Below are 56,303 nucleotides of genomic sequence, written 5' to 3'. Positions count from 1 at the left end.
ACGCTTGTTTCGTCTCTGCAAAACGAACTTGCGCAATGGTTCGAGCCGCTGATTCCTGCGGCGGGAATTCACATGACAGCGCGATTGAAGGGATCATTGAAGGAGAAGCACCTGAGCGGTGGCGCTCTTGATGCGTCTATTGGCTTGTATGGGATCTCGGCGTTTTACATGAACCAGCCCATGCAGGAAGGGCTGATCTTCGGGTATGGCGGGATCGAGTCGGACGAGATCGGAGTCGCCGTGAAGAAGATGAGGATGCGGTTGTTGAGGATGGTGTAGGACGGGAGGGGGTCGGACGGGGGTGGTTCGGGGTGCCAGGGGTAGCGGTTGGGGTCAGTGCCGAGGTGCTATGTTCAAGGGTTAGCGGTCGGAGTCAATGCCGGGTGGCTAGGTTCCTGCGTTAGCGGTCGGGGTCATTGCCGGGTGGCTAGGTTCCTGCGTTAGCGGTCTGAGTCATTGCCGGGTGGCTGCTGCTTAGCTTAGTGGTCTGCTTAGGTTGCCTAATTTCTTTATCACTATTAGCCACTGCGCGTGGCGGCGCGTCATTTCTTTGTCCAAAGCGACAAAGAAACGAAGCAAAGAAAGCGCTTTCAAAACGCGGGCTCATAAGTTGACCCAGCGTGCAGTTTCCACGTTTTTGGCACCCCAAAGCACGGTGCTCGCAAGAGCCACGGATGTGTGAACCCCTCCTTCTCGCGAATCCTGACACGAACACGCTTCGCCCCGTACGCTCTCGGGCAAGCACCATTGCCAAGAAAACCCGCACGGCCTCACGTCTGTTTGATGCCGCGGCTCTTCGCAGTTTAGCTGCTTGGTCGGCATGATCGGCCCCGGTTTTTTTGCTGGTAAGGCCTCATCTATCCGAGCAACTTGTTTCGTGGTGGGTTGGCGACGTGGTTCGGCGTGCGTACAAATTCGGAAGATGGTTGTTCGCGGATAGCGCGGGGTGCCCCTTGGGCAGGTTCAGTCACTGGTGGCGAAGCGTGTGGGTATCCGTGTTCGGAGAAGGAGGGTTTCACACATCCGTGGCTCTTGCGAGCACCGTGCTTTTGGGGTGCCAAAAACGTGGAGGCTGCACGCTAGGTCAACTTATGAGCCCTCGTTTTGAAAGCGCTTTCTTTGCTTCGTTTCTTTGTCGCTTTGGACAAAGAAATGACGCGCCGCCACGCGCAGTGGCTAATAGTGATAAAGAAATTAGCTAACCTAAGCAGACCACTAACCTTGAAAGCAGCAACCCGGCAATGACTAAGACCGCTAACGCAAGAACCCGGCATTAACCCCAACCGCCAACCCTAAAAACCCCCAAAAACCCGTCCACCGGCGCGAGCGAAAAACCGAAGCTCATGGCTGAGCCCCAGCATAATACTCCGCCGCTGCATCAATTTCCCCTGGCGTCATATTCCGCGCAACATTACGCATCAGCTCATTAATATCGTTATGCCGCGTGTCATTCGCGAACGCCTGCAATTGCGCCCGGGTATACGCAGCCGGCATCCCCTCAAGCCAAGGACTCCCCGCCTTGTGATCGATACCACCATGACAAGCCGCACAAGAAGCAATGTTCCGCATTGGAGCACCATGGGAAACAATATCCGGCACAGACATGGCCGGCGCAGCATCCGATCGCAGCGCCACCGGCCTCGGCAGATACGCGTAGTAAGCCGCAAGATCGCGCATGTCCTGGTCGCTCAGGTTCGGGACCATCGGCGACATCACCGCGCTGCGGCGTGCACCGGATTGAAAGTCGAGCAACTGCTTATAAATCACAGAAGCATACTGGCCCGCAAGATTCGGTGAGTTAGCGTCACTCATACCCCGCACACCATGACACATGGTGCAACGCATGGACAAGGTCGCGCCGCGGCCAATCGACGTGCTGCTGGAATCCGCGAGCAGTTGCGGCGTCATGGCGACCGCGCTGGTCTGCACCAGCGGCGCCGGCGTGGCCGACGAAACGTGCAACCATTGCTGCGGTACGCCCGCCGCGCTGCAGATCGCATTCCAGACGCCCTGGAAAGGTTGATCACTTTGCGCCGAAGGCAGCCAGATGAAGCCCACGGCAACCGAGAACACGACCATCGCAAACAGGCCGCCGACCGTGACCGTGAACCACGGGTTGCGTAACGAGAACAGGCGCTCATCGCTCATCGCTGCGGCCCTCCAATCTGAATCGCAGGGACCGATGTGTCCGAGCGAAATAGCAGCGAAGCAACCGGATAACCATAGTTGATGAGCGTAAGGCCGATCATCAGCGCAAGCCACAGGGCAAAGCTGTTCAACGCGACCGGAATGGTCTTCGATACATGCACCGCCGTGCTGAACGTGTACTCGTCCACCACGCTCCGCGCTCCGCGATGGTTGCGAATCAGCACGATGAAAAACAGCACCGCCGAGACAACCAGGATCACGCCGCCAATGGCCGAGATGATCACCAATAACGCCTGCGCAGCGATCTCCGGATCGGTGTAATCGAAGAAGGCCATGCGCCGCGGCATGCCAAGAATGCCGACGAAATGCCACGGAAACGTCACCACGATCATGCCGATGAACCACAACCACAACTGCTGGCGCATCAGCTTCAAATCCGTCATCGCGCGCCCGGTGAGATGCGGCCAGAGATCGTACGCAATCGCGAAATACATGATGACAATCGCGCCGCCGAAGATCAGATGAAAGTGACCGGTGATCCACTGCGTGTTGTGAATGGTCGAGTCAAGCTGGTAACTCATGTTGATGAGGCCGCCCGCCCCGCCAAAGCCGAGCATCACGAACGAAAACGCGAGCGCAAGCATCAACGGATTGTCCCAGGGCAACGCCTTGATCCAGCCAAAGCTGCCCCGGCCGCCACGCAAGCGCGCGGCTATTTCAACCGATGCGCAAATGGTGAACACCGTCAGCAAGGTCGGCACCGCGACCAGCGCCGTGAACACCGATTGCATGAACTTGAAACCCGATCCGACTTGCGGATCCGCAAACAAATGGTGAATGCCGATCGGCATTGAAACCACGAGGAACAGAATGAACGAGATGCGCGCCATCAAATCGCTGTACAGACGGCCGCCGATCGCCCGCGGCAGGATCGTGTAATACGCTATGTAGGCAGGCATCAGCCAGAAGTACACGATCGCATGCAGCGACCACGAGAAGAACACACGGGCAAGGCCGGCGTCGATCGTCGTCTTGAAGCCAAGCGCCACCGGCAGGATCTGGAACAGGATCTCGATCGCCGCACCCACTGCTGTCCAGCCCCATAGATACGCACCAGCCAGGGTAGCGAACATCGCAAGAGGCACCGGCACACCCTTATGCTCGCGCTTCCACACGGCCAGGTTGATCGACATCAGCGCGACCCAGATCCACGAACCGACCACCACCAGCACAATACCGATGTAGTAGAACGCGTTGCCGATCATCGGCGGATAGAAGGTGTAGAGGACCGAGGCAAGGCCCATGGCGACAGGGACCATCGCGGTGACCGTCCCCACTGCCACGAGGATAAAACCAGCCCAGGCCCAGCGCGCGCCGACCAGTGGTTTCTTCAGCGCCAGTTCGGTGACCGCGTAACCAAAGCCCATCGCGATCAGCGTGGGGAACACGTAAGCCATGGCCGAGCCGTGCGCCGTGACCGAGCGATAGTAGAGCTCCGGATTCTTCAGCCACGGATGCAGCGGACTGCGCACCCACATCTGCCACGCACCGAGCAGCAACGCGCCGCCGAAGCTGATGAAACCGAGCCAGAAATGCGCGAGGACGAGTCGCTTGCTATTTAACACAGCTGAGTCTCCGCGAACCGTTAGCGTTTGCCATCTTGAGGAAAGCCGTTTTATCGATCACCTTGACGTGCGCCCACATGCTCTGATGCCCGGAGCCGCAGAACTCGTGGCATGGCATCAAATGTTCACCCGGCTGCGTGAACGTGCTCTTGAAGGTGGAGATATAACCGGGCTCGACCATTGAATTGATATTCGTGTTCGTGATCAGGAATCCATGCACCACATCCGCACTGGTCGCGCGAAAGGTGATGGGCGTATCGGTTGGGATGAGCAGGCATTGCGGCGTGAACGAAAACTGCTGCGCAACAATACGCACGGTGACCGAACCATCCGCTTCAACCGCGCTGCCCAAATTGCTTTCAATAAACTCACCGCTTACGTTAAGCGTTTCGGGCCGCACGGTCTCCACTCTGGATGGCGGCATCATGGCCCAGTGCAGACCGGTGAAGATCGTCATGGCGACCAGCACCGAGAGAATGATGACGACCAGAAGCGCCCACTTGCGCTCGATGCGTGCGGCTATGTCGGCAGACGCATGCGACGGGTGTTCAGTGCTCATTGGATAACGCCGCGGGGTAAGAAGACCAGGAAATAGAACGCAAACCACAAGCCGATCACAATGGCCGTTGCCGTGCCGGCCAGCGCAATGGCGCCGTGCGGGCCGTCTCGCACGATCTCATCGACGGCGACATCTTCTTGCTCGGAATCAGTCATGACGTCCTCAATAAAGTGGGGCTGAGCGCAACGTGTTGACTTCCTTGACGCTGACCGGCGTGCCGTGATTGCCCCAGGCCGTGCGTATGTAGGTCACGACCGCCGCGGCCTCGACATCGGAGAGCGACTGAGCGAACGGCGGCATGCCGTAGGGCATCGGGTTCTTCTTCGTGCCGGGCGCATATCCGCCGTTCAGCACCATGCGAATCGGGTTCACTGCGGAGGTCATCTGGATCGACTGGTTGTTCGCAAGCGGCGGGAAATTCGGCAGCTTGCCCTGCCCTTGCGACGCATGACACACCGCGCATTGGGCGTCGTAGATCTTCTTGCCCAGTGGCGAAAGACTGGTCTGCTGTTCGACGACCGCGGCGGTTGCCGGTGCAGGCTTTTCGCCCGAGCGCGCCGGCAGCGTCTTCAGATAGACCGCTACCGCGTGAATATCGTCGTCCGTCAGATACTGGAAGCTGTCGTACACGACCTCGGCCATGGGCCCATATACCGCCCCCCGATTCGACACGCCCGACTGCAGCAGGTCCGAAATATCTTCAATGCTCCAGTCGCCCAGCCCCGCTTCCTTGTTCGATGTCAGCGAAGGCGCATACCAGTTCTGCACCGGGATCAAGCCGCCTTCAAAACGCTTGGAGGGTGAATTACCGCCCAGGGCATTGATCGCGGTATGGCACATCGTGCAATGGCCGAGTCCTTCGACCAGGTAAGCACCGCGATTCCATTCCACCGATTGCGTGGTGTCAGGCTTGTATTCCCCTGGCTTCATGTACAGCATGCGCCAGCCGTACAGCAACGAGCGCTGGTTGAACGGGAACCGTAATTCGTGCGCGCGATTAGGCTGATGAATGGGCGGCGTGGACAGCAGGTACGCGTAGATCGCGTCGGAGTCGCTGCGCGTGACCTTGGTATAGGAGGCAAACGGCATGGCCGGATAAAGCAGTTCGCCGTCACGCGCCTTGCCGGTATGCATCATGGTGTAGAACTCAGCCGAGGTCCACTTGCCGATACCGGTCTCTTTGTCCGATGAAATGTTCGGCGTATAGAGCGTGCCGAACGGTGTTTCCATCCCGCGGCCACCGCCGAATAGTTTGCCGGCGGGCACCGTATGGCAAGCAATGCAATCACCGGCGCGAGCGAGATATTCGCCGCGTTCAATCACTGCGGGATCGGCGGCTCGTGCATTCAAGGTCACGACGCAAGCGCAAAAAAGCATTAGGGCACGGAAACTGAACACGTCTATTTCCTCGCCTATTGATTAGGAACGGTGCCGCAAGCGAGCGGCATCTTGAGCGACCCAGCGGCCACGGGCGCCGGATTTTCCGGTGCGGGCAACGAAGCCAGGTACGCAGCAATAGCCGTGATGTCCCGGTCGGCCAGTTTCGTGGCGATACCATGCATGCAATCGGGCGCGAGCGTAGTGCGCGTGCCGTAACGCCATGCGCCCAACTGCGCGCTGATGTAATCGGAATGCAGGCCCAGCAAGCCCGGAATGGAAGGTTCCATGCCCGTCAGCGCCGCACCGTGGCACGCAACGCATGCAGGAATCTTGCGTGACGCGGCGCCGCTATTGACCAGGGTCTTGCCTAGCGCAAGCGTGGCGGTATCTGCAGTGACAGGCGCAGGCGCGGGAAATGGCGGATGCTCGGCGGCGAAGTACTCCGCAATTTTCATCAGATACGGATCAGGGAGATACGCCAATAAATAATTCATTGGCGGGTACTTGCGGCGACCGTCCCTGAAGGCGAGCAATTGGTTGTAAAGATAACCAGCGGGCTTGCCCGAGAGCCGCGGGTAATAGTCGTTGCTCGTGCCTTCACCCTGCGCGCCATGGCACGCTGCGCAACCAAGCACGCGCGCCTGCATGGTGTCGGGCGCCTTCTCGGCCGGCGCCGCCTCGCCGGCGGCGAATGCATGCAGGCTTGAACTCGCGAGCAGCACTAATGTTAAGACGAAGCTGCGTATGCCCACCGTTGTATCCCTCGATCGGGTTTTTGTGTCTGCAGTATTTCGCTACAGCTAATTTTTTATAAACCACGCGACTGCTCTGGTAGGTGAGCTTAAAGCACTTGAGCCAATTTGCCGAGCGCTAAGATTCACATGATTTCTCGCATTATTGACCAATATTGAGATGATTCAACATGTGGAAATAGTGAGCTCGAACGTTCAATGATCCAAGTCAAAGAAGCGCATTATTTCTCGGGCTTAAGGTTTTTTCTTTAAGCGTTTTGCTAGCGCGCGCAAGTCTGGCCAGACGGCGAGGACACCCCCGTTCGGGTGACTGGCACATATAGGCCGACAGGCTCGGAGGCTTCAGCACTGGTTACCTGAAAATAGGCGGAATCGGCTATTTATAAGGTCCAGTGAAACGTCTAGTCTTACTCATGTCGCGCCGCGTTGCGCATCGTCTAAATCAAAGGAGCCGTCATGCAAACTCGCCTGGATTTCTACAAAGCCAAGCCGTCCGCCATCAAGACCCTGGTTGCGCTGGAGGAGTACATCGGTAAGTCATCGCTGGAAAAGTCGCTGGCGGAACTGGTTCGTCTGCGCGCATCGCAGATCAATGGCTGTGCGTTTTGCGTCGACATGCACACGACCGATGCTCGCAAGGGCGGCGAGACGGATCGCCGGCTGGCAGCCGTGGTGGTATGGCGTGAGACGCCATTCTTTACTGACCGCGAACGCGCGGCACTGGAATGGACCGAAGCGCTCACGCTGGTCTCGCACGGCCACGTACCGGACGCCGTCTGGGAAGCCGTGCAACCGCATTTCACTGAAGAAGAGATCGTGGACCTGACGCTGCTGGTGTCGTCGATCAACAGTTGGAACCGTTTCGCGATCGCGTTCCGCAAGATGCCGGTCTGATCAAACGAGCACGGCTCAGACGATGAATAAGTCTGCCCCGTGCTCACTATTTGAGTTGTAGCGTGTGGTGACCCGGGCATTGATTGGCCCGGTCTTTCTTAGCGGTGACGCTTGGTGGGCATACGACCACCAATAGCGTGGCACACTCCGTTCACGACCCTGCATAGATATTGCAGAAGCTCACCGGGCCAACGCAGGTTTCTGGACTTTGCGAACCACTCATCCTCGCGCGCGGCGCGCTAGCGTTCGAGCCGGCAGCAACACCGCCATACGCGCTCGCGTTCTTCCGCTGATTGTCGGCCTGGTTCTGGAACACAGGCGGGACATCCGGGTACGACGCATCTGACACGTACTGCGAACCATTTTGTTGCGCTTCCACCAGTTGCTGGCGGACTTCGGCACGAGTCAGTCCTTGCGCAAAAGCGCTCGAGGAAACAAGGACGGCGGCGGACAACGTGAGCAAGGAAAGTGTCTTCATTTTCGACTCCAATGTGTTTAACGGGTTGCTACTAGGGCAAACCCATCTCCCGCCGGATTTATTCCTGGTTCATCGAAAATAAATAAAGGTGTGCCTGCACGACACCATGAACACTTTAAACAAACATGGCAGTACCAAGAAAAAACCGCCGGAGCATTGACTCCGGCGGTTGCATAAAATTTGCTTCGAACGAAATGAAAACGCCTAAAGCGCTTGCACCTGAACAGGCGTACCCGGCTTGCCCGACACTTGCGGCGCAATCACCAGATAGCGCCGTTTGTCGGCGGCATGCCCGGCACCCGGCACGACTACCTGACGGATCTGCCCGATCGCGTTGACGATCGCCGATCCCGCCGGGTTAGTCATGAACATCGCAAGGGACTCCACGTTGCCACTGCCATCAGCGTTGTCGGAAAGACCTAGCACGTAAGGCGATTTCGGCTGCAAGCCGGTCGCCGATGCCTGCAACACCTGCAGCAAGCCCTGGTCGAACAATGCGACGCTGGTCGGCGCCGGGTCCGCGTTCTGGCTCGCCCCGACCGGCACCATGCTGAGGTGCGCACTCTCGCCTGCCAACCCAAGCGCTTGCGTGTTCTGCGTACCATCGCCTTGCGGCACCGCATTCGGCACATAGACTACCGCTTGCGGCGCTTGCCCGATCGGCACGGTAGCAATGACCTTGTTCGTCAAGGTATCTATCGCGGTCAACCCGTCTGCATTTTCCAGGCCGACATATACACGGCCGCCATCGCCCGACGGCCAGATTCCATGCGGCAGCTTGCCGACAGGAATGGTGGCGACCTGAGAGAAGTCGTCGGTACGGAACACCTTCACCTGATTCAGGCCACCTACGGTCACATAAGCGAAGGTCCCGTTGGCGTTATGAACGATGTTCACATGGTTCGTGATCGGACCTGTATCAAGCACCTTCAGGGTGGCGAACGGTGGACGAGCGTCGAAGACCTGCGTCTTGCCGGTATCTTTCAGCGTCAACCAGACCTGCTTGCCATCGGGTGTGGCCGCAATGTTCGGGCAGAACGGGCTCGCCTGCGTGACCTTGCCGACGAGCTTGTGATCGGCCACGGTGATCACGTCGACTTCAGGATTGAACGATGAACACACGTACCCGTACTTGCCGTCGGGCGAGAAAATCTGCATGCCCGGCCCCGCGGGAGTGATGATGCGGGTCTTCTCTTCAAACGTGTGGCCATCCAGCACCGACACATAGTTTTCTCCCCGCACGGTCACCCATACCTCGTTGCCGTCTGGTGTAAAAAATGCTTCGTGAGGCGCCCGCCCGACATAGGTCACATGCTTGACGGCGTTGGTCTGCGTGTCGATGAACGATACCGAATTCGAGCCGATCGAAACCACCGCGATCGTGCGATGGTCCGGCGAGAAACCCATGCCATGCACGAGCACCTGCCCCTTGTACAAGGGGCTGAAATTTCCCGGCGACGGATCGCCAAGACGAATCACGCCAACGAGTTTGTTGTCGACAGGGTCCGTAACGGAGACCGTGTTGGAGAACTGTTCGGCCGCATAGACGCGGTCGTGATGGCTGATTGCCACGTCAGGTGCAGACGCGCTATCGGGCGCCTGTCCTGCGCAGGCCAACTGCGGGATTGCCCCGAATGCGGCCGTCGCGAACACTGCCAGCGCGGCAGAAAACAGAGTGGATCGTTTCATTTCATCTCCTGATCCATGCGCATCGGCATGGGCATTGTTGTGCTGGACGTGGTTTGGGAGGGTGCTGCATTTGCCGGCGCCTGACCTTGATCCGGAGCCGGCGCCGAGGGTGGCAACGGTTGACCAAGCGCGAGGCGCATGGCGACGATTTCCTGCTGCTGTTCAACGATGATTTCCTGAGCTATCCGACGTAATTGCTCGTTGTGCCCATAGCGCAGTTCTGCCTGCGCCATATCGATTGCGCCTTGATGATGCGGAATCATCATTGCGGTGAAGTCTCGATCGACATCACCGCTCGGCTTGATGGACATGCCGTCCATCATGCGCGTCATGGCTTGGTCGTTTTCCTGGAGGAACGGCGCTTCCCGGGCTCCGGTCGCCGAGTCTGCTGCATGGGCCGCACCGGCTGAACCCAGCGTAATGGCGGCAACGGAAATCGCAGCGGCGGTCATGCATCGAATACGTAGAACCGTAATGGAATTGGAAGGCATGTCGATTGACCTCGAAGAACTGGCGTGAAGAACATCAATGCCAACGCTAACCCCTTCCCCAACCATTTATTCCACGATTTTTCTCAGCCGCTGAAGGACCGCATCAAGACGGCATCAGCTACGCGCAGCCAGGGCCTGCAGGCGACTCAGCACGAATCTTCGTAATCTTGTATAAGGTTTCGGATTAAGAACGACTATAAAAACCCCACGACAACCGGAGTTGCAGATGACGATAATTTCCATCAACGGCGAATCTCACACGGTCGACGCCCCTCCCGACATGCCGCTTCTCTGGGTGCTGCGTGACCTGGTCGGTCTGACGGGCACAAAATTTGGCTGCGGTATCGCGCAATGCGGCGCGTGCACAGTGCATCTCGACGGTCAGGCGGTACGCTCCTGCGTGTTGCCGATCGCGGCGCTGGGCAATCGCAAGGTGACGACCATCGAGGCCGTCAGCGCCACGCCCGCGGGCAAGAAAGTGCAGGAGGCATGGGTCGCGCTCGATGTCGTGCAATGCGGATACTGTCAGTCGGGCCAAGTGATGTCGGCGGCTTCGCTGATCGCCTCGAACCCCAACCCCTCGGATGCCGATATCGACGCTGCCATGGCAGGCAACATCTGCCGCTGCGGTACGTACAACCGTATCCGTGCCGCGGTCAAGCACGCCGCCAAGGGGGCGTGACATGTCGCGAGGATTACTCGATGCACAAAACCACCGCGCACCCGACGGCCTGAACCGGCGCACATTTCTAAAGCTGGGGATATCGGTCGGCGCAGCGGTTGGCGGCGGCTTGATGCTCGGTTTCAGCCTGCCCGCGGCAAGCCAGGGCGATGCACCCCGGCCCAAATCGGTGATCGGCGGCGACGGCAACGAAGCGCCGCAAAGCGGTGTATTCGAGCCCAACGCGTTTGTGCAGATCGACGCAACGGGCAAGGTGACGCTGGTGATACCCAAGGTCGAAATGGGTCAGGGAGTCTATACCGCCATCCCCATGCTGATTGCGGAAGAACTGGAAGTGCCCCTGGATAGCGTGGTGGTCGATCACGCACCGCCCAACGAAAAGCTCTTCATGGACCCGCTGCTCGGCGGCCAGTTGACCGGCGGCTCGACTTCGATCCGCTATGCATGGGAGCCCATGCGAAAGGCCGGCGCAACGGCACGCGTGATGCTCATCACCGCTGCGGCGCAGCAATGGCAGGTCGACGCGGCGTCGTGCCACGCAGAGAAAGGCGAAGTGGTGCATGCCGAAAGCAATCGCCGCATCGGCTATGGACAACTCGTCGATGCCGCCGCGAAACTGCCCGCGCCGCAGAACGTGACGCTTAAGGACCCGAAGGATTTCAAGCTGATCGGCACCGCTGCCAAGCGCCTCGACTCACCTGAAAAAGTGGACGGCACCGCCGTGTTCGGACTCGATGTCCGCGTGCCGGGCATGGTCTATGCCGCCATTGTGAACAGCCCGGTGTTCGGCGGAACGCTTGCCTCTGTCGACGATACGAACGCGAAGAAGATCCCCGGCGTGCGCCAGGTGATCCGGCTCGACAACGGCGTAGCCGTAATCGGCGACCATACGTGGGCTGCGAAGCGCGGTGCGGCAGCGCTGGATATCACATGGAACGAAGGCCGCGGTGCGGACTTCTCGACAGCCAAGGTAGTCCAGCAGCTCGCCGACGCATCGAAGCGCGATGGCGCAGTGGCACGCAATGACGGCGACGTGAAGAAAGGCTTCAATGACGCCAAGACGCGCGTTGACGCCGTGTACCAGCAACCCTTCCTCGCGCACGCCACCATGGAGCCGGTGAACTGCACGGTGTCCGTGCGCGCTGATGGTTGCGATATCTGGGTGGGCACGCAAGTCCCCACGCGCGCGGTGGATACCGCCGTGAAGATCACCGGCCTTGGCGCCGACAAGATCACCGTGCACAACCACTTGCTCGGCGGCGGCTTCGGGCGCCGGCTGGAAACCGATTTCATCGGCCAGGCGTTAAAGGTCGGCAAGCAGGTGGGCACGCCCGTGAAGGTCACGTGGACGCGCGAGGAGGACGTGCAGCACGACATGTATCGCCCGTACTACTACGACGTCATTTCCGCCGGCCTCGATGCCAACGGCCGCCCGGTTGCGTGGCAGCATCGCATAGTGGGGTCGTCCATTCTGGCGCGGTTCGCCCCGCCCGCGGTCAAGAACGGCGTCGATCCGGATGCGGTGGAAGTGGCCGCCGACCTTCCCTACGATCTCCCGAATCAACTGATCGACTATGTGCGCCAGGAACCCATGGACGTGCCCACCGCGTTCTGGCGCGGCGTAGGTCCAACGCGCGGCACCTTCGTGGTCGAAAGTTTCATGGACGAGCTGGCCGCGCAGGCAAAGGTCGATCCGGTGAAGTATCGCCATGACCTGCTGGGCAAGACACCGCGCGCGCAGAACGTGCTCGATGTCGCCGCTCGTGAAGCCGGCTGGGGCAATACGCTGCCTAAGGGCCAGGGACGCGGTGTATCGGTGATGCATGCGTTCGGCAGCTTCTTCAGCATGGTCGTGGACGTCACCGTGAACGGCGACGGCGAAGTGGCCGTGAACCGCGTGGTCTGCGCGGTGGATTGCGGCATGGTGGTCAATCCGAACACCATCGAGGCGCAGGTCCAGGGCGGCATCATCTTCGGCATCACGGCAGCGCTTTATAGCGAGATCACGATCAAGGACGGCCGCGTCGAACAATCCAACTTCACGGATTACCGGATGCTGCGGATCGATCAGGCGCCGCCTATCGAGGTGCATATCGTGAAGAGTAGCGAGGCGCCCGGAGGCATCGGCGAACCGGGGACGGCGGCTCTCGCGCCCGCGCTGACCAACGCGATTTTTGCCGCCACCGGCAAGCGCTTGCGGCAGTTGCCCGTTGGCCGTCAACTGCAAAGCGCATGAGGGAACACACAATGATCAAACATCTTGTTGCCTCCCTCGCGCTCACGTTCGTCACGTGCAGCCTGCCCTTGCTGGCTCATGCCGCGGCGAACGACGATCCGCTGGTTGCCCGTGGCGCCTATCTCGCGAAGGTGGGCGATTGCGTGGCGTGTCATTCCGCGCCCAAGGGCAAGCCGTTCGCCGGCGGCCTGCCGATGACCACACCCATGGGCAAGATCTACACGACCAACATCACGCCGGATCCCGAAACGGGTATTGGTCAATGGAGCGAGGACGATTTCGCAAAGGCATTGCGCGAGGGTGTGGCGAAGGACGGTCACAACCTTTATCCGGCCATGCCCTATACATCGTATGCAAAGGTCCGCGACGACGACGTGAAGGCGCTCTACGCGTATTTCATGAAGGGGGTTGCACCGGTGAACCAGGCGAACCGGCCCTCGGATATTCCGTTCCCGCTGAACATGCGCTGGCCGCTCAAGTTCTGGAACATGGTGTTCCTCGATAAAGATGTCTATCGCGACAAGGACGGCAAAGATGTTGCGTGGAATCGCGGTGCTTACCTGATCCAGGGCCTGGGCCATTGCAGCGCGTGCCACACGCCTCGCGGTATCGCATTCCAGGAAAAGGCACGCGATGAAAGCGGCAGCGCGTGGCTGACAGGCGGTGTACTCGACGGCTGGTTTGCGTCCAACCTGACGAGCGAGCAGAACGTCGGGCTGGGCCGCTGGTCGGATGCTGAGCTCACCACGTTCCTGAAGACGGGAGCGAATGCCCATGCGTCGGCGTTCGGGTCCATGACGGATGTGATCAACCACAGCACACAAGGCATGAGCGATCAGGATCTGGCAGCGATGTCGGCGTATCTGAAGTCGTTACCGGCGGCAGGCGGCACGAACGCGCCGGCCTATGCCTATGATCCGAAGGCTACCGCCGCTCTCCTCCAGCATCCGGCCAATGACGCAGGCGCGAAGGTGTACACCGCGTACTGCATGCATTGCCACGGCGTGGACGGCCGTGCGTTCGCGCCGCTGCTGGCTCCACTGGCGGGCAACCCGAACGTGCTGGAGAAGGATGCATCGTCGCTGATCAACGTCACGCTGAACGGCACGCAGGATCTCGTGATACAAGGCATCCCCGCCGCGTATCCGATGCCGAAATACGCGCCGGTGCTCAACGATCAGCAGATCGCCGATGTGCTCACGTTCATCCGCGCTGGATGGAACAACGGCGCGCCCGCGGTCGGTACGGCTGATGTCGCGAAGCTGCGCAAGAGCACGCAGGCATCGCAGTAAGTCTTTACTGGCCTTGGCGAAAGCGGCGGCGGATTTTCAAGTCGGCCGCCGCTTTTCGTAAATATGGGGTCCGGACGGCGTTCGCGTTCATAATAAGATTCCTCGATGAACAGGGAGACGGCCATGCATCAAGACGTTGAAGTTGGCGACTACCTTCTGACTATAAACGTTCTTCACCGCTCGTTGTTTTCCGGTTCCGCACTGCAAAACCCCTGAAAATCCCCGCCCCGTAAGGCTATAATGGAATCGGTCGCTCGGTTACATATCGATGCCGCTCGTTCAAAGCCTGCCAATGTGTACAGGGAAATGTACAGGGAAAATATCAGGAGAATCGCAATGCCTGCCCTAACAGAACTAGGTCTCAAAGCCATTAAATCCGACTCAGACGGCCTGTCGCTGGCTGACGGTGAAGGCTTGACTGGCGTGGTGCGCGTCGGCACTGCGGGGCGCATATCTGTCAGTTTTGCGTACGCCTATCGGTTCAACGGCGCACGTCGAGAAATCAGTTGCGGCAGTTGGCCGAAGAAATCGTTGAAAACTATTCGGAAGGCCCGCAATGACGCGCGTGCGTTGCTCGACAGTGGTGATGATCCCGCTGAGCGCAAGAAGATCGAAAAGCTAGAAAAGCGTGTCGCCACCAAGGCGAAGGTATCAAAGCTCGAAGATCAGCTTGACCGCCCGACCGTGAGCATGCTGTTCAAGCAGTGGGAAAAAGCGGTACTTACTGGCCGGAAAGACGGCGGCCTAGAAACGTCCCGCAGTGTCCGCAAGGACGTGCTGCCTGCCCTTGGTAGTCGTTTCGCCGCCGATATCAAGAAGGCTGACCTAATGGCCGTCCTTGATATCGTGAAAGCCAGAGGTGCGCCGATGTTGGCAAATCGGTTGCTGGCCGAATGCAAACAGATGTTCAATTTCGCACTCGACCGCGAGATAGTCACAGTCAACCCAGCCGCTAGCATCACCAAGGCCAAGGTAGGCGGCAAGGACACTATCCGCACTCGCGTTCTAAGTGAAAAAGATATCCGCGCGTTGCCTGCCGTACTTGCGGCAAGTGGGCTGATGACCGCCACGCAGCACATTATCTGGACCCTGCTCGCCACGAGCGCACGCATCGGTGAACTATGCTCGGCCCGCCGTATTGACATTGATATTGATGCGGGTACGTGGCGCATTCCGGCTGAGAACGCGAAGAACAAACACGAGCACATGGTTTATCTTTCGGCTTTCGCCGTTGAACACATGAAGGCCCTGCTCGACTGCTCGACTTCCAATGAATGGTTGCTTTCGGCAGCGAACGGCAAGAACCATTTGGGTCCAAAGGGTATTACAAAGCAGATTGCCGACCGGCAACTCAAGTTTTATAACCGCACGGCTCATAGTGGGCGCTCTACCGATGAAAACTCGTTGGTAATCGGACATGAAAAGTGGGGGCCGCACGACCTACGAAGGTCTAGCGCGACGCTCATGCAAAAGCTAGGCATCCTGCCGCCGGTCATTGAAGCCTGCCTTAATCACGTTGAACCGAACCGGATGAAGCGTGTGTATCAACATCACGACTACGAAGTCGAACAGCGTGAAGCATGGACGGCACTAGGCCAGAAATTGAAGGCGCTGACGACTAACAACGTGTTGACAATGCCGGGTGTTGCCAACCAATAACAGCCGTCTGCACTCGATTCGTGATTGGTGTATTCTGGCGTTTGCAGTATCGGGAACGGAGTCCCACCAGTAAAAGTATTCGCCCTTGCAACGGGGGTAATAGGGCTCCGTTCCGGCAAGCGCCCCATGGGCAGTGTCGCCGGTCGTTATTTTTTGGACGACCATATTATGACCATCGCATTCAAGAATCGTGACGGCACACCCGCCGTTCTCAACACCTCACCCACCGCTGTAATCACACCCGCGCCAACGCCGAACAAGCCAGCTAAATCGTGTGGGAAGACACGCGTTCGCACCTACGGACCCGTTAGGCCCGCAGCACCACTAATCGACTTGAACCAGCCGGGCAGGCTCCACGTTTGCAATTTGTTGGCGCTTTATGGGTTGAAAAGCACCAGTAGGCTGTACGAGAAAATCGGGTTAAAACAAATCCCAAGCCCCGATGGCCGGGACGGTCGCCGCCCTTTCTGGAAAACCAGCACGATTCGTCAGCATCTGGAAAGTTAGGTAACGAAAACGATTGGAATTGCGCGTCACCTACCGGGTTATGGTGAGCCTTTACGGGAGCGCGCATGAATGATCGTTTTACCCTACGTGGCGGGTACACGACCGACGGGCAAAGTGAGTTGTGGCGGGCGCGGGGGTGCTATGCTGGCGGGCAAAAAACGGGGGCATGCAATGAAATCCGATCTTCAAAAATTTGGCTTGGTGCTGCTCACGCTGCTGGCGGCGGTTTGGTTTATCAATGCCGCAATGCCATGGATTGATACTCACCAACTGCTCATAGGCAGCGTAGTGGCTGGCAGCGTCGCCATAACGGTGGGACTTCTGACGTACAACGGCGTCAAGTTATCCCAAGTGGAAGCGGCAAATCGTTTGCGGGATGAACTCGAACATTCCCGTCAAGAGTCAGAGAAAGACCGGTTGCACGCGGCCAATGAGGCGCACTTAGAACGGCTCCGCACGATGCGCCGGGAGGTCTATCTCGATGCGGCGGCGCAACTGTTTCACATGCAAAATCATATCAATCAACTCCCCAATATCAAACTGGGAGTGGATAACGGCACCGATGGTATGAAGCCCTTTCAAATCGCCGTGGAGCGGGTTGCAATTGTCGCAGAGGCCCAAACCGTCACCATGGCAAGGCAACTCTCGTATGACTTCGCTATCCTCATTGTAGAGGCTATGCGGTTCCTAACGCCTGCTTTGATTCGCAAGGGCAACGCGGAGGTTCGACAGCAACAAGTGGACGCGGCAATGCGAGAGATGGACCGCATCATGGGTCTAATGCGTAACCACACAGAGAACAACATACAAGACCCAGTTCGTTACAGCGCCTTGGAGCAAGGCTACCATGCCCAAGACAGGCTTCGGGAACGCGCACAGACAGAATTGGAAGCGGCAAACGCGGACGTGCTAGCGGCTACACAACAGTACGTGACGTTCCTACGGGAACGCATGATGCGTTTGATGAGACAGGTTCATCAACTACTAGCGGCCATCCGTGCAGAGCTAGGCTTAGTCACGAATGAGGATGCATTGCAGGCCCAAACCAATCAAATGATTGTCGAAACCCAAGAGCTAATCGAAAGGGTAATACCTGCTGCTAATGCGAACCCGCCTAACCCTGCGCCCGATAACGTGAACCCAGACGCGCCCGCGTAGCTCATGCAAGCACAGAGTGCACGCAATCAATTGCGTGGGCGATGCTCAGGCGGGAACGGCGGCGTTGTCACGTACCCGCATGATCACCTGCCTGCTGGTGTTATAGGTCTTGGCTACTGCATAGACGGTTGCACCTTGACCCAGCAGGGTCAGCACTTCCTGTTGTTGCTCGCCCGACAGTACGGACGGCCTACCCAACACTTTGCCTTCGGACTTAGCACGCTGTAGACCGGCCTGTGTGCGTTCGATAATGAGGTCGCGTTCAAACTGTGCCACTGCCGCCAGCACACCCATGGTCATCTTGCCCGCGCTGCTAGTCAGGTCCACACCACCAAGGGCTAGGCAGTGCACGCGCACGCCACCGGCCTCTAGTGCCTGCACGGTCTGCTGTACGTCAATGCTATTGCGGCCTAGCCGGTCCAACTTGGTCACGATTAGCACGTCGCCTGATTCCAGCCGTTCTAACAGCTTGATGAACCCCGGTCGTGCCTCGGCGGCGGTGCTACCGCTGATGTTCTCGCACACCACCCGTGAAGGCTGTACGTCGAATCCTGCGGCCTTGATTTCCTGAATCTGATTCTTGGTCTGTTGATCGGCGGTGGACACACGGCAATAGGCGAAAGTGCGGCTCATGGCTTACTCCTTTGCCTTGGGTTCATCCTGTTCAACATACTTCACCTTTAGAGCAACGGGCTTCACTGGTTCCTTCTCGACATACTTGATCTTCAAGACTTGAACTTCTTTCTTCGGTTGTTCAACGTGCTTAACAGTGAGTTGCACAGGCTCTTGCGGTTCCTTCTCTACATACTTGACGTTCAAAACCCTGACTTCCTTCTTGGGCTTTTCCGCGTATTTGACATTCAATACTTGGACTTCCTTCTTGGCCTTCTCAACCAGCTTGATACCCAGTGCAACCGGTGGTTCGGGTTTTTTCGTGAATGTGACGGTCATGTCTCACTCCATTGGGTTGCGTACTCACGTACATGTGTACGAATACGTCTCTGTAGTTTAGTACCTGTACGAAATTATACAAGGCTATTTTTATTACGCATCGACCGGGACCACCGTGCATGAGTACGCATATGGTCGTTTCCGTACCTATGGCGAACGCGCGCACATGCTGGCGGTGGCGTCGCTCAAAATTTTCTGGCGCGCACGCACGGGAAACGCTGAACAATCCGGGGTTTCGTGTACGAATGACGTACATGCATGTGCAAGTACCACAGTAGCTCTCAGGCGCTACCGCTATCTTTAACGATGTTATTGCCGGTGAAATTGCCCTTCTGGGATTCGAGTGCAAGGAGGAAAACTGTTTGCACTGTGTATGTCTTTTATGGCGTTTGCAGGTACTTAACTGCCTTATGCGTGCTATTGGCTTGGTACTTCAAAATCTCTCTCGCCGCTGCGCGGCCCCGCCGATTTTTTATCATTTTGGGCTGTTTATGGGGCTTTTAAGGGGCTATCCGTGGACCAGCCGATGGACGCGTGCAATTGATTGCGCAGCATCTACGGGCACAGCATCGACACCGCTCGTAGTTCGCTGATCGCCTTACCGGCTGTACTCCAGTAAAAGCGTTCACCCTCGCACCGGCATACCAAGGTCTTGCCCGATGGCAGCACGTGTAGGTAGCCGACGAAGCACAGGTCTTGAGCTACGTCATATACGGTACTGACTATGGCGTGTTGTTTGATTTCTTCTATTGAGAGCATGTCTCTCTCCATTGGACGTCAAGGTCAAAATCTCTTTGTCCCGCGACTTTTTTGTCCAAATACCTTGTTTTAGCGGGTTTTACGAGCCTTTCTGAGATGGCACGCGGCGGGTGTCCGGGTGCTGCACAATTGATTGCCAGTGCCACGGTAACGCCGTGTGATCTAAGAGTTTCGCCCAACTGCCCGCGTGTCATGCTGGAAATTCGCTTGCGGCTTTTCTTGGGCTTGCCCTGCCCCGGCTCGCCTTCGAATTCGTAGGCGTTCATACGTCTTTCCCAATCCAAAATAAATAGCCGCGCGGGCTCTTGATAACCCCGCTGTGCCCCGCACATAGGTAGCATGGCTGGCCCTTCTGCCTTGGTGGGCTGGTTATGGCAGGGTAAGGCAGGTGAGGTATGGTCGGGTTTGGTACGGTGTGGCCTGTCACGGTGGGGTAAGGTCTGGTGTGGCACAAGCTGTACAACGGAAGGGGCGGCCTCATGGTCGTCCTTTTCTTTTTCTACGGCGGCCAGCACGGGCGTTACAACCGTTTCCCTGCGCATGCCGGACGCTACACGGCTTACGGTGCTTATAGGTAAATGCATGGCCTGCGCGATAGTCTTGGTTGTTTGACCCGCAGTTATGCGTGCCCTGACTTCTTCAACAATCGTCGGAGCCAGCACCCATTTTTGCCGCCCCGCTGCCGTGATGACGCATTCCATGTTTGGCCTGTTGCTCATCGGCCCTTTTGCTAAAGACGCTGGCTTTACGGCTTTCTTTGGCTTATCGGGCACTGGCGGCAAAGACTGACTCATGCCGGTAGTCCACGGCGCTATGGGCGGTCCATCGAACTGTGCAGCACGCGCTCGCTGCACCGACTGCACGATAAACATACGAGTCCCATCCATAGGTACTCCTAATCCTGTAGGTCAAATGAGCAGCGGTTGCTCGCCTTCCAGCGCCACCAAAATTCCGTAGAAAACGGCGTCGGCTAGGTCATCCGCTCTCTTATATGCAAGCTTGTCGCCCAAGCTGAAGGACGTAACCTGACTAACCAAATGATTTCGGCTAATGCCTTTGTATTCGGTCACCTTGTCGAACGCGTACGCCGACAACTTCACGCGCCCTTGAAATACAGGACCACTCGCCAGCGATGCCCGCCCACTCTTTCCGATTGCGGTCAGGTCACCGGGTATTGCCACTGTCGGCCAGCCTGCTTTCTCTCCGTGCTGGAGCAACATGGTGCCGCTGGCCTTGTCTTCGATGTACACGCCAATCGAGCCATAACGGGCCTTGCACTGCTTCGTTAGTTTTTCGAGTTGCTGAAAGATGGACGGCAACCAATTGACTTGGGTATCACTGGTAATCTGCTCTATCGACCAATCCAGCACAGTCAATGGCGCACCTGCTCCATATTTATTGACTGCCCAAAAAACGACTGCCGTCCCGTCATTTGACGCCCCATCTTTAACCGCTGTATCTACCGTCGCAAAGACGGCTTCACAATGCTGCGGGTACTCCACGCCATGGCCGTCTACCAGCAGCGAAGGAAGTTTGATTAGCGACTCGCCGGACCAACTAACAAACAGCGCTTCATATTCCTGCGCATACACCAGCGGAGGATACTGCTTTTTTAGCGCTGCTACTGCATCGGCATTAAGTAGCGGATTCGAGGAAGTGGGCTTATGAAATTCTTTCCACACGACCGGCCATTTTCCAGATGGTTGCTTGATAGTGCAGCATCTGTAAAAGAAGCTTTCTTCGTCAGTACCCAGCGGCGTACCGGCAATATAGGCATCGCCATTGCGGTCTAGCAAGGTCGGTGCGATGGATAGATTGAAAATATTTTCGAGGTCAGGAACAAGCGACGCCTCGTCAATCAGCGCCCGGTGATACCACCGGCTACGTCCTGCATGTTCATCCTGGAGCGTCCACATTTCGATGCTGCCGCCCGTAATCAACTCAATCATCATGTCGGTCTTATTAGACGACTTGATAGCCGGTTTTAGCGTCGATACGATGGATTGGTAAACGGGCTGTGCACGCGTCAGGTCAGGGAAGAAAAACCCGATACGTTCCCCACGTAAAGCCGCATTCTCTGCAATGACTTCGAGCAGCGCAGTTTTCCCGAAGCGACGACCAATACGCAATACCGTGCGTTTTGCCAAGCCCGCGTACACCTCACGCTGACCTGCATGCAATGGCATCAAACGAATGTCAGCCATTGCCCGCTTCCCCGGTGCTGCGCTCGTCGCTGCCCTCAGTGGCCTTGGTGGCTCCGCCTACGATCTTCAGAACCGGCTGCCCCGCTGGTACGTATGGCGCGGCTCCCGCTGCTGGCGCTACGTCGGGGCTATTGATGATGTTGAGCGTGACTGCCTGCCCTTCCTCGCCAATGCCTGCGTACTCAGCTAGACCCCGCTGAAGCACCCATTTGATGTTATCGGCCTTCTGTTTCGCGGCTGTCAGACGGTCGGCGGCACTAACCTTTTCATAGCCTTTGATTGCCTCATCGGGCAGGCTCACCAGTTCATCGGCAAGGCCATGCAAGCGGATTGCCTGCGCGGTCTTGAACTGGTCGGCAAGTTGGTCATCAACCAACATACGGCGGCGTACAGTAGCCGGGTGAGGCATACCCTGATGACGACATGCTTTTGATAAATCTTCGCCCGCTGCGACGAACTCAAAGAGCCGTGCGTAGGTATCAGCGCTATAGCCTAAATTCGTGATTTTCTTGCGCGAACGCTTGGCCTTAACCGGTCCTTTCGGTTCAGGCTTATGCCCTTGCTGCTTTCCAATAATCTTTACGGCCACGGTTCACCCCAATAATCATGTGGTGGCCTCCGTGCCGGTTGGTCTTCGGTGCTGCTAGTTACTATTTCCTGCGTTCCTTCAAAAGCGCTCTTAACTCTGCCGCTGCCGATTCAAGCCAGTACGCCGCGCATGAGATATTGGCGTCTGCTTCTTCGCCTTCGCGTGCGCGTTGAACCAATTTAAGAACACCAAGGGCCGTCCCTTGCACGTTAGCAAGGTGCTGATCACGACTTCTATAGCGCCCTTCGAATGTCGCTTCAGTCACGATCATGATTACGCTCCCTGCGCGTCATCAAGCAAGCGCGCGATTTCGACGGCAGTTACTTCGGTATTGTCCGCGTACCACTTCAAACCTGAAGGCGTGTGCATGGCGACTTCGCAGAGAATTCGCAAATTCTGTTCGCCCACGATCACCACCACGCTACCCATGCGTCTTGCAGATTGCGCGATACTCAGCACGCTTTCTTTTCGCACTTCACCCCTCCTGCTTCACGCCCGGTTTGACTGCCACGGGTTCGTCCTGCTGCTCTCCTGGCTGATCATCAGGCACACCAAGCGACGCACGATAAAGTTCTACCAGTGCGTCCAGTGCCTGCATTTCACGGGCTATCATTTGCGGAGTCTGGTCGCGTGGCGCTGCGGCGTTAATGCGCCTGTGGGCTATGGCTAGCTGTTGCTCACGAAAAGACAGAACCGCTGTTTCAATACCACTCGTATTCACAATTCCCCCCTAACTTTTGACTGCCGAACCCGGCACGTTCGTCGGCGTAAGGTCTCGCACAACCTGCCCGCCCGGAACAGCAGGCGTTGAAGGGCTGGTCGCGGGTGTGCGGTCGTACTGCTGGCTGGCCGTGCCCGCATAATGCTTCGCTGAATCCGAACCCGAATTGAGATTGTTACGTCCACTTGCTGCGTCTGCCATGATGTTTTCTCCATGTGTAGTACTGCCAAAAGATACGATCACGAAAATCTATACTATCGGGGTTCCAGTATCACCACTGCCGGTCTGCACCCCGCCGTGCAAGTGCGAGGACACCGGAATACCATTCGCTGTTACTTCGTGAATAACGGTCACGGGTCCCTGAATTGTGGCGGGGTAACCCCCTGCATTCGTGCCCTGAGTCATCTCGCCGTCTAGCACGATGTTCGGTGCCGTTAGCGTGATCGAAGTCGGGGCGCTCATGCTGATGGCGCTGCCGTTCATCGTGATACTAGTGCTGCCGATAGTCGCGGTGATGGTAGTCGGATGCAGGACAATCGTGGCCCCGCTATTGGTGTCCCGCAAAGTCACACCATTCGGCCCGTAGATCACCACGGCTTGTCCGTCCACTGCCTGCCAATGCGCATTACCAATCGGCTGGAAATACAGGGCTTCCAGATTACCCGGCTGGCTCAGGTCGGGCGGACTACTGGCTTGACCACTGGTAAATCCCACCGGACATGCCACGGGAACCACATAGCCTTTATCTTTCGGCTGAATTGGATAACGCACGTACTCAGGGCCGAATAACGGGACTGTGATTTGTGGCAAGGTCCACACTGAAGGCGCAATATCGAACGCTACAGTAATCAGCGAGCCTGTAGCGCTTATGACATGGCATGGAAGGGCCTTGCCCAGCAACTGCATGGCATCGCCAATCTGCGTGCGCACGCCCACCGGCAAGGTCGATACCAACGGGGTGCGTAAAAAGCTGATGCTCATGACGCGCTCCCATTGGTGAAGCCAAACGAATTTCCTGACGTGCTCTTATACACATACGGGACGGACGACAGTAACGGGCTAGTGGTCGGTTGCGCGAACGCCAGTTCATACGAACTTATCCAACTAAGACCGCTTGGTGAGCGACTGTCTCCCAAATGCCGGGTCTTGGTTACGAGTGCGGTTCCCTGAAACGCACTATTGCCTTTGTATGGGCTGTTGCTGGCATTGCCTATAACAAGCGGACTAGCGCCGCCATTGGGCGAACCGAAAGCGCCGGTCGTGCCAAGGCTTGACGGTAACTTTACGAACGATCCCGTGGTGATATCACCCCTCATGGCTGTCACTGCCTGCACCTTACCCGGCGCGCTCCAATTCGGTTGCCCAACGAGGTCTTGAAAACTGATTTCTATTGGCTCGGTTTGAGTCGAAAAATCCTGCACTACCAGCGTTCCGCCTTCCAGCACAATCGTCACTCCCTGATATGTCGGGTTAGTGGATTGGGCGTAGACGGTACTTGCAGGGTTCGGCCCTGCAATCACGCTTTTGCTGGTCTGATTCACGAACACGGCAAATTGGTGAAGGTCTTGAAAATACGCTGTTTTCGGAACAGCGCTTGCCCACATCAACGCGTTGCTAATTGCCATTTTTATCGACACCTGAGGAAAGGCCGTTTGCAGGGTGTCGGTAATGGCGGCGGCCATGCTTTGGCCTGCGCTCCACGAAAATATCAAGTTAGCAGGCGTGTTGCCGGTGACCGGTTGCATGGCGGACGCGGAACCGCTGGCATTACTGTAATCGGCGCTGCTGCCACCCGGCGCAAGGTATAAGGTTAGGCTCTGATCGGTATTCACCCACTCGCCCACCGCCTGCAATACTTGTCCTGCTGCCAGCAAACCAGACTGCTGCGGACTCGCCAGCGGCAAGCCCCGACTCATTCCGCCGATGACGCTGATGAACATGCCGTTCAAATCGGCGGCCTGTGCGACCATCGCCAACGGCACGCCATGGATTCGCACGAACGGTTTAGCGTGGGCATCTGGGCTGTGCAACGGCGTGGACGTGATATCTAACTCACAACGTAGTGCAGCGGGATTTGATCCACCCAGCGTGTACGGATTCGCGCCAGCATTCAGGCTGGAAAAGGTCACGGCACTTTGATCATCCGAAAACGTGAAAGCCGTTCCGTAAGAACCGGGATTCGGCACTAGCACCTGACTAGTGGCCGGATTAACAAGCGTGATCGCGTAGTACCTCATGCTATTGCGCGAGTTGCGCTCCTGTTATCTGTACGTCATGACCGGGTGGCGCGGTCACGCTAAGCGATACGTTAGCTTGAGGTTGCTGCGTCGAGTTGAGGGTGCGTGCCGGTGCAACGGGCGTAGCGAATCGTGCGCCACCGCCCTCACTGAGAAAATCGCCAATCATGCCGAACCCGCGTTTAAGCCGATCTGTCAGACCCTCGGTGATCGCCTGTTGATCGTCCTGCACCATCGTTTTTTGCTGGGCATTAAGTGCTTTCGCATCGATGCTATCCATCGGCAAAATTCGGGGGTCGTTCTGCGCATCAACTTCTTTCGCGGCCTTCAAGGCCTTGGGGTCGTTAAAAGGGTTGTGCCCACCGCTAAGGTCGATACCTTGCTTCTCTAGCTTGTCGAGATACCGGCTAGTCTCTCCTGACTTCTGGAATTCCGAAATGTGGTCACGCCACTTGTCGCCATATTTTTGAATATCCTTATCGAGTCCAGCAAAGCCGTCAAACGCTGCCGCTGCCTTACCCCAATCACCGTATTTCTTATGCAGGTCAGCTAGATAACGTGCAGCACCTACCTCGCTTGAATATTCGCTGGTGCGATCTACACCGTATGCATCAGCGGTCGGTTTATCGAACTGAAATGCACCCAGCACGTTGGGGTTGTTCGGGTTGATCAAGTTGCTGCCGCCAGACGATTCGATGTTCTCATCGGCCTGCAACAAGCCCCGTGGCAGGCTCCAAATATTTTCCAGCGCCGCCATATGCTTGGCCTTGTCCGGGTCCGATACAAAGCCCGGTTGCCCTGCCACCGTGTCAGCACCGGCGTCATCGAACGGATTTCGAAGACCATGGGCCTGTAGCCACTGGCCCACTACCTGAGCACCTTCACGAATGCGCCCGGGATAGTCACCCGGCGCTGCGTGCGGAATAGCCGTGCCGGGTGGTGTCGGATTGTCGCCAGCATCGGCAAGTTCTTTAACCGTCTTTGCCGTGTTATCAAGAAGGCTAACGGCTAGGTCGGTCGCTGCGGTACTCCACGCGTCCAGGTGTGGAGCAAGCATCAGAATATCGCGGTTCCATGCCCGTTCAATATCAGCCCATTTTTGAGCCTGATCCTGTTTGAACTTCGTGGCGGCTTCACCTTCCTGTTCGGTATAACCGACTTTCGGCCAGTCCCGTTCATACTGGTCATGGGCCTTATCGAGGTCGCCTTTATCAAATGCGTCTGCCAGTAGACGAAGCTGGTCAGGGTTCTCATCGGGAAAGAATGCTTGCGCCTGTGCTACTGCAAATTGTGGGCTAGTCTTTTCCCACGCGCTGTACAATTTTGCCTCGCCCTGCGCCTTCTTCCACGCAAGCTCTGCGGCATCCAGCGTTGCGAGGTCTTGTGCAGATACACCAGCATTCAGGAAGGGCAGTTGTTTGGTCGGGTCGGCCTTTGCATTGGCGGCTTCTTCGAGTGCATCACGACCAAGGCCATAAGGCTCACCAGCAATCCCGAATTCTTTTTCTTTGCCCAGGTGCAAACCGAGTTGACGACTAATTTTATAGTCACCGGCCACGCTACTTGCAGCGCCAGCGGTCGCACCATAAAGCGAAGCAGCAAGACCACCACCAGCGGCAAACAGACCAAGTAAGCCCATGCCACCATTTCTGACAATACCGGTCAATCCACGGTTCGCTTTTTCGATTTCCCGGCTTATGCCTCGCCAACTACGTTCTGTCTCTGCTGCATCCTTTTTCACGCGCGTGAATACGCCCGATGTGGGGTTACTGAACTTGCTGTCAGTGGCCTTGTGTACGAGGTCGCTAAACGTTTCCTCCACATGATCAAATGCGTTACCTAATTCTTTAACGCCGCGATTTGTACCAGCCCATGCACCGTTTTGTTTTTCTAGCTCGCCCTGCCAGTTGTGGAAAGACGTGATGAAAGAATCCCAGGCATCAGTGTCCACCGGTATACGGACGATTCCGACATTTCCGCCACTGCCTTCAGCCATGCTTTACCCCTAGTGATTCTGCGCAATTGATTGCGTGACCATATGCATTACTAATCTGTTTGACTATCGCTCCATCGGTGCGATGCTCGCATTTAATGCAGAGTCTGGCCTTCGCCTTCTGCCATGGCAGTAGCTATGCGCCAACCTTCGGCCTCGGCTAAATGATCCTCGATACGCTCTGTGATCTTCTCAGCTACGGCGTTTAACGGTGCTAATGCTGCTTCGTTTTCCGCTGCTAACGCGGCGGCTCTTTGAACGCAATTAAGCGCTGCTCGCAGCATGGTAACCACGTTCTGCTCCACCGCCTCCCCTACGCCATGTGCCCGGTAGAGCGCACGGACACGCGGCCCCGCGATATCAATGGCGGCATCCATAAGCGCACAAATCTGAACAGTATCGATTGTCATTTCAGCCTCCGCACGCCTTTCGGAATGCATCGGTTTCAGCCCGTGTCTTTCGCTTGAATTCTGTAAGCGATAGGCGCTTGTTCTTTGGCTTCGGACGGCCAGTTACTGAAGGAAGCTTGCTTCGGTCTTGCTGGGTTTTGCTGGCTGCTGTAGTCATGCTCCTGCTCCTTGCTGCTCTGTCCGCTTTTTGCGGTGATAGGTGTTGATTCGCGCTAGTACCGTTTCGCGGTTTTTCTGGTAATACTCGGAGCACCGCTCTAACACTTCATCGTGGTGTTCCCTATAGAACTTCTGAGCTAATTCCCGCCTGCATCGCTTGCAACGATTTTCCAAATGATCACGAGTGCTGGCACATCGATGATATTCAGTGAGGGGCAAATCGCATTGGCAAAGTTTGCAGGTTTTCAGAAGTGCGGACATGTCGTCACCATCGGCCTAAAGAATCACCGGAATTCGAACCGGGGCACCGCCGATTGATCTCGTCAGCATCGGAGGCGCGGTGTATTGGCCCATCCAGCTACGTTTTTGACCATAAAAACTAGTCTGTTCTCGCCCGCTACGGTCCCGTTCAACTACAGGACGCAGCGTCGGTGACTGGTGCGCCTGCTCGAAAATCGCAGCTTTCACTAGTTGTTCCGTCCGAGCAAATACATCGGCTGGCGAACGCGTTGTGTCGGCGCGAACACTGGCAGGTGCATACGCTGGCAGGGTGCGCTGCATCTGCCGAATCAGTGAGCGGCGAAATGCGTCAGGCGACTCGGCATCATTCTTGCAAATTTGAACTAGCCCCAAGGGCAGGCCAGCGACCTGAATAGGCACTGAGAATTCTTCGGCAATGCGCTCATACTCCGCCGTAATTCTCGGGTCTTGACGTTGCACGATTAAATCTCCTGGCAGGTGTATTTACCGGATGCCACCATGGCTTGGGTTGCGCGCCACTGGTCCTCAAAAGCTGCGGCCTCTGCTGGAGTCGGTGGCTGTTTGCAAATTCGAAGCATCTGGTAAGCAGGACCCGTGAATGGCTTCATCCATGTGCTGGCTTTGGTCGCGCCCGGCTCAAGCTCAAAGGTACGAACCGGTCTCCCGCTGTCGTCGTGATTGGTGATCATTTTGAGACCGCCACCGGTCGAATCGGCGCGCACCGCGTCCGCAATTTGCTCATCCACACTGCGAGTGTTTTTTAGCCACTCGCGGCCACGCGGGGAATCGGCCATAAAAGGCTCGCCGCCACGGCATGAATATTCTGCAAAAACTGGCATTTTTAAATACTCCTCACTTCACATAACGGGCACGGGTTTGCATGCGCAGCGCTTCGCCGTACTTTTCGGCTAGCTCATGGTCATCTACCAACCAAGCGTAGAAGCTGCTTTTGCTCACACCAGCGGCCTCGCAAGAACCACGCACATGGTTACCACTTGCGATGTGATGCAAAATTAAATCGATGGTTGCATCTGGAACCAAACGGCGTGGGATAGCAATGGTTTCATCAATCACGACTCACTCCAAAGACTTATCGGACATACGTCCATATAGGTAGTCTGCGCTTTCGTGGTTCTACATGGGAAGCACTGTTTGTAGTCCTACCTTTAACACCGATGTTCTGATAGTCAAATGTCCTAATCGATATTGCAAATGCGCAGACTCGCCGATAAGAATAGAGCCTCTATGACGGGCTGCTGGTCGTTACCCTCACAACATACCGCCCGCCCCTTACCGTGCCCACCAGCGAATTATGTCCGCGTCCTATACGCCTTCACGCACTCGCGGTTAATTTAACGCCTGCTGCTTTCTTTGCTGCCTCGGCATCTGCTGCCGCCTTGCGTGCCATCGCCTGCGGTAACCAAGCCGCTAACGCCGCTAACTGCGCTTCATGAGACTGTGGCGGTTCGTCATAACCGTAGTCGTCAGCCCATAGCACCCCGGATGCCGCCTCCCCCTCCTGGCTGATCGTGAGACATGTCACTGGCGGGGGTTCCGGTTCCGGTTTGGGTTTGGGGTCAGCCGGTGGCATCAACAGAAGTGCAATTTCTAATTTTTCCGCCGTAAAAGCAGGGCCTGCCAAATATTCATTCAGGGCTGGTGTGGGGATGCCAGCGGCCACCCGGCCACGCCATACCCCAATGTGCGGAATCATCGCTGAGGCACGTTCCACCTGTTCCCACGCGTCGGCAACCGATAGCCGGTTATCTACAGGCGCGGCCTCGTGTGCTGCTTTGAATGCTGCGATATCGGCATGGGCTTTGAGCATCTGTGCTGCCAGCGCGACTTTCTCAGCCGCGTCCGCTAGTTGCTTCTCGTGCCAAGTGACAACCGAACTCAGGTGCGTGATAAAGAACGTCACATCGGGTTCGTGCTTCAGCCAGCCACATTGCGATTCGTCACGTGCGTGCATGGCAAATTTGAACCACGGCACCAACGCGGATCGCAGAAGCGTACTCGGGGTAAAGCCCTTTTCCTCGCCAGCCGCATACAGCTTGTTGCGCGCATCCTTGAGTTTTCGGCAATCCGTCCTGTTCAACGGCATGTACTTGCCTCGCTCCCTCATGAGTTGTTCCCATTCCCGCGCAAAGCTCAGGGGTTGCTTTCCGTTCTTCAGCGGGGTTTTATCAATTTTCGGGGTTTCAAGAACGCTTTCAGGCGAAGCGGTTTTGCTTTTGACTTTGGGGTTGTCTTTCCCTGTCTCGCCTGAAGAATTAATCATGTCTGCTTTTGTGGCAGGCGAAGCGGCCACAGAGTCTAAAAGACTTGTACATGCAACACCTACAGGCAAACCTAAGTCTTTAATCAGGGCTGTTTTGGCGCTTGAGCCGCAGGGCTGTTTTGCCGCTTGAGCCGCAGGGCCAAAACTCCCCGCTGGGCCTTGCTGGGCTTGAGTTTCAGCTTTTAATAGGTGGGCATAATTATGCGAATCCGGCCATCCACTCAAACAGGCGCTGCCTTCGGCCACCAGCGGGCGGATTTGCAGCATGTTGTACGGAGTCTTCATCGTGCATGTGGCAATCAACTTGCGGTCGCGCAAAATCTTTAACCAACCATCAAACTGATCTTCAGTGACCCCGTATTTCTTCGCCCATTTCGCAATAGGTCTTCCCCAGTAATAACTGTTGTCGCTATTTCTTAAATTCTGCACACGCTGGGTTTGCTGCCAGAGGTCGAGAATGTCTTGGTATAACTCGGCGGCTGCGAATGAGATACGGCCTGTAGGAGTGCGGCACAAAGACCGGTAAAGGTCGCGTCGGGCCTGCCATGCACCTTTAGCGGCCATATCGAACGCTGATACTACTTTTAGTCGTGAGGGCGGCGGTGCTTTAGTCTTTTTATCGTCGATACTAGGTTTGTCAAAAGTGGAAGCGCCAGCAATCAATTGCGCAGAAAATGCGGGCAGAAATGCGAGGTCAGACGTACCCATAATAGCCACCATTTAGCTAGGTTATAAAAAATTCACCTACGTCTGTGCTGGTGGCGTTATAATACTTGCCACCATTTAGTATTTTTAATCGCCGCTAAGTCCTTACCCGGACCCGCGGCGTTTTTTTTGCTGCCGTACTGCGGTTATCTTGCTCTTTACGCTGCTTCTTGATCTTCATCGTCCATGGGTTGCCATTCATTGTAGAAGCGCACTACGTCTTTCTTGAATTCCTTGCCGAGGAGGTTGCGGTAGTTATACAAATAATGCGCTACCGCAACCTCGATAGATTGCTGGCGGTTGCACTCGGCGTCTTCACCGGACAGTCTGACGAGTCGATCCAATAACCTCACTGCCTCAGCAGGAAGCTTGGTTTCAATGGTTACGTATTCGACGTTCTTCATTTTGATTCTCCAATAGTTTCTAACGCCTTAAACCGATTCGTTCGCCAATACTTCATTGACATACTTAGTTAACGCGACGCGGACGATTGCGCTAAGGGTTGCGCCCGTGCGTAATTCCACGAGTTTGGCGCGTTGCTTCAATTCGTCGGGGATTCGGATACAAGTTGGTGTTTCAGGGATATTCGGTAATCTGCGCATGATGACTCCTTCAAGAGAGTCTATAGCGTAATACGACGTATATCCCTGTTCAAGAGGCCATTCTAGGTGGCTTATTAATCTAAAAATCAAATCGCATTAAAAACCCGGTAAATCGCACAAAAACACCCCACTACCAGCCTACTACTAGGATGCATATTTATTTTTAAATAAACTTCGAATACCGATAGCTTTGATTAATGGTCCGTGTGAGTGCTGGATTAGCATCCTAATAAGGTCATGAACCCGTTTCTATCTATTTTGTCGATAAGGCCTTTTCCTCTGTATTTATCCAATTTGAGGGCCGCGTCTTCCACAGATTCTGATTGGGTGGATGGTACAAGGCCCTTATTGTAAATAACCGGTGATGGTAGCTTTTCGGAAAAATCCAGAAGTTTGCCTATTTCGGTAATCTCGTTTTTGGTTAGATAAGGCTCGTCCAATATCAGGAATGACTCCACTACACCCAATGCAAATATTTGAGTTGAAGCAAGCAATACAGCGACATAGCGCTTCCCGCTTCCGTCATCCATGACAAAAAAGGAAAGGGATTTCAGTTTGTTAGGGGCAACCACGCTGCGACATGACGTTATCACCCGCTCTACGTTGTCCTGTGCCGTCAAGCCGGTAAATCTCTCTGCAACGGTGGTCTTTTTAACGGCGTCCTTTTCTTTTGCTGGCCTCATTGTGTCTTCTCCACGTGAAGAGAACGTCAAAATACAATAGTAGGTGCAGGGAGCCGTGTTTGCGCAATTGATTGCGCCAGCGACAAGCACCGTTCGATGCGTCGGTGGGGGAACATGCGCTTGTGCGAGCAACTACTTTCCGCTGGCACTCGCCATTGGGTCTAAGTACGATTGCCTTCACACTCAACGGAGGCACTATGACCACGTACAAGGGGCTACAGAATCATGTTCGGGCGACTCATGGGCGAGTCATGCAATCGTGTTGGATCGCCCATGTAAAGGAAATGAACGGCTTGCCACTCAACTCACACCGTATCGGTGCACGCCAGAAACCTTGCCCACCGGAATGGCGGCCTGTGATCGAACGCGCCATGCGCGAACTCGGTTGGCTCTGACTGTGCTGCAATGGTCTGCTGGATGGCGGGCGCGTCCACTGATTTACCTTTGGATACGACCGCTGCATAGTTGGCGGACACGTGACCGTGCGGGGTGAATCGTGATTGATGTAACTTTCGAAGTGACAATGGAACAACAACACGACTTGATGCAAGCCTTGAAGGGGTTCGGTACCGTGCCATTTCAACCGCTCAATAGCGCTACGGGAAACCCGAACAAAATTCGGTGGCGTTGCCGCGTTCCCGAAGACTTTCCGGGAAAGCATCCAGATTGGAAGGTCATCCCGGACTGACGCGCAATTAATTGCGCATCAGGACGATGGAGCACCTAGCATCGCCGGGTGTACAGGTAAACGTACAGGGAAAAACCGCAAAACCAGAGAAGGTGTTCAAATGACAAATCCTGATAGCTTTGACCCTATTGGCTTGCAAGAGAATATTCGGGTTGGCGACTACCTTCTGACTATAAACGTCGAGTCAAAATACGACCCGCCTGATGCAGACAAGGTGATCGGTTTTAACGTTCGCGTGATTGTGACTCGCCATGACGGAACCCCGGTTCACGGCCGGACGCACGCCGAAGATTCCGGAGAAATGACCGGCAATCACGGGCCCTACGTGACGATGGCGGAAGCCATGGCTCACGGCGAGGCGTGGGGCAGGCACTTCGTCGCTCGCGTATTGGGCGGGGCGGTCTAGCTGCCATCGTTTGGTGCTGGCAATGGATGGCGTGCCGACGTCGTCAGTCATAGCCGCTCGCGGCGGTCCCGCGGTTCTGAGGATGGAGGTTTCCATGTGGGAAAGAATAGACTACAGGGGCTTTGAGATCTGGGTGCTGCCGATCCTTGCATATGGACCACCCGCACCGGATACCCCTTACCACTACAACGGGTACGTATGCCGACCCGGTGCAGACCTGCATCATGCCGGGCAACGCACGCAGTTTTATGAGCTCGGTGACGTCTACGACACCGAAGCAAAGGCGCTGGATGCGGCCTATCATGCGGGACGAGAGCTTGTCGACAAGCTGATCGACAACCGCTGAGCCGCGGTGTCGATCGATCGCGTGAACCGCAGAAACCCGCAAGCGCTCAGGCCGCGGGTTTCATGTCCGCCGCTTTTCTATTGCTGCGCCGCCACGCTCAGCAGCACCGGTTTATCACGATACAGCGTCGGATACAGGCGCTTCAGGTTCTCGACCTTCGGCAAGTCGTTAATTGCGATATACGGCGCATCCGGATGCAGCGTCAAATAGTTCTGGTGATAAGACTCGGCAGGATAAAAGCCCTTGAGCGAGTCTGTCCTCGTCACGATCGGCGAGGAGAAGACATGCGCCTTGTCAAGTTGTGCGATATAACTTTGCGCGATGCGCTTTTGCATGTCGTTGGCCGGAAAGATTGCCGAACGATATTGCGTTCCGCTGTCCGGGCCTTGCCGGTTCAATTCCGTCGGGTCATGAGCGACTGAGAAATAGATCTGCAGCAACTTGCCGTAAGTGATCTTCGTCGGGTCGTAAGTGATCTGCACGGATTCGGCATGACCCGTCTGGCCCCCGCTGACGGTCTCGTACTGCGCGGTCTGGGCCTGACCACCGGCGTAACCCGACACAACTTTCGTCACACCGTTGACGTGCTGGAACACGCCTTGAACGCCCCAAAAACAACCGCCTGCCAGCACGGCGGTTTCCTCATGCGCTGCGTTCGCGGGTTCATCGAGCGCGGGGGCTGCAATGACGACTGCGGCTTCTGACGAATGCGCCAGGTGCATGGATGCGAACAAGATGCCGGCGCCCAGGCCGATAGCCGTCAACAACGCCGCGCCGCGCGAACGCAGGAACGTGGCAGGATTTTGCTTCGTGGAAATCATGGAGTACCTCCGGGTTTCAGGACGACGCGCTTTACTTGCGCCCGGCAGCCAAATGCCGGGCGGGCGCCCGGGCGTCCTCCTCTTGCCTTATGTTAGCGCGCCCGCAGACGTGTGCACGCTTGATGACAAAGATGTCATCGAGAGGTCATGAATGGTCACGAACGCCCTTGCCTTCCTCTACCTCGCTTGCTGAACTTGAGTCCATACAGCGGACACGCCTTTAAAAGCGGGATATAGCTTAAGGTTGTGCCCCAAGCAAGTCCGCAAGCGCAATCGCCACCGTTTTCGTCGCGACCTTCAGGTCTTCAAGCGAGACGCGCTCGTCGGCCCGATGTCCATTAGCCTCAAGCAGCGTTCGCGGACCGGCGCCATAAATCACGGTCGGTACGCCCGCCTCGCAATACAAGCGGGCGTCGGTATAAAGCGGCACGCCTTCGGTAGGAATGTCGCGTTGCAGCGTAACGAGAGCCGCTCGTTGCAACGCTTGTGACAAGCGCTCCGCACCGTCAAGCGAGCGCAACGGCGACGTAACCAACACCTCTTGTATCTCCACGCCAATGCCCGGCAAGCCTTCCACCGACGCCATGATCAGCGCCTTCAATTGCTTGAGCACGTCTTGCGGATTCTCTTCCGGCACCACCCGCCGGTCGAGCCGCAAACTCACCTTGTCAGGCACCACATTCGTATTGATGCCGCCTTTGATCAGACCCACCACCAACGTAGGATGGTCGATGCCCGGCGTCTGCGAATGAATTTCGCGCAATGCCGCCCGATGCCCGTACAGCGCATTGAGCACTGCCGTAGCGGCCTCCAGCGCGTCATGCCCGGTATCGGGCCGCGCCGCGTGCGCCGACTTGCCCCGCACCGTGACTTCCAGGTGGATCGCGCCATTGTGCGCGGTCGTGATCGAATAGGAAAAGCCTGCACAGATGGCGTAATCAGGCTTCACGATGCCCTGCTTCAGCAACCACTCCGGTCCGATCAGGCCACCGGTTTCTTCGTCATAGGTCAGGTGCAGCTCCACCGTCCCGGCAAGCGTCGCACCGCTCTCGATCAACGCCTTCAACGCGAACGCATAGGTGGCAAAGTCCGACTTCGATACCGCCGCTCCGCGCCCGATCATGAAACCATCGCGAATCTGGGCGCCGTATGGATCAGCGGTCCAGCCATCGCCGGGGGGCACCACGTCGCCGTGAGCGTTCAGCGCGATCACCGGCCCCGCGCCAAAGCGATGGCGGATCACCAGGTTCGTCGCACTGATCATGCCGGCGCGCGTGACGTCGTCTGCCGGCACTACGTGACGTTCGACCGCGAAGCCGATCCTTTCCAGCCATTGCGCCGCCATCTCCGCGTGGTCCGCGCAATCGCCCGGCGGATTGTCAGACGGTTTTTGCACGAGCGCGGAAAGAAACTGGACCTCCTGGTCAAAGTGATTGTCGACGCAGTCGATCAGGGTCGAGGTGAGAACGGGTGAGGTCATGAGCGATGGTCTATCCAGGTAACTAGCTAAGGGTTGGCTGCATGGTAAAGGGTAACGCGAGAGTATCGCGAGGAGCGCTGCGGCCGGCGAGCGGCGACAGCTTAAGCGATCCGGCCCACGCCTTGGTGAGCGCACCCGAATGCCACGCATAACGGATCGCCATCAATTTATCGCGCTTAAGCGCGATTTTCATCGAAGAAAATTGCATCAGGATCCAGGCGCCGCGTTTGTTTCGCAATCAATTAAAGCACGTTCTCGGCTAAGCTTTATGGATCGGCACGCGCTCCGCCGGACGGCGGCCAGACGTGGATTTCCGTCACGCACGGACACAATAACTCACCGGAATACGCTTCAATGAACCATAGAGACGATGCCGCGGCACTCGACCGCGACGATCCGCTAGCCCGTTTGCGCGATCAGTTCGCGCTTGGTCACGACACTATCTATCTTGACGGCAACTCGCTTGGCGTAGCGCCGAAGGCCGCCGCTGCGCGCGCCGCCGCCGTCATCACCGGCGAATGGGCCGACGGCTTGATCCGCTCGTGGAATACGGCAGGATGGTTCGCGTTGCCCAAGCGGCTTGGCAACAAGCTGGCTCCGTTGATTGGCGCGGCCGAGGACGAAGTGGTCGTCACCGACACCATTTCCATCAACCTCTTCAAGATCCTGTCGGCAGCGCTGCGGGTAGCCAACGAGCGCGATCCGAAGCGTCGTGTCATCGTCTCCGAACGCTCGAATTTTCCGACCGATCTCTACATCGCGCAAGGCCTGATCGAGCAACTGGATCGCGGATATGAACTGCGTCTCGTCGATCATGCATCCGAGCTCGCCACCGCTATCGACGAGAATACGGCCGTCGCCATGATCACGCACGTGAACTATCGCACGGGCGCCATGCACGACATGGCCGCGCTGACCCGCGTGATCCATCAGGCGGGCGCGCTCGCGGTCTGGGACCTGGCTCATTCGGCAGGCGCGGTCCCGGTTGATCTGAACGCCGCCGGCGCGGACTACGCGGTCGGCTGCACCTATAAGTACCTGAATGGCGGACCGGGCTCGCCCGCGTTTATCTGGGTGCCCAAGCGGCTGCAGAATAATTTTTCGCAACCGCTGTCCGGCTGGTGGGGTCACAAAAAACCCTTTGAAATGAGCCCCGAGTATCGGCCCGATGACGGCATCGGCCGGTTCCTGTGCGGCACGCAACCTATCGTCTCGATGTCGATGGTCGAATGCGGCCTCGACGTGTTCGGGCAAACCGACATGGCCACGTTGCGCCGGAAATCGCTGGCGCTGAGTGACCTGTTCATCGAACTCGTGGAGACGCGATGCCGCGAATTTCCATTGCAGCTCGTGACTCCAAGGGCACATGCTGAACGCGGATCGCAGGCAAGCTTCGAACATCCGCATGGGTACGAGGTCATGCAGGCGCTGATCGCGCGTAACGTGATTGGCGATTACCGCGAGCCGCGCATCCTGCGCTTTGGGTTCACGCCGCTTTATACGCGCTATGTGGATGTATGGGACGCCGTTGAAACACTGCGCGACGTGCTGGCGACTGAAGCATGGCGTGCACCCGAGTTCGCCGAACGTGGCGCAGTTACCTGACCCGAGCGGAGAACGCGCGATGACACAATCACATGAAAGCGAAGGCACGGGCGGCTGTCCGATGGGCTATGGAACAGCAGGCGATGCTGTGCAGAAACCGGAGGGCTGGCATGACGCACAACTCGACTTCTCCGGTTCGATGAGCTATGGCGACTATCTCTCGCTCGATACGCTCCTTGCTGCGCAACACCCGCTCTCGCCCGACCACAACGAAATGCTGTTCATCGTGCAGCACCAGACGAGCGAGCTATGGATGAAGCTCGCGCTGTATGAGTTGCATGCAGCGCTCGCCGCCGTGCGTCGCGATGACCTGCCGCCGGCGTTCAAGATGCTCGCGCGGGTCTCGCGCATCCTCGATCAACTGGTCCAGGCGTGGAGCGTCCTCGCGACCATGACACCGTCCGAATACACGGCAATGCGGCCTTATCTGGGGGCATCGTCGGGATTCCAGTCGCATCAGTACCGGCAGATCGAGTTCCTGCTGGGCAACAAGAACGAGCAGATGCTCAAGCCGCATGCGCATCGTCCGAACGTGTATGCAGAGGTCAAGGCGACGCTTGACGGACCCTCGTTCTACGATGAAGTCATCCGCCTGCTCGCGCGCCGCGGCTTTCCGATCGCGCCGGAAAGGCTGGAGCGAGACTGGACTCAGCCGACCACGCTCGACGCCAGCGTGGAAGCCGCCTGGCTCACTGTGTATCGCGAGCCGACGCAGCATTGGGAACTCTACGAGATGGCGGAAGAACTCGTCGATCTCGAAGATTCTTTCCGGCAATGGCGCTTCCGTCACGTCACCACTGTTGAGCGGATCATCGGCTTTAAGCAAGGCACGGGCGGAACCAGCGGTGCGCCCTATTTGCGAAAGATGCTGGACGTGGTGCTGTTTCCTGAGCTATGGCATGTCAGGACGCTGCTCTGAGCGATAGTGCACCGGTCCTACGCGCGGGGTAAAGCGGAACACGCTCTGACAAGCGACGCGCTTTACCCGATAATAACCCGCATGAAAATACTCCCACCTTCCCGTCTCATGCGGCGTGCTTTTCTGGCGTTGCCCGCAGCCCTGCTGCTAGCGTCGTGCGCGACACCCATCGCATCGACATCACTCGATACCGCCATTGCCGCGCCGTATCGTGGAGAAAAGGCGCAGGCGCGCGACGTCTACCGGCACCCGAAAGAGACACTGGAATTCTTCGGCCTCGCACCGAACCAGAGCGTGCTGGAGATCGCGCCGGGCGGCGGCTGGTACACCGATATCCTCGGACCTTATTTGCGGGCGCGCGGCACGCTTTACGAAGCGCAATATCTGCCGCCCCAAGGGGCGCTGCCTGCCGGTGAGGCGAAGAATAACGCTGTGTTCGAGCGCAAGCTCGCGGCTTCTCCCGACATCTTCGGAACGGTCGTGGTCGGCGCGCTGCAATCGGGGCAGTTCAGCGGCTTTCCCGCCGGGCTGCAAGTCGATCGTGTGCTGACGTTTCGCAATATCCATAACTGGATAGAAGACGGCCAGGTCGATGCCAACCTGCGTGCGTTCTATTCGGTCCTGAAACCGGGCGGCGTGCTCGGCGTAGAAGAGCATCGCGCAATACCGGGTACTTCGGTTCAGCAAATGATCGATACCGGCTATCTGACCGAAGCCTACGTGATCGAGCATGCACAGGCAGCGGGGTTCAGGCTTGCCGCGCGCAGTGAGATCAACAGCAACCCCCGCGATACAAAGGACTATCCGCACGGTGTGTGGTCCTTGCCGCCGACCTACCGGGGTGGCGACACCGACCGCGCGCGCTTCGCCGCCATTGGCGAATCGGACCGGATGACGCTGCGTTTCGTCAAGCCATAGGCAAGCGTGCCCGGTCGCAGGATCAAGGCCAATCGCACGGTCACCACACTGATGTGGACCGTAGCTTGCGTGCTATTCGCTGATCGCCCCTCTTTTCAATGTTTGAATCACAAGGCTATTCATGATCGAAGTCCACCATCTGAACGAATCCCGGTCGCGCCGCATTACGTGGCTGCTTGAAGAACTCGGACTCGACTACACGGTCCATGCTTACCAGCGCAATCCAAAGACCCGGCTTGCGCCGCCCGAGCTCGAAAAGATTCATCCGCTGGGAAAAGCGCCCGTAATTCGCGACGGCGAGGAGGTGATTTTCGAGTCCGGTGCGATCATCGAATATCTGGTGCGCAAGTATGGTCACGGCCGGTTTGCGCCCGCTGCGGACTCGCGTGACTACAATCGTTATCTCCAGTTTCTTCACTACGCGGAAGGTTCCGCCATGTTGCCGCTCATGCTCAAGCTCTACACGAGCCGGCTTGGCGATGGCGCTGCACCGCTGCAGCCGCGCATTGAAAGCGAAATGCAAAGGCACCTCGGCTTTCTGAACAGCGAACTCGCAGGAAGGGACTATTTCATTGGCAGTGAACTGACGGGCGCGGACGTTCAGCTTTCGTTTGCCGTCCAGATGGCCGTGAAGTTCTGCGGCGAAGAGGCCTACCCCAACCTCACGGCGTTCGTCCGGCGTATTGAAGCGCGTGAGGCGTATCGGCGGGCGATTGAGAAGTCGGGCGAGTAAGGGGCTCTGTGGGTCGTTGGCATCCGCCAAGGAACGCTTGCCTAGCCAACGGCCTTATTTCGAAGAAACCGACTTGCGGGTTGCGGCAGAGGCGGTTTCCTGTCGGCCGCGATCAGCAGAAGCATTCGCAAACCCCTCAGCCACGGCATCGCCAAACACACTGGCTGCACGTTTTAAATTGCCCAACTGAACCGGATGGACCAGCCAGACATCGAGACTTAATGAAAAGTCCTTCACATCGACAACAGATAGTTCGGCATACGAACCACTCCGGCGAAGCACATTCCGCGGCACAAGCCCCAAACCGAGCCCTGCTGCAATCAACTTCAGTTGCATCTCGGTGCCGTGCGTATCCACGCTTAACCTGAGTTCGCGCCCCGCCCCTTGCATCGCCCGTTCCAGTGCTGCACGGTAGCCGCAACCCAGCGGATTGAGGATCCATTCCCGGTCCGCCAGCGCCAGGATGTTCGCGCGCCGCTCAATCACCGGCCGGCGCTTGCTCTGGACTACCAGCACCTCGAGTGTCGTGATAAACCGGCCTGCCACGCTGTCCGGCAACGTGCTGGGGGACGGCAGCAGCAACGTGGCCGCATCCAGTTTCCCGAGACTGATCTGTTGCAACAACCCCGTGCTCCATTCGGTATGCGACTGGACCTCGAGCTCCGGAAACGCCGCTTTCAGACGCATCACCGCGTCGAACAAGGCGATCTCCGCAACCACCTGAGAAAGGCCCAAGCGAAACGTCCCGCTCGGCACAGCGTCTTCCCGGGGAATCTCAAGCAATTGATTCACGCTGCGCATCAGGGGGACCGCATGTTCATAGATCCGGCGCGCAAGCGCGGTTGCTTGGGGCGGCTTACAGTTGCGGTCCAGGAGTTCCGCGCCAAGGACAGCTTCAAGATGCTGAATCCGCCGCGATATGGCCGATTGCGTCAACGACAGCACATCCGCCGCACGCGTCAACGAATTGTGGTCGAGCACCGCAACCAGGGTTTTAAGGTCTTCGAATAACATGCTTCACTCTCATGGTTCATATGAGAACTATGCGCTTGATGCACGTTTGCATCTAGTCTAATCTTCATCGTCGAACCATGCGAATCGATGTCTTTTAATAGGGCTCGCAAATTCTCGCGCAACAACATGCCACGCATGTCGTGGCCAGCGCGTGCCTATTCCCACTTAAGCCTGAGGTCAACCATGCCACTCGTTCGAATCAATCTTGCGCAGACTGCATCGCCGGAAGTCGTTCAAGCCATCAGCAACGTCGTGTACGACGTCATGATCGATGTAGTCAAAGTGCCGGAGCACGACAAGTTTCAGATCATCACCCGCCATGCGCCTGACGAATTGATCTACCCGGCCGAGGGATACCTGGGCGTGACCTACACGCCGGGGATCGTATTTATCCAGGTGACATGGAACACCGGCCGGACGATCGAGATGAAGAAAGCGTTTTACCACGCGGTGGCGGATGGCATACACGCGAAGACGGGCATACGAAAAGAAGATGTCTGGATCAACCTGGTCGAGGTGAATCGCGAGGACTGGTCGTTCGGCAATGGCGACATGCACTACGCGCCGAAGTAACCACTGCATGCGAATAAGGTGCTGCCGGTCGCGCATGTATGCGGCCGGCGGCCCCTCGACCGGGCGCTAATGCGGACGTCTATGATTCAAAGCGATGAACACGCCCATCAGCGTGACGAAAGCCAGCACGAGCAAGCTCGCGTTGAACAGCACATGCGGATAGCCGAGTTCACCGACATCAATGAACGGATAGGGATAAAAGTCCGACGTACTGCCGCGCCAAAGTGTGATGCAGAGATAACCTAGCGGATAGATCAGCCACAGCAGGCATTGGCGCCAAGTCAGATGAAAGCGCGGCACGAACAGCACCCAGTAGATCGTCGACAACACGGGAACAATGGTGTGCAGGCATTCGTTGAGCACCGCGCGATATCCCGAAGGCGTCCACAGGTGACGCAGCAACAGGTTATAAGCCAGCCCGACAAACACGATGTACACCACGACCGCCGTCACCACCGGCGGCTTGCGAAAAAATCGCCCGAGCGGCGAGCGGCCAAGTGCGGCGACAAACGAAAAACAAAGGGCGACAGTAAATATGGTCAGGTTCGTCAGATAGCTGCCAAGGCGCTCAAACCCATCGAATACGCTTAAGCCCCGGGCTACCATCCGGTGGACCGTGATGTCGGTTTGCATGGCGAGCGCGAGCCACGCTATTGTCGCGATGCACGCGGCCAGCAATAAAGACGCCGTGCCGGGCGTATGCAAAGGCAACGCGTGCTCTGCCTCTGGCGGGCTTTGCATCGGGCGCTGAGTCTGGCTTTCAGGAGACGAGGAAATCGGCTTGGGCATACCGCGATTTTATACACGGCGAGATAGACCTGCAGTTTCGCAGCAGGTCTGCCGCGTGCGGCGACCGTCCGGCGCAAGCACGTCCGATCAAGCTCAGGATATCTTGAAGATGTTTTGCGGGCCGCGTACGTACAGGCCTTCGGCCTTCAGGAGAATGCGTTCGCGGTACAGATCGAAGGCGGCGAGCACGGCCGATTCGCCCGACCCCATTTGCGGATTGAAACTCGATAGCGCCGCGTCGTCTATCTGGAATGAAATCTCGCGCGAACCGTCATACCCCCAGAAGCACACGCAATGCCGGGAGTCGTCGTAGGAACGGCTTGGGTTCGGGAAATTGAGTTTCATACGCCATCCTAGTCCTATTAGTGTGACGCGCGCGACGGTGTTGTTCCTGGTAATTACCCTGACTTAACACTCCTCCGCTAAGCCTAATATTCCGACACCAACAAAATCAGGAAGCAATTACCGCCAGCCGCCTGGCAAACATTTAAGCCTTAAGGCTGCGCACTATCTGTACGTCTTTTGTAATGAATACAGCGCCTCGATGCTTTCGCATCACGCCCCCCGGTTCAAGTAGACTCTGCTGCCACGCAATCGATCGAACCCCCGGCGCCTTGCAGGCGCGTCGTTGGCTCTACCGGAAATACGCTCGCCGCCTCGTGAAACCAGCCAACTTCCGCATCACCGCCGCTGTTGTAGCCAGTGCGCTTTTTATGCAAAACATGGACGGCACGATCGTCGCGACGGCCCTCCCCGCCATGGCTCGCGACCTCGGCGTCGACCCGGTCCATCTGAGTAGCGCCATTACCGCTTATCTCGTTGCGCTGACGGTGTTCATCCCTGCTAGCGGATGGGTTGCCGACCGCTTCGGTGCAAAGCGCGTCTTCATGTGGGCAATCGCAACCTTTACGCTGGCCTCGCTTGCTTGTGCGGCGGCCGCGAACCTCCCGCAGCTCATTGGCGCGCGCATCGTGCAGGGAATCGGCGGGGCCATGATGGTGCCTGTCGGACGTCTGATCCTTTTTCGCGGCGTCAAACGTGAGGAGCTGTTGCAGGCCACGACCTGGCTCACCATGCCTGCTCTCATCGGCCCCTTGATGGGTCCGCCATTGGGCGGTTTTCTCACCGATACCCTCTCGTGGCGCAGCATCTTCTGGGTCAACGTGCCTGTCGGCATAGTGGGCTTATTGCTGACGTGGCGCTTGCTGCCGGCTGCGCCGCCCGAACATCATGCGCCGCCCGACGTGCGCGGAATGATGTTGATAGGCGCTTCGCTGACGCTGTTCATGACCGGCATCGAATGCGCGGGACGCGGTGTGCTGCCGCCGTTTGCGTCGCCCGCATGTGTCGCAGCGGGCGTGCTGATGTTCTGGATGGCCGTCAGGCACTGCCGTCGCGTGGATGATCCGGCTGTCGATTTCTCGCTGCTCAAGATTCCGACCTTTCATGCGGCGACTATTGCGGGGAGCTTGTTTCGTGCCGGTGCGGGCGCGCTGCCATTTCTCGTGCCGCTGACCTTACAAACCGGCTTCGGCTACAGCGCTTCCGCTAGCGGCCTCGTCACGTTCGCCAGCGCGCTGGGATCGTTTTGCATGCGGCCCATGACCTCGCTTGCACTGAGGCGTTTTTCCGTCCGGACCGTCTTGTGCGCCGGCAGCGTTTCGTTTGCCGCCGTGCTCGTGGTGTGCTCTTTCATGTCGCAGAACTGGCCCGCGAGCGCCATCTTCTTGTTGCTGCTGGTGGGCGGATTATCACGCTCGCTTAGCTTCGCCACCATGGGCGCGCTCGCTTTCGCCGATGTGCCCAAGCCCAAGCTGGCTGCCGCCACCTCATTCCAGGGCACCGCTCAGCAATTGATGAAGGCAGTCGGTGTCACGGTCGCGGCAGGGACCATTCAAGTCACCATGATCGTGGCCCCCGGCACGCACGCTGAACGATGGCAGCTGGCTTCTGCGTTTATTGTTACTGCGCTTGTCGTTATTACTTCTTACCCGATGTTCATGCGGATGCCCGCCGAAGCAGGAGCGGGGATTTCTGCTTCACGAGGATCCGCGCGCGGGCGCGCGAGCGAGGTCAAGTGACGCTGATCAAGCGCCGATCAACACCCCGGTCCTGAATGGAACGGCGCCCGTTACACGTCCCATCGGTGCGCCGGCAATAACAAAACGGATCGCCCGGCGCATATAGAAGACGCCGTCGTTTTTCGTCGTGAGCGTGGTCACTTCATCCGTGATCGGATCGACGATGTCGAAGACCGGGTCACCCGCTTTCAGATGTGCCCCAACTTGTGCGCGATACACCACTACGCCGCTTGCGGGCGCGATGAACTGCTCGCTGCCCGCTAATGGCGTCGCTGGATGGTTGAGCGGCGGCAGCTCGCGCGCCTCGCCTTCGATCACCCCCCGATACGTCAGGTAATCGACAATTGCGTCCGCGTCCTGTTCCGCGAATTCATAAGACACGTCACGCTGGCCGCGATGCTCGACGGTCAGTGCAACGTTGGGCGCGGCGAGCGGCGTGCCCTCGCCCAGAAGCGCGCGAACGTCGTTCCAGAGTTGTGTATGAACCTCGTCGAATGACTGGCCGCCCGAGTCTGCACAGAGCAGTACACCGCTTGCGCCCAGATAACGCGCCAGCGGCTCGACCGCCGGCCAGCTCGCTGGGCTCGTGTACAAGTGCATGGTGGCCTCAAGCGAACAGTGCAGGTCGAGGATGACGTCGGCATCGGCTGCCATGATCAGCATCTCGCGGCGCAAGGACTCGAACTCGTTCTTCGGCTTGACCTCGGCGAGCATGTCGCATACAGCACGCCGCAACAAACGCGTGTTGGCATTGGCGTCCTGCGTCCACTGATTGCCAATGCGTTCGACCAAAGCAGCGGCGGTGGGCAGCGGGAAGCTGCGATTGAAGTTGTGGCCGCTATTCAACTCAAAGCGCCCAAGGAACTGCCCGAGCACATGCTGCGAGAGTCCGATCGGGTTTGCGACCGGCACCAGGATCACTTCGCCGCGAATCCGTCCCGCCTTTTCCAGTTCGATCAGCCGTTGCTTCAGGCGCCACGCGGTCAGCATTGCAGGAATTTCGTCCGCGTGCAGCGACGCTTGTATGTAGACCTTCTCGCCCTTTCCCGGCGTGCCAAAATGAAAGCTGACGAACTCGCGGCGCGTGCCAATGGACGTGGAAACCAGCGGCGTGTTTTGGATGTGCATCGAATGCTCCTGAGAATCCTGTTAGTTGCCGTAGACGTCGAAGTCGAAGTACTTGTGGGCGATCTTCTGGTACGTGCCGTCTGCACGCATGCCGGCAATCGCGCTATCGATACTCGCCTTGAGCGCAACGTCGTCCTTGCGCAGGCCGATGCCCGTGCCGTGGTCACCCATCTCGAGTGGCCCACCGACAAACCCGAACCCCTTGCCTCTCGGTGTCTTCAGGAAGCCGTTATCCGCTTCCACCGACCCCAGCAGCGCCGCGTCCAGCCGGCCGGCCATCAGGTCCTCAAACACTCCCTCCTGGCTTTGATACGCGACCACTTCCACGCCACCCGGCTGCCAGTTCTTCTGCGCATACGTTTCGAACTGCGTGCCGCTCTGTACGCCAATGCGCTTGCCGCGCAGGCCGTCCGCGCTGACGGTTAGCGGAGTGCCGGTCTTCGCGATCAAACGGGACTTGAACTGGAACAGCTTGGTCGAGAACGCGATCTGCTGCATGCGCTTTTCAGTGATTGCCATCGACGAGATGATCGCGTCGATCTTGCGTGCCTGCAGCGCCGGGATCATGCCGGAAAACTCCATCTCGACCCATTGGCAATGCATCGCGATGCGGCGGCAGATCTCGTTGGCGAGATCGACGTCGAAACCGGTCACGGTGCCGTCCGGCATTTTCACGTCCATTGGCGGATACGTCGGATCAATGCCGAGGCGCAATACGGTCGCGTCTTTCGCGAAGGCAGGCGTGGAGACGGTCACGGCCGCAATCACAGCGGCGGCCAGCAATGCAGAGAGGGTTTTCATCGGCGCTTACTCAGAGGTCGAGATTCGGTGGTCAAGACGGTGATGGGGATGACACGCCTGCATGGTACGAGTGCAAAATGCCACCAAACAGGGCCGATTTACTTATCATGATCACTTTTACCTATCACCCTCACCTATCACCCGGGCGGAAATTGTGGACTTGACGTTGACGCAACTTCGCGTGTTCGTGGCTGTGGCTGAAGCCGGCAGCCTCAGGGCGGCGGCGCGCAGCCTCGGCATTGCGCAAAGCGGCGTGACGCAACAGTTGAGGAAACTCGAGACCAGCGCGGGCGGCCCCTTGTTCGAACGCGGGCATCGCGGCGCGCGCCTGACCTCGGTTGGCGAGCGCTTGCGGATTCGCGCCGACGTGATCCTTGGCGAGTGCGTTCGAACCGAAAACGAAATGCGCCAGTTGCGCGGTGAGTTGACCGGCCAGGTCTCGCTCGGCGCCGCGGCTGAGGCCATGATGCGATTATTTCCCGCGCTGCTCGCGAGTTTTCGCGAGCGCTGTCCTCGTATCGACGTTCACCTGACCAGCGCCACATCAAGGGTGCTCACGGCCTGGGTACGCGACGGCAGCCTGGACTTTGCGTTGGCGCTGGTATCGAACGAAGCGGACATCCACGATCTCGACGCGACCACACTGTTTGAATCGCCCGTCACCGTCATCGCACGGCGTGGTCATCCGCTAGGCCGTGCGCGGTCGCTGCGGGCGCTGCAGGACTGCGAGTGGGTCAGCACGCGGCCGCGCCATGCAGGCGATGTCGCGAACCGCTTGTCCACTCTGTTCGAGGACGCGGGGCTTGAACCGCCTCGTATCGCGGCCACGACCGAAGCGGTATTCGATACGCTGCATTGCGTGGCGAACAGCGATTACCTGTCGCTCGAACCCGTGCGTCTCGCGGCACATCCGTTCTTCAGGGACCATGTGGCGATCGTCCCGATCAAAGAGCAGGCGTTGAGTACGCGCGTGTGCCTGCTGCGCCGCGCAGGAGTGCCGTTGACGCCGGTGGCGCAGGAGCTGGCGTCCATGGCTGTGTCGTTTGCACGGATGCTGCCCGGGACCGCTGTGAGCGCCAGTGACTAGCGCGACACCTGGTCAATGACACTCGATACGATTGCGCCCCCGCTCCTTCGCCCGATATAGCGCGGCGTCGCTGCGGGAAAGCGGCGCGTCCGGACTGGCATCGGCGGCGTTCATGACGGCAATGCCAATGCTGACCGTCAGCGCAATTCGCCATTCAGCTTCCATCAGCGGAGCGTCAACAATCCGTTGCTGCACGCGTTCCGCGAAGGCCCTTGCTTCGATCAGATCGGCATGCGGCAACACCACCGCAAACTCTTCGCCGCCAACACGGCCCGCCATGCCCTGGGTGCCCAGCTCAGCCCGAAGGATAGACGCGAAGTGCCTGAGCGTCCGATCGCCGACCGCATGGCCCCACGTGTCGTTGATCAATTTGAAGTGGTCCAGATCGCACATGAGGATGGCGGCGATACCGGCTTTCGCGCGCTGGATCCGCGTCAGTTCCGCCTCGATCTGAATCATGAAATGGCGGCGATTGGGCAACTGCGTCAGGGAGTCGATGGTCGCGAACTCCTTCAGTTCAGCCTCTATGCGCTTGCGTTCCGTCACGTCGGTAATGAAGCCATGCCAGAGCGTGCCGCCGTCCTCCAGCCGCCGGGGCTGCGCGTCGCCTTGCCGCCAGCGCAGGCCCTGTCTCGGCAATTCGACACGGTATTCAAGGTGCCACGGCGTCAGGTTGGCTGCGGAAAACTCGAGGGAAGCGCGGTAAGCGGCGAGATCATCCGGGTCCACGAGCGAGTCGACAACCGCCGCGCTCGCGGCCACCTGCTGCGGCGTGATCTCGTAGATATCTTCAATGCCCGCGCTTGCGTACGAGAACAACGATTCGCCGCCTGGCAGCAAGCGATATTGAAAGACGAGACCCGGCACTTCATTGGTCAGGCTGGTGATCAGATCGACGTTCTCCTGCAGGCGTTCCGACATCGCGCGCATGGCCGTGATATCGGTAGTGGTGCCAATCATGCGCAGCGGCTGGCCCGTGCTGTCACGGCTGACGACCTTGCCGCGGCTGGAGATCCATTTGTAGCTGCCGTCCTTGCACCGTATGCGATGTTCGACTTCATAACTTTGCGTCTTCTGATCGAAATGTGCCTGGATGGTCGCCTGAACGTAAGCGAGATCGTCGGGATGGACGCGTTGGTAGCTGTCGTTGATCTGGTTGCTCAGTTCCCAATCCGCATAACCCAGGATGGCTTTCCATCCCGCGGAATAGTGGATCTCGTTGGTCAAGATATTGCGATCCCAGATGCCTGTGCCGCTGCCTGCAATGGCAAGCGCCATGCGTTTCTCGCGCGCACGCAACGCGTCCTGATCTTCTTTCAGTTCGGCGGCAGTGCGATCGCGTTCCAGGATCGCCGTGGCGAGGCGGGCAAAATCCCGCAGGGATTCACGTTGTGCGTGGTCCAGGTCGCGGGGCGAGGTATCAAGCAGACAAAAGGCGCCCAGCGTTTCCCCGTTCGAATCCCGCAGCGGGCATTCGGCATAAAAACGCATGCAGGGCGTGCTCACGACAAGCGGATGGTCATGAAAGCGTTTGTCGGCAAGGGTGTCCGGCACGACGAAAAGATCGTCGTCATTTGATGCTTGCCCGCAAAATGAAAGCTCGCCGGGGGCGGGCACATTGGGCACGAAGGCGCGGTCAGCCGCGAGACCGTCGCATGAGCAGATCCGCCTACGCTGCCCGTCGACCCGCACGATGAGCGCGACGCTCACGCCGAAGTGGCGTCTGGCGAGACGAGTCAGCCCGTCGAATCGTTCGTCCGGGATAGTGTCCCCGTCGACCGAACGTAAGGGATCAACCGGGTTGCTGTCGTCGTCAAATTTAGTGGGAGCCAGCATATCCAGTTCTGTCGACGGTGACTGGGAGCAGTGCGTACAGTCTATAACGACAATTCTCGCCTGGAGTTTATACCTGCAAGCTTGCACGTCCGCATAACCCGGCGCCGTTCTTCAGGTCCGTTCCGACCGGCTATCATGTTGGCCTGGGAAACGCTTCGAGCTTCGAGCTTCGAGCTTTGGGAAACACGGTCATGACAAGAAAGAAACCTGCGGACAGCGCGCCTCGCGAAACCGCTGCAATCCTGCGTCACTGGCACGACGCGGTACCCAACGACCGGCTGGCCCATCTCGTGAAGGACGCCGCGCGTTCGCTGGTGCGCGCGCTGCAGATGCGGCTTGCCGAGCACACCGTGTCGTACGGGCACTGGACCTTCCTGCGGATCCTGTGGGAGACGGATGGCTTGACGCAGCGCGAGTTGAGCACGCAGGCGGGGGTGATGGAGCCAACAACCTTTGCCGCGGTCAAGGCCATGGAGGCGCTGGGTTATGTCGAGCGCCAGCAGATGCCGGACAACAAGAAAAACGTGCACGTGTTCCTGACCGCCGAGGGCCGGGCGCTGAAAGAGAAGCTCGTGCCGCTCGCCGAGGAAGTCAACGAGGTCGGCGCGGTGGGCTTAAGCGAGCACGACATCAAGACCGCGCGCAAGGTGTTGCTGGCGCTGATTGAAAACCTGGCCGACGATGAACTGGGGTCCACGAACCCAATGCGCCGCGTGCCTTCAACGCGCGAGCTGGGACGGATCATTGCGGAGCGTGGGGATACGGTAGAGGACAGGTGATGCTGAAAATGCAATAGCATCCCTTGCCCTCTCCCCCTCCCTACACCGGCGACGGATTGCGATCCGCGAACCCGCGTTGATGCCAGTACGGATACGGCAGCGGCAACGTGCTCGCTTTATCCAGCGCCGCAATCTGCTGCGCACTCAACGACCACCCTACACTGCCCAGGTTCTCGCGGAACTGCTTCTCGTCGCGAGCGCCCACAATCACGTTCGCGACCGTCGGCCGCTGCAGCAGCCAGTTCAACGCAATCTGCGGTACGCTTTTTCCCGTTTCCTTAGCCACCACATCCAGCGCGTCCACAATGTCGTAGACATATTCGTCGGCAACCGGCGGTCCCATGTCCGCCGTCTTGTGCAAACGGCTGTTCTCCGGCAACGGGCTGCCGCGACGGATCTTGCCTGTCAGGCGCCCCCATCCCAGGGGACTCCACACAATGGTCGAGACCTTCTGGTCCAGTCCCAGCGGCATGAGTTCATGCTCGAAATCACGGCCGGTCAGCGAGTAATACGCCTGATGCACCGAATGCCGCGCGAGGCCTTCGCGGTCGGATACCGCCAGCGATTTCATCAAGTGCCAGCCGGAAAAATTCGAGCAGCCGATCACGCGGATCTTGCCCGCGCGCACGAAATCGTCGAGCGTGCGCAGGGTTTCTTCCACGCGTGTCAGTGCGTCGAAACCATGCAGTTGGTAGATGTCGATGTAGTCGGTGTTCAGGCGCTTCAGGCTGCCATTGATGGCTTCCGTCAAGTGATGCCGGCTCGAGCCCACGCTGTTCACGTCCGAGCCGAACTGAAACGTTCCTTTCGTCGATACGATCACCTTCGAGCGGCGTCCGGCGATGGCCTTGCCGAGTATCTCCTCCGCCATGCCATCGGAATAGATGTCGGCGCTGTCGAACATGGAGACACCCGCCTCCAGCGCAATGTCGACCAGGCTGCGCGCGCCGTCGGCATCGGTGCTGCCCCATGCCTTGAAGAACTCATTGCTGCCGCCGAACGTAGCGGTGCCCAGACTCAGCACGGGCACCTTGAAACCTGTCTCGCCCAATAAGCGATATTCCATGTCCACTCCTTTCCAGTGAAAGCCAATGAGCCGCTCCCGGGCAGGCGGCTTCGTTGATGCATTGGCCATATTAAGAGATCGCTGAATATCGTGCTTGGGTGCCCGGCAGCGGCAGCCGTCCTGCACGCACACGTTCAAGCAACAGCGATTACAGTCCCCGGATCACATCCAGCGCGACGCCCACCATGTTCTTCACCACCACCTGAACCTGACCGGCTGCTTCGGGCGCGTAGTCGAACGGTTCCGTCTCATCCATGTAGGTCGACTGGCACATTTCCAGTTGTATCGCGTGAACGCCGGTCTCAGGCGTTCCATAGTGGCGCGTGTTGTAGCCGCCCTTGAAACGGCCGTTGGCGATCCATGTGTACGAGCTCTGCGCAGCGGCATCGGTGACCGCTTGCAACGCGCCCGGCGCCGCCGTGCGCCCGTCCTGCGTACCGATATTCAGATCAGGAAGCTTGCCCTCGAACAGACGCGGCAACACGCTTGCAATCGAATGCGCTTCCCACAACAACACGTTCGGATGCGCTGCCCGCAACCGTGCGAGTTCTGCCTCAAGCACGTCGTGATACGGCTGCCAGTAAGTCACTACGCGGCGCGCTTTCTCGGCAGCGTCGGGCCCCGCGCCATCGCGATACAGCGGCATGCCACGGAAGGTTTCGCCCGGGCACAGGCCCGTTGTCGTCTGGCCCGGATAGAGGCTTTCATCGTTTGATGGACGGTTCAGGTCGATCACATAACGTGAGATGCGAGCGCCCAGAATGGTTGCGCCCATCTCGCGGGCGAAGTCATACAGGCGGTCGAGATGCCAGTCGGTGTCCGCCACGCTCAGCGCTATGTCCGTGTACAACGGCCGCAGGCTCTCGGGAATTTCAGTGCCGACGTGCGGGATTGAAATAAGCAGTGGCGCGTCGCCGCGATGCAAGGTGTAGAGATCGGTCATGATGGATTCCGGGCGAAGTGAGCGTATGAAAAGGGGTAGAGAAAGAGGTCAATGGACAAGTCGATAAGCATTATCGGATCGCATCGTCGGGCAGGTTGGGCAGCGCTTGCTGAAGCGCCGGGCGAATGCGCTGGTCGAGCACACCACGCGTCAGGGAGATCAGTTCGGCCGCAAAACCATCCCATTCGCTCTCACGATGCAGCAGGAAAAAATCGCGGCGCGCAAGGCCGCCTGGCGGCAGCGGCAACACCTCGATGTCCTCCAGATAATGGCGCGCCTGCCACAAGCAAAGCGGCGTGGAGATGGCGAAACCAAGACCCGCGGCAACAAGGCTAAGCAGGGGATCGGTGGCGTCGAATTCATAACGCCGCGGACTGTCGATACCGAGGTGCCGCGCAAAACGCTCGACCTGCTGGCCAATCACCGAGCGTCCCGTATATCGAATCAAGGGAAGATTGCTGGCGAGCATACGCCAGTCCGCCGCGGGCCGCGACGCGAGGAAGCGCCGCGATGCAACCGCCACGAATGCCTCGGAGAACAAGGGAATCTCCACGATACGCGGGTCCGAAATGACAGTCTGGGTGCAGACGGCCAGATCGATCTCACGATCGTGCAACTGCTTGGTCAGCCCCGGCGTCAAACCCGACCACAACGCAATCTGCCGCGACGAACCCGAGAGCGCGCGAATCAGTTCGGGACCGATCGTGGCCGCGAACGAGTCGACGCACCCCAGCCGAACCGACGCGTTGCCTGCACCGGATACCTCGTCGATGCGGGCACTCACGCGTTGCGCATGATCGAGCAAGGGCGAGGCGAGTTCGAGCAAGGCGCGCCCCGCGCTGTTGGCTCGCGGCGGACGGCTGTCCCGATCGAACAGGCTTGTACCCTGCTCGCGTTCGAGCGCGGATACAGCCTGGCTGATCGCGCTCTGGCTCACGCCGAGCTGCTTGGCAGCGGCAGTCATCGAGCCTGTATCGCAGACGGCAACGAACGCCTGCAGCGCGCGCAGGTCGATGGGGTGACGCGATCGTCTCATGGGCGTTCCGGTTTGGCGCGGCGCCGCCTTAACAAGGTTCCCAGCATGCCCGTGCTGACAGGGACCGTGCGAAGCTGCAGCGTTTTCCGTCGATGTCCATAAGTTTGCCTTATGCAAAATGTTCGCGGAAGTGCCTCGTGCGCCTCATGCGCCACGCGAAGTTGCGGCTTAGCTCGCGCCTTCCGGAAAATCGGCGCCAATGGTCGTCTTCTCCCACGCATCGAAGTCATTGGTCAGCGAAGTGACTTTCTTGCGCGCCAGTTCGAGCGCGGCTTTGCCAAGCAACAGGCGCAACGGCGGGGTATCGGAGAGTGCCGCGTCGATGATCGCCTGCGCCGCGCGCACCGGATCGCCCGCCTGATTGCCGCTGCGCGCTTCGGTCTGCTTGCGGCGCTCGCCTGCTGTCCCCGCATAGTCATCAATGCGCGTAGCCGACTGCTTGATCGACGGCCCGGCCCAGTTGGTCCGGAACGGTCCGGGCTCGACCACGAGCACGTCGATGCCCAGCGGTTTCACTTCGATCGCCAGCGACTCCGAGATCCCTTCCACCGCGTATTTGGTGCCGTGGTAGTAGCCCGTGGCCGCGAAGCTCGTGATCCCGCCTATCGATGAAATATTGACAATGAGGCCGTTTTTTTGCGCACGCATGATGGGCAGCACGGCCTTCGTCATGTCGACCAGCCCGAATACGTTGGTCTCGAACATGGCGCGTACGGCGTCGTCTTCGCCTTCTTCAATCGCCGCCAGATAACCATAACCTGCGTTGTTCACGAGCGCATCGATACGGCCGAAATGCTTCTGCGACTTCGCGACAACATCGGCGATCTGCTTGCGCTCGGTCACGTCGAGTTGAAGCACAAGTGCGCGCTCGCCGTAGCCTTCGGCCAGATCCGCGAGCTTCGACGGGTCCCGTGCGGTCACCACGGCGCGCCATCCGCGCTCCAGCACAAGTTTGGCCAGCTCGCGGCCGAAGCCGGTCGAGCAGCCGGTGATGAGCCACACGGGGTTGTCTCGATTCATCATGGAAAGCTCCTGTTCATAGATCGGAAAGTCGGTTGTAGTGGTGCATCGGAATGAGGGGGCCGTTCGGACCGAAGCGTGAGGATGCAATCGCCGGAAGCTCCGGGAGCCCCCCCCGCGTAAATCCCGCTAAAGCTTACTCGCGATACGCGAATGCAGCACAACCCGGGCCGGGTCGATGCGCTTGCGGTCATTGCTTTCGCATGCACGATTCTGCGGGCGGCAAGCGCCTTCAGTCGCGTTGATAGCTGGACGTGACAACCAGCTCAGGTCGAATCTGATTTGAGTTTTATTGATTTTCGTCCAGGGCGGCCGCGCGTTTCAGCTGTGCCGATGCGCATGAATCCATGCGGAACCCCAAAAAGACGGTCAAGCTTACTGCTATTCCAAAACCACGGTAGGTCTTGCCGCTTGATGTTGGCTCACCAAAGCAGGGTTGGATCTTCTCGCCTCATCCACCGCGACTGCCTGCTGCGGTCTGTCATTGCCCCGTGCAGGATTCGCCGGAGCCGGGTCCATTCAACACGCTGTCCGCAGCAGGTCGCCTCAATGAAAAGAGCGGCCAGCCCGTAGCCTGAGCCAAGAATTCAGGGACACAGTCAAGCCGCCTTTGCCGCGGCGCCCGCTACGATCGAAGCCGCAAGCAACGCCTGTGTATAGGGATGCGCGGGCGCTTGCAAAACGGCCATCGTGTCACCCGTCTCCACTATCCGCCCTGCCTTCATGACCGCCACCCTATGCGCCATCGCACGCATCACGGCAAGGTCATGCGTGATGAACAGGTAAGTCAGGTGGTATTTTTTCTGCAACCGCGTGAGCAGGTTGAGCACCTGCTGCTGTATCGATACATCCAGCGCGCTCGTAGGTTCATCGAGCACAAGCAATTCCGGCTCGACCGCGAGCGCCCGGGCAATAGCTATACGCTGGCGCTGGCCACCAGAAAATTCGTGCGGATAGCGCGGCAGGACATCGGCCGGCATGCCCACTTCGTCGAGCAACGCCACCACGCGCTGACGACGCGCCGCCGCATCCACTTCCGGCCGATGCAAGGCAATCCCCTCGCCCACAATTTGCTCGATCGTCATGCGCGGCGACAGCGATCCGTAGGGATCCTGAAATACTACTTGCAGCCGCGACGACATCATCCGCCGCGAGTTCGCGCTCTTGAGCGCGGACAAGGACTGCCCGTCGATCTGGATCAATCCTTCCGTCGTCCGCTGCAGTCCCAGGATGGCGCTGGCAAGCGTGGACTTTCCCGATCCGGATTCGCCCACTATGCCGAGCGTTTCGCCGCGTCTCAACGTGATGCCTATGTCCTCCAAAGCGCGGAACGAAGACTTCGAAAACGCGGACCGCCAGCCTTTCACCGACGTCCGGTAGTCCACCGACAACCCCTGCACTTCGAGCAAGCTCCCCGCGTTCGTCGCGATCGGATCGATCGCGCGTTCGGGCTCGCTGTTGAGCAGGCGGCGCGTGTAAGGATGTTGCGGATTCGCGAACAGTTCCGCGGTCGAATTGGTTTCCACCAGCACGCCCTTCTCCATCACCGCCACGCGCTGCGCGAAGCGCCTGACCAGGTTCAGGTCGTGCGTGATCAGCAGCACCGCCATGCCGCGCTCGGCCGCCTCCTGTTCCTGCAAGCCGATCAGCAGTTCCACTATTTGCTGGCGCACGGTCACATCGAGGGCCGTGGTCGGTTCGTCGGCGAGCAAGAGGCGTGGCCGGCACGCGAGCGCCATCGCGATCATCGCGCGTTGCCGCTGTCCGCCCGATAGCTGATGCGGGAAGCTATCGATACGCCGTTCCGGTTCGGGGATACCGGTTCGCCGCAATAACTCAATACCGCGCTGGCGTGCTGCGTTAGCCCGCAATCCTTCGTGCAGGCGCAGGCTTTCCGCGATCTGCTTGCCGATGGTGAACAACGGATTGAGCGCGGTCATCGGTTCCTGGAAGACCATGGCGACGTCGCGGCCGCGGATGCCGCGCATCTGTTGCTCGTTCTTTTGCAGGAGATCGTCGCCGTCCAGCAGGATGCGCCCCGTCTGGCGAGCGTTGTCCGCAAGACCCAGGATCGAAAGCGCCGTGACGCTCTTGCCCGATCCCGATTCGCCCACCAGCGCCACGCGTTC

At 58.2% G+C, this 56,303-nt stretch carries 59 protein-coding genes (2 of these 59 running past the window's edge); 18 read left to right on the top strand and 41 right to left on the bottom strand.

Features of this window, described 5'->3' with window-relative positions:
* A protein-coding gene (pdxR, locus tag ACSOSP_RS38705) for a MocR-like pyridoxine biosynthesis transcription factor PdxR (RefSeq protein ID WP_455314290.1) crosses the window boundary here: on the top strand, positions 1-279 show its final stretch. The gene continues 1,155 nt to the left of window position 1, outside the view; 279 of the gene's 1,434 nt are visible here — the last part of the coding sequence; the start codon falls outside the window, past its left edge; it ends in the stop codon at positions 277-279.
* Between the two features lie 1,062 nt (positions 280-1,341).
* Here the strand turns inward: pdxR and ACSOSP_RS38700 are convergent.
* Genes ACSOSP_RS38700 through ACSOSP_RS38675 form a run of 6 tightly spaced genes read right to left on the bottom strand, consistent with a single transcriptional unit; the run spans position 1,342 to position 6,359 of the window.
* Positions 1,342-2,148: a c-type cytochrome gene (locus ACSOSP_RS38700; RefSeq protein ID WP_455314289.1), complete on the bottom strand. Its 807-nt coding sequence runs from the start codon at positions 2,146-2,148 to the stop codon at positions 1,342-1,344.
* Positions 2,145-3,773 carry a b(o/a)3-type cytochrome-c oxidase subunit 1 gene (locus tag ACSOSP_RS38695; RefSeq protein WP_455314288.1) on the bottom strand — a complete coding sequence of 543 codons (1,629 nt, stop codon included), beginning with the start codon at positions 3,771-3,773 and terminating at the stop codon, positions 2,145-2,147. Before ACSOSP_RS38695 ends, ACSOSP_RS38700 begins: the two co-directional genes overlap by 4 nt.
* Positions 3,763-4,332, bottom strand: coding sequence for a cytochrome C oxidase subunit II (locus tag ACSOSP_RS38690; RefSeq protein ID WP_455314287.1), 570 nt, complete (start codon positions 4,330-4,332; stop codon positions 3,763-3,765). Before ACSOSP_RS38690 ends, ACSOSP_RS38695 begins: the two co-directional genes overlap by 11 nt.
* Positions 4,329-4,487, bottom strand: a complete 159-nt coding sequence (locus tag ACSOSP_RS38685; protein WP_455314286.1) for a hypothetical protein — start codon at positions 4,485-4,487, stop codon at positions 4,329-4,331. Before ACSOSP_RS38685 ends, ACSOSP_RS38690 begins: the two co-directional genes overlap by 4 nt.
* 7 nt (positions 4,488-4,494) lie before the next feature.
* Positions 4,495-5,709 carry a c-type cytochrome gene (locus ACSOSP_RS38680; protein WP_455315374.1) on the bottom strand — a complete coding sequence of 405 codons (1,215 nt, stop codon included), beginning with the start codon at positions 5,707-5,709 and terminating at the stop codon, positions 4,495-4,497.
* A 35-nt stretch (positions 5,710-5,744) separates the two neighbouring features.
* A complete protein-coding gene (locus ACSOSP_RS38675) occupies positions 5,745-6,359 on the bottom strand; it encodes a c-type cytochrome (protein WP_455315373.1) in 615 nt (204 codons plus the stop codon).
* Positions 6,360-6,920: 561 nt separating this feature from the next.
* On the opposite strand from ACSOSP_RS38675, the gene ACSOSP_RS38670 reads away from it, so the two are divergent.
* The gene (locus ACSOSP_RS38670; protein WP_455314285.1) at positions 6,921-7,358 is read left to right on the top strand and encodes a carboxymuconolactone decarboxylase family protein; all 438 of its coding nucleotides are present in this window, start codon (positions 6,921-6,923) and stop codon (positions 7,356-7,358) included.
* Positions 7,359-7,509: 151 nt separating this feature from the next.
* Here the strand turns inward: ACSOSP_RS38670 and ACSOSP_RS38665 are convergent, their stop codons facing one another.
* From ACSOSP_RS38665 to ACSOSP_RS38655, 3 genes are all read right to left on the bottom strand, one after another.
* Positions 7,510-7,836 carry a DUF4148 domain-containing protein gene (locus ACSOSP_RS38665; protein ID WP_455314284.1) on the bottom strand — a complete coding sequence of 109 codons (327 nt, stop codon included), beginning with the start codon at positions 7,834-7,836 and terminating at the stop codon, positions 7,510-7,512.
* 204 nt (positions 7,837-8,040) lie between these two features.
* Entirely contained in the window at positions 8,041-9,525 is a 1,485-nt protein-coding gene (locus ACSOSP_RS38660; RefSeq protein WP_455314283.1) for a YncE family protein, read from the bottom strand.
* Positions 9,522-10,016 (bottom strand): DUF305 domain-containing protein, encoded by a 495-nt coding sequence (locus ACSOSP_RS38655; RefSeq protein WP_455314282.1) that lies wholly within the window; start codon positions 10,014-10,016, stop codon positions 9,522-9,524. Before ACSOSP_RS38655 ends, ACSOSP_RS38660 begins: the two co-directional genes overlap by 4 nt.
* Before the next feature lie 24 nt (positions 10,017-10,040).
* Here ACSOSP_RS38655 and ACSOSP_RS38650 point away from each other — a divergent pair, with 24 nt between their 5' ends.
* The 6 genes from ACSOSP_RS38650 to ACSOSP_RS38625 all read left to right on the top strand — a co-directional run bounded on the left by ACSOSP_RS38650 (position 10,041) and on the right by ACSOSP_RS38625 (position 17,550).
* Positions 10,041-10,181 carry a hypothetical protein gene (locus ACSOSP_RS38650; protein ID WP_455314281.1) on the top strand — a complete coding sequence of 47 codons (141 nt, stop codon included), beginning with the start codon at positions 10,041-10,043 and terminating at the stop codon, positions 10,179-10,181.
* Between the two features lie 61 nt (positions 10,182-10,242).
* A complete protein-coding gene (locus tag ACSOSP_RS38645) occupies positions 10,243-10,698 on the top strand; it encodes a (2Fe-2S)-binding protein (protein ID WP_455314280.1) in 456 nt (151 codons plus the stop codon).
* A 1-nt stretch (position 10,699) separates the two neighbouring features.
* A complete protein-coding gene (locus ACSOSP_RS38640) occupies positions 10,700-12,934 on the top strand; it encodes a molybdopterin cofactor-binding domain-containing protein (protein ID WP_455314279.1) in 2,235 nt (744 codons plus the stop codon).
* 11 nt (positions 12,935-12,945) lie between these two features.
* Entirely contained in the window at positions 12,946-14,226 is a 1,281-nt protein-coding gene (locus ACSOSP_RS38635) for a c-type cytochrome (RefSeq protein WP_455314277.1), read from the top strand.
* A gap of 336 nt (positions 14,227-14,562) precedes the next feature.
* Positions 14,563-15,885 (top strand): tyrosine-type recombinase/integrase, encoded by a 1,323-nt coding sequence (locus ACSOSP_RS38630; protein ID WP_455314276.1) that lies wholly within the window; start codon positions 14,563-14,565, stop codon positions 15,883-15,885.
* Positions 15,886-16,461: 576 nt separating this feature from the next.
* A complete protein-coding gene (locus ACSOSP_RS38625; protein ID WP_455314275.1) occupies positions 16,462-17,550 on the top strand; it encodes a hypothetical protein in 1,089 nt (362 codons plus the stop codon).
* Positions 17,551-17,595: 45 nt separating this feature from the next.
* Here ACSOSP_RS38625 and ACSOSP_RS38620 read toward each other — a convergent pair whose 3' ends face one another.
* The 18 genes from ACSOSP_RS38620 to ACSOSP_RS38535 all read right to left on the bottom strand — a co-directional run bounded on the left by ACSOSP_RS38620 (position 17,596) and on the right by ACSOSP_RS38535 (position 32,105).
* Positions 17,596-18,183: a recombinase family protein gene (locus tag ACSOSP_RS38620; RefSeq protein WP_455314274.1), complete on the bottom strand. Its 588-nt coding sequence runs from the start codon at positions 18,181-18,183 to the stop codon at positions 17,596-17,598.
* Positions 18,184-18,186: 3 nt separating this feature from the next.
* On the bottom strand, positions 18,187-18,501 hold the full coding sequence (locus tag ACSOSP_RS38615) for a hypothetical protein (protein WP_455314273.1): 315 nt from the start codon (positions 18,499-18,501) through the stop codon (positions 18,187-18,189).
* Positions 18,502-19,247: 746 nt separating this feature from the next.
* On the bottom strand, positions 19,248-20,147 hold the full coding sequence (locus tag ACSOSP_RS38610) for a hypothetical protein (RefSeq protein WP_455314272.1): 900 nt from the start codon (positions 20,145-20,147) through the stop codon (positions 19,248-19,250).
* A 21-nt stretch (positions 20,148-20,168) separates the two neighbouring features.
* Positions 20,169-21,464 carry a hypothetical protein gene (locus ACSOSP_RS38605; RefSeq protein WP_455314271.1) on the bottom strand — a complete coding sequence of 432 codons (1,296 nt, stop codon included), beginning with the start codon at positions 21,462-21,464 and terminating at the stop codon, positions 20,169-20,171.
* On the bottom strand, positions 21,457-22,053 hold the full coding sequence (locus ACSOSP_RS38600; protein ID WP_455314270.1) for a terminase small subunit-like protein: 597 nt from the start codon (positions 22,051-22,053) through the stop codon (positions 21,457-21,459). The genes ACSOSP_RS38605 and ACSOSP_RS38600 overlap by 8 nt, the downstream gene beginning before the upstream one ends.
* Before the next feature lie 61 nt (positions 22,054-22,114).
* Complete coding sequence (locus ACSOSP_RS38595; RefSeq protein ID WP_455314269.1) at positions 22,115-22,324, bottom strand: hypothetical protein; 210 nt, start codon at positions 22,322-22,324, stop codon at positions 22,115-22,117.
* Between the two features lie 2 nt (positions 22,325-22,326).
* Positions 22,327-22,527, bottom strand: coding sequence for a hypothetical protein (locus ACSOSP_RS38590; protein WP_455314268.1), 201 nt, complete (start codon positions 22,525-22,527; stop codon positions 22,327-22,329).
* A gap of 256 nt (positions 22,528-22,783) precedes the next feature.
* Entirely contained in the window at positions 22,784-22,975 is a 192-nt protein-coding gene (locus ACSOSP_RS38585) for a hypothetical protein (protein WP_455314267.1), read from the bottom strand.
* Positions 22,976-23,023: 48 nt separating this feature from the next.
* Complete coding sequence (locus ACSOSP_RS38580; RefSeq protein ID WP_455314266.1) at positions 23,024-23,755, bottom strand: phage baseplate protein; 732 nt, start codon at positions 23,753-23,755, stop codon at positions 23,024-23,026.
* A complete protein-coding gene (locus ACSOSP_RS38575; RefSeq protein WP_455314265.1) occupies positions 23,752-25,011 on the bottom strand; it encodes a hypothetical protein in 1,260 nt (419 codons plus the stop codon). Before ACSOSP_RS38575 ends, ACSOSP_RS38580 begins: the two co-directional genes overlap by 4 nt.
* A gap of 1 nt (position 25,012) precedes the next feature.
* The gene (locus ACSOSP_RS38570; RefSeq protein ID WP_455314264.1) at positions 25,013-27,007 is read right to left on the bottom strand and encodes a hypothetical protein; all 1,995 of its coding nucleotides are present in this window, start codon (positions 27,005-27,007) and stop codon (positions 25,013-25,015) included.
* Positions 27,008-27,099: 92 nt separating this feature from the next.
* Positions 27,100-27,414: a hypothetical protein gene (locus tag ACSOSP_RS38565; RefSeq protein WP_455314263.1), complete on the bottom strand. Its 315-nt coding sequence runs from the start codon at positions 27,412-27,414 to the stop codon at positions 27,100-27,102.
* A 435-nt stretch (positions 27,415-27,849) separates the two neighbouring features.
* Positions 27,850-28,293 carry a hypothetical protein gene (locus tag ACSOSP_RS38560; protein WP_455314262.1) on the bottom strand — a complete coding sequence of 148 codons (444 nt, stop codon included), beginning with the start codon at positions 28,291-28,293 and terminating at the stop codon, positions 27,850-27,852.
* 2 nt (positions 28,294-28,295) lie between these two features.
* On the bottom strand, positions 28,296-28,673 hold the full coding sequence (locus ACSOSP_RS38555) for a hypothetical protein (protein WP_455314261.1): 378 nt from the start codon (positions 28,671-28,673) through the stop codon (positions 28,296-28,298).
* 13 nt (positions 28,674-28,686) lie between these two features.
* The gene (locus ACSOSP_RS38550) at positions 28,687-28,908 is read right to left on the bottom strand and encodes a terminase small subunit-like protein (RefSeq protein WP_455314260.1); all 222 of its coding nucleotides are present in this window, start codon (positions 28,906-28,908) and stop codon (positions 28,687-28,689) included.
* A gap of 259 nt (positions 28,909-29,167) precedes the next feature.
* A complete protein-coding gene (locus ACSOSP_RS38545; protein ID WP_455314259.1) occupies positions 29,168-30,823 on the bottom strand; it encodes a hypothetical protein in 1,656 nt (551 codons plus the stop codon).
* 155 nt (positions 30,824-30,978) lie between these two features.
* Positions 30,979-31,224 carry a hypothetical protein gene (locus tag ACSOSP_RS38540; protein ID WP_455314258.1) on the bottom strand — a complete coding sequence of 82 codons (246 nt, stop codon included), beginning with the start codon at positions 31,222-31,224 and terminating at the stop codon, positions 30,979-30,981.
* Positions 31,225-31,640: 416 nt separating this feature from the next.
* The gene (locus ACSOSP_RS38535; protein ID WP_455314257.1) at positions 31,641-32,105 is read right to left on the bottom strand and encodes a hypothetical protein; all 465 of its coding nucleotides are present in this window, start codon (positions 32,103-32,105) and stop codon (positions 31,641-31,643) included.
* A gap of 788 nt (positions 32,106-32,893) precedes the next feature.
* On the opposite strand from ACSOSP_RS38535, the gene ACSOSP_RS38530 reads away from it, so the two are divergent.
* Entirely contained in the window at positions 32,894-33,199 is a 306-nt protein-coding gene (locus tag ACSOSP_RS38530; protein ID WP_455314256.1) for a hypothetical protein, read from the top strand.
* 94 nt (positions 33,200-33,293) lie between these two features.
* Positions 33,294-33,545 (top strand): hypothetical protein, encoded by a 252-nt coding sequence (locus tag ACSOSP_RS38525; protein WP_455314254.1) that lies wholly within the window; start codon positions 33,294-33,296, stop codon positions 33,543-33,545.
* A 77-nt stretch (positions 33,546-33,622) separates the two neighbouring features.
* On the opposite strand, the gene msrA is transcribed toward ACSOSP_RS38525, so the two are convergent.
* From msrA to ACSOSP_RS38510, 3 genes are all read right to left on the bottom strand, one after another.
* Positions 33,623-34,366 (bottom strand): peptide-methionine (S)-S-oxide reductase MsrA, encoded by a 744-nt coding sequence (gene msrA / locus ACSOSP_RS38520; protein WP_455314253.1) that lies wholly within the window; start codon positions 34,364-34,366, stop codon positions 33,623-33,625.
* A gap of 238 nt (positions 34,367-34,604) precedes the next feature.
* Positions 34,605-35,846 (bottom strand): ArgE/DapE family deacylase, encoded by a 1,242-nt coding sequence (locus tag ACSOSP_RS38515; RefSeq protein ID WP_455314252.1) that lies wholly within the window; start codon positions 35,844-35,846, stop codon positions 34,605-34,607.
* A 22-nt stretch (positions 35,847-35,868) separates the two neighbouring features.
* Entirely contained in the window at positions 35,869-36,039 is a 171-nt protein-coding gene (locus ACSOSP_RS38510; protein WP_455314251.1) for a hypothetical protein, read from the bottom strand.
* 161 nt (positions 36,040-36,200) lie between these two features.
* On the opposite strand from ACSOSP_RS38510, the gene kynU reads away from it, so the two are divergent.
* The 4 genes from kynU to ACSOSP_RS38490 all read left to right on the top strand — a co-directional run bounded on the left by kynU (position 36,201) and on the right by ACSOSP_RS38490 (position 40,021).
* Positions 36,201-37,451 carry a kynureninase gene (gene kynU / locus ACSOSP_RS38505; protein WP_455314250.1) on the top strand — a complete coding sequence of 417 codons (1,251 nt, stop codon included), beginning with the start codon at positions 36,201-36,203 and terminating at the stop codon, positions 37,449-37,451.
* Positions 37,452-37,470: 19 nt separating this feature from the next.
* The gene (gene kynA, locus ACSOSP_RS38500; protein WP_455314249.1) at positions 37,471-38,370 is read left to right on the top strand and encodes a tryptophan 2,3-dioxygenase; all 900 of its coding nucleotides are present in this window, start codon (positions 37,471-37,473) and stop codon (positions 38,368-38,370) included.
* Between the two features lie 81 nt (positions 38,371-38,451).
* A complete protein-coding gene (locus tag ACSOSP_RS38495; protein WP_455314248.1) occupies positions 38,452-39,288 on the top strand; it encodes a class I SAM-dependent methyltransferase in 837 nt (278 codons plus the stop codon).
* Between the two features lie 121 nt (positions 39,289-39,409).
* The gene (locus tag ACSOSP_RS38490; protein WP_455314247.1) at positions 39,410-40,021 is read left to right on the top strand and encodes a glutathione S-transferase family protein; all 612 of its coding nucleotides are present in this window, start codon (positions 39,410-39,412) and stop codon (positions 40,019-40,021) included.
* A gap of 54 nt (positions 40,022-40,075) precedes the next feature.
* On the opposite strand, the gene ACSOSP_RS38485 is transcribed toward ACSOSP_RS38490, so the two are convergent.
* Positions 40,076-41,035 carry a LysR family transcriptional regulator gene (locus ACSOSP_RS38485; RefSeq protein ID WP_455314246.1) on the bottom strand — a complete coding sequence of 320 codons (960 nt, stop codon included), beginning with the start codon at positions 41,033-41,035 and terminating at the stop codon, positions 40,076-40,078.
* Positions 41,036-41,218: 183 nt separating this feature from the next.
* Between ACSOSP_RS38485 and ACSOSP_RS38480 the strand changes: the two genes are divergently transcribed.
* The gene (locus tag ACSOSP_RS38480) at positions 41,219-41,608 is read left to right on the top strand and encodes a tautomerase family protein (protein WP_455314245.1); all 390 of its coding nucleotides are present in this window, start codon (positions 41,219-41,221) and stop codon (positions 41,606-41,608) included.
* Positions 41,609-41,674: 66 nt separating this feature from the next.
* Here the strand turns inward: ACSOSP_RS38480 and ACSOSP_RS38475 are convergent, their stop codons facing one another.
* Positions 41,675-42,349 carry a Pr6Pr family membrane protein gene (locus tag ACSOSP_RS38475; protein WP_455314244.1) on the bottom strand — a complete coding sequence of 225 codons (675 nt, stop codon included), beginning with the start codon at positions 42,347-42,349 and terminating at the stop codon, positions 41,675-41,677.
* A gap of 141 nt (positions 42,350-42,490) precedes the next feature.
* Complete coding sequence (locus tag ACSOSP_RS38470; protein ID WP_455314243.1) at positions 42,491-42,742, bottom strand: DUF1488 domain-containing protein; 252 nt, start codon at positions 42,740-42,742, stop codon at positions 42,491-42,493.
* Positions 42,743-43,056: 314 nt separating this feature from the next.
* Between ACSOSP_RS38470 and ACSOSP_RS38465 the strand changes: the two genes are divergently transcribed.
* The gene (locus tag ACSOSP_RS38465; RefSeq protein ID WP_455314242.1) at positions 43,057-44,478 is read left to right on the top strand and encodes an MFS transporter; all 1,422 of its coding nucleotides are present in this window, start codon (positions 43,057-43,059) and stop codon (positions 44,476-44,478) included.
* Positions 44,479-44,484: 6 nt separating this feature from the next.
* Here ACSOSP_RS38465 and ACSOSP_RS38460 read toward each other — a convergent pair whose 3' ends face one another.
* Both ACSOSP_RS38460 and ACSOSP_RS38455 read right to left on the bottom strand, forming a co-directional pair.
* A complete protein-coding gene (locus tag ACSOSP_RS38460; protein ID WP_455314241.1) occupies positions 44,485-45,606 on the bottom strand; it encodes a succinylglutamate desuccinylase/aspartoacylase family protein in 1,122 nt (373 codons plus the stop codon).
* Positions 45,607-45,627: 21 nt separating this feature from the next.
* The gene (locus ACSOSP_RS38455) at positions 45,628-46,407 is read right to left on the bottom strand and encodes a transporter substrate-binding domain-containing protein (RefSeq protein ID WP_455314240.1); all 780 of its coding nucleotides are present in this window, start codon (positions 46,405-46,407) and stop codon (positions 45,628-45,630) included.
* Positions 46,408-46,561: 154 nt separating this feature from the next.
* Here ACSOSP_RS38455 and ACSOSP_RS38450 point away from each other — a divergent pair, with 154 nt between their 5' ends.
* Positions 46,562-47,494: a LysR substrate-binding domain-containing protein gene (locus ACSOSP_RS38450; RefSeq protein ID WP_455314239.1), complete on the top strand. Its 933-nt coding sequence runs from the start codon at positions 46,562-46,564 to the stop codon at positions 47,492-47,494.
* A 12-nt stretch (positions 47,495-47,506) separates the two neighbouring features.
* Here ACSOSP_RS38450 and ACSOSP_RS38445 read toward each other — a convergent pair whose 3' ends face one another.
* Positions 47,507-49,330: a sensor domain-containing diguanylate cyclase gene (locus ACSOSP_RS38445; protein WP_455314238.1), complete on the bottom strand. Its 1,824-nt coding sequence runs from the start codon at positions 49,328-49,330 to the stop codon at positions 47,507-47,509.
* Between the two features lie 191 nt (positions 49,331-49,521).
* On the opposite strand from ACSOSP_RS38445, the gene ACSOSP_RS38440 reads away from it, so the two are divergent.
* Positions 49,522-50,109: a MarR family winged helix-turn-helix transcriptional regulator gene (locus ACSOSP_RS38440; RefSeq protein WP_031360802.1), complete on the top strand. Its 588-nt coding sequence runs from the start codon at positions 49,522-49,524 to the stop codon at positions 50,107-50,109.
* A gap of 40 nt (positions 50,110-50,149) precedes the next feature.
* Here the strand turns inward: ACSOSP_RS38440 and ACSOSP_RS38435 are convergent, their stop codons facing one another.
* The 5 genes from ACSOSP_RS38435 to ACSOSP_RS38415 all read right to left on the bottom strand — a co-directional run.
* A complete protein-coding gene (locus ACSOSP_RS38435) occupies positions 50,150-51,175 on the bottom strand; it encodes an aldo/keto reductase (RefSeq protein WP_455314236.1) in 1,026 nt (341 codons plus the stop codon).
* Between the two features lie 148 nt (positions 51,176-51,323).
* Positions 51,324-52,118: an N-formylglutamate deformylase gene (gene hutG / locus ACSOSP_RS38430; protein ID WP_455314235.1), complete on the bottom strand. Its 795-nt coding sequence runs from the start codon at positions 52,116-52,118 to the stop codon at positions 51,324-51,326.
* Positions 52,119-52,188: 70 nt separating this feature from the next.
* The gene (locus tag ACSOSP_RS38425; RefSeq protein ID WP_455314234.1) at positions 52,189-53,154 is read right to left on the bottom strand and encodes a LysR family transcriptional regulator; all 966 of its coding nucleotides are present in this window, start codon (positions 53,152-53,154) and stop codon (positions 52,189-52,191) included.
* Between the two features lie 168 nt (positions 53,155-53,322).
* A complete protein-coding gene (locus ACSOSP_RS38420; protein WP_455314233.1) occupies positions 53,323-54,177 on the bottom strand; it encodes an oxidoreductase in 855 nt (284 codons plus the stop codon).
* A 596-nt stretch (positions 54,178-54,773) separates the two neighbouring features.
* Positions 54,774-56,303 carry the 3' portion of an ABC transporter ATP-binding protein gene (locus ACSOSP_RS38415; RefSeq protein WP_455314232.1) on the bottom strand. 93 nt of this gene lie beyond the right edge of the window, so the window shows 1,530 of its 1,623 coding nt (coding positions 94-1,623); its start codon lies off the right edge, out of view — the gene reads right to left on this strand; the stop codon is at positions 54,774-54,776.

It is taken from the genome of Caballeronia sp. KNU42 (genome assembly GCF_053760385.1).
Note: the sequence above shows the minus strand (reverse complement) of the source record. Positions and strands in the feature narration are given on the sequence as shown.

Bases quoted from the DNA above. Each gene is read 5' to 3' on its own strand.
- ACSOSP_RS38700 (WP_455314289.1), bottom strand. From the start codon at position 2,148: ATGAGCGATGAGCGCCTGTTCTCGTTACGCAACCCGTGGTTCACGGTC.
- ACSOSP_RS38690 (WP_455314287.1), bottom strand. From the start codon at position 4,332: ATGAGCACTGAACACCCGTCGCATGCGTCTGCCGACATAGCCGCACGC.
- ACSOSP_RS38685 (WP_455314286.1), bottom strand. From the start codon at position 4,487: ATGACTGATTCCGAGCAAGAAGATGTCGCCGTCGATGAGATCGTGCGA.
- ACSOSP_RS38680 (WP_455315374.1), bottom strand. From the start codon at position 5,709: ATGCTTTTTTGCGCTTGCGTCGTGACCTTGAATGCACGAGCCGCCGAT.
- ACSOSP_RS38675 (WP_455315373.1), bottom strand. From the start codon at position 6,359: ATGCAGGCGCGCGTGCTTGGTTGCGCAGCGTGCCATGGCGCGCAGGGT.
- ACSOSP_RS38670 (WP_455314285.1), top strand. From the start codon at position 6,921: ATGCAAACTCGCCTGGATTTCTACAAAGCCAAGCCGTCCGCCATCAAG.
- ACSOSP_RS38665 (WP_455314284.1), bottom strand. From the start codon at position 7,836: ATGAAGACACTTTCCTTGCTCACGTTGTCCGCCGCCGTCCTTGTTTCC.
- ACSOSP_RS38660 (WP_455314283.1), bottom strand. From the start codon at position 9,525: ATGAAACGATCCACTCTGTTTTCTGCCGCGCTGGCAGTGTTCGCGACG.
- ACSOSP_RS38655 (WP_455314282.1), bottom strand. From the start codon at position 10,016: ATGCCTTCCAATTCCATTACGGTTCTACGTATTCGATGCATGACCGCC.
- ACSOSP_RS38645 (WP_455314280.1), top strand. From the start codon at position 10,243: ATGACGATAATTTCCATCAACGGCGAATCTCACACGGTCGACGCCCCT.
- ACSOSP_RS38640 (WP_455314279.1), top strand. From the start codon at position 10,700: ATGTCGCGAGGATTACTCGATGCACAAAACCACCGCGCACCCGACGGC.
- ACSOSP_RS38635 (WP_455314277.1), top strand. From the start codon at position 12,946: ATGATCAAACATCTTGTTGCCTCCCTCGCGCTCACGTTCGTCACGTGC.
- ACSOSP_RS38630 (WP_455314276.1), top strand. From the start codon at position 14,563: ATGCCTGCCCTAACAGAACTAGGTCTCAAAGCCATTAAATCCGACTCA.
- ACSOSP_RS38625 (WP_455314275.1), top strand. From the start codon at position 16,462: ATGATCGTTTTACCCTACGTGGCGGGTACACGACCGACGGGCAAAGTG.
- ACSOSP_RS38620 (WP_455314274.1), bottom strand. From the start codon at position 18,183: ATGAGCCGCACTTTCGCCTATTGCCGTGTGTCCACCGCCGATCAACAG.
- ACSOSP_RS38615 (WP_455314273.1), bottom strand. From the start codon at position 18,501: ATGACCGTCACATTCACGAAAAAACCCGAACCACCGGTTGCACTGGGT.
- ACSOSP_RS38610 (WP_455314272.1), bottom strand. From the start codon at position 20,147: ATGGATGGGACTCGTATGTTTATCGTGCAGTCGGTGCAGCGAGCGCGT.
- ACSOSP_RS38605 (WP_455314271.1), bottom strand. From the start codon at position 21,464: ATGGCTGACATTCGTTTGATGCCATTGCATGCAGGTCAGCGTGAGGTG.
- ACSOSP_RS38595 (WP_455314269.1), bottom strand. From the start codon at position 22,324: ATGATCGTGACTGAAGCGACATTCGAAGGGCGCTATAGAAGTCGTGAT.
- ACSOSP_RS38585 (WP_455314267.1), bottom strand. From the start codon at position 22,975: ATGGCAGACGCAGCAAGTGGACGTAACAATCTCAATTCGGGTTCGGAT.
- ACSOSP_RS38580 (WP_455314266.1), bottom strand. From the start codon at position 23,755: ATGAGCATCAGCTTTTTACGCACCCCGTTGGTATCGACCTTGCCGGTG.
- ACSOSP_RS38575 (WP_455314265.1), bottom strand. From the start codon at position 25,011: ATGAGGTACTACGCGATCACGCTTGTTAATCCGGCCACTAGTCAGGTG.
- ACSOSP_RS38570 (WP_455314264.1), bottom strand. From the start codon at position 27,007: ATGGCTGAAGGCAGTGGCGGAAATGTCGGAATCGTCCGTATACCGGTG.
- ACSOSP_RS38565 (WP_455314263.1), bottom strand. From the start codon at position 27,414: ATGACAATCGATACTGTTCAGATTTGTGCGCTTATGGATGCCGCCATT.
- ACSOSP_RS38555 (WP_455314261.1), bottom strand. From the start codon at position 28,673: ATGCCAGTTTTTGCAGAATATTCATGCCGTGGCGGCGAGCCTTTTATG.
- ACSOSP_RS38545 (WP_455314259.1), bottom strand. From the start codon at position 30,823: ATGGGTACGTCTGACCTCGCATTTCTGCCCGCATTTTCTGCGCAATTG.
- ACSOSP_RS38540 (WP_455314258.1), bottom strand. From the start codon at position 31,224: ATGAAGAACGTCGAATACGTAACCATTGAAACCAAGCTTCCTGCTGAG.
- ACSOSP_RS38535 (WP_455314257.1), bottom strand. From the start codon at position 32,105: ATGAGGCCAGCAAAAGAAAAGGACGCCGTTAAAAAGACCACCGTTGCA.
- ACSOSP_RS38530 (WP_455314256.1), top strand. From the start codon at position 32,894: ATGACAAATCCTGATAGCTTTGACCCTATTGGCTTGCAAGAGAATATT.
- ACSOSP_RS38525 (WP_455314254.1), top strand. From the start codon at position 33,294: ATGTGGGAAAGAATAGACTACAGGGGCTTTGAGATCTGGGTGCTGCCG.
- msrA (WP_455314253.1), bottom strand. From the start codon at position 34,366: ATGATTTCCACGAAGCAAAATCCTGCCACGTTCCTGCGTTCGCGCGGC.
- ACSOSP_RS38515 (WP_455314252.1), bottom strand. From the start codon at position 35,846: ATGACCTCACCCGTTCTCACCTCGACCCTGATCGACTGCGTCGACAAT.
- ACSOSP_RS38510 (WP_455314251.1), bottom strand. From the start codon at position 36,039: ATGAAAATCGCGCTTAAGCGCGATAAATTGATGGCGATCCGTTATGCG.
- kynU (WP_455314250.1), top strand. From the start codon at position 36,201: ATGAACCATAGAGACGATGCCGCGGCACTCGACCGCGACGATCCGCTA.
- kynA (WP_455314249.1), top strand. From the start codon at position 37,471: ATGACACAATCACATGAAAGCGAAGGCACGGGCGGCTGTCCGATGGGC.
- ACSOSP_RS38495 (WP_455314248.1), top strand. From the start codon at position 38,452: ATGAAAATACTCCCACCTTCCCGTCTCATGCGGCGTGCTTTTCTGGCG.
- ACSOSP_RS38490 (WP_455314247.1), top strand. From the start codon at position 39,410: ATGATCGAAGTCCACCATCTGAACGAATCCCGGTCGCGCCGCATTACG.
- ACSOSP_RS38485 (WP_455314246.1), bottom strand. From the start codon at position 41,035: ATGTTATTCGAAGACCTTAAAACCCTGGTTGCGGTGCTCGACCACAAT.
- ACSOSP_RS38480 (WP_455314245.1), top strand. From the start codon at position 41,219: ATGCCACTCGTTCGAATCAATCTTGCGCAGACTGCATCGCCGGAAGTC.
- ACSOSP_RS38475 (WP_455314244.1), bottom strand. From the start codon at position 42,349: ATGCAAAGCCCGCCAGAGGCAGAGCACGCGTTGCCTTTGCATACGCCC.
- ACSOSP_RS38470 (WP_455314243.1), bottom strand. From the start codon at position 42,742: ATGAAACTCAATTTCCCGAACCCAAGCCGTTCCTACGACGACTCCCGG.
- ACSOSP_RS38460 (WP_455314241.1), bottom strand. From the start codon at position 45,606: ATGCACATCCAAAACACGCCGCTGGTTTCCACGTCCATTGGCACGCGC.
- ACSOSP_RS38455 (WP_455314240.1), bottom strand. From the start codon at position 46,407: ATGAAAACCCTCTCTGCATTGCTGGCCGCCGCTGTGATTGCGGCCGTG.
- ACSOSP_RS38445 (WP_455314238.1), bottom strand. From the start codon at position 49,330: ATGCTGGCTCCCACTAAATTTGACGACGACAGCAACCCGGTTGATCCC.
- ACSOSP_RS38440 (WP_031360802.1), top strand. From the start codon at position 49,522: ATGACAAGAAAGAAACCTGCGGACAGCGCGCCTCGCGAAACCGCTGCA.
- ACSOSP_RS38435 (WP_455314236.1), bottom strand. From the start codon at position 51,175: ATGGAATATCGCTTATTGGGCGAGACAGGTTTCAAGGTGCCCGTGCTG.
- hutG (WP_455314235.1), bottom strand. From the start codon at position 52,118: ATGACCGATCTCTACACCTTGCATCGCGGCGACGCGCCACTGCTTATT.
- ACSOSP_RS38425 (WP_455314234.1), bottom strand. From the start codon at position 53,154: ATGAGACGATCGCGTCACCCCATCGACCTGCGCGCGCTGCAGGCGTTC.
- ACSOSP_RS38420 (WP_455314233.1), bottom strand. From the start codon at position 54,177: ATGATGAATCGAGACAACCCCGTGTGGCTCATCACCGGCTGCTCGACC.